A 56,908-nucleotide genomic window follows, 5' to 3' on the forward strand; every position below is an offset into this window, starting at 1 on the left:
AGCGCCCGGACGGCCTCCAGTTCGTCGTCCCGGCCCTCCCAGGCGGTGGTGCGGACGGTGCCGGGCACCACGGTGTTGACGCGGACCCCGCGCGCCGCCGCGTGCCCGGCGAGCGTCCGGGTCAGCGAGGCCAGGCCCGCCTTGGCGGCGCTGTAGGCGTGGTTGCCGAAGTCCTGTACGCCGTTGACGGACCCGACGCTGACGATCGCGCCGCGCCCGGACGCGGCGAGGTGGGGCAGCGCGGCGCGGCAGCAGCGGTAGGCGCCGGTGAGCGTGACGTCGAGGTCGCGGGCCCACACCTCGTCCGGCTCGTCCTCGAAGAGCGGGGCGTCGGGGTGGCAGGCGTAGGCGTTGTTGACCAGGACGTCCAGCCCGCCGAAGGTGTCGGCCGCGTACGCCACGGCCGCCTCCACCGAGGCGCGGTCCGCCACGTCGCAGGCGAACGCCTCGGCGGCCAGGCCCTCCTCGCGCAGAGCCTCGGCGGTCGCCCGGGCGGCCGGCGGATCGACGTCGGTCACCAGGACCCGCGCCCCCTCCTGGGCGAGCCGGCGGGCGGTGGCGGCGCCGATACCGCGGGCGGCGCCGGTGACGAGGGCGGCGTGGCCGGCGAAGCGCCGGGTGGGAAAGGTCATGGCTCCGACGGTAGTGCCGCGACGATCACCTGGGCAGATAGCGTGCGGTCATGTCGTCGTTCATACAGCAGCTCCCCGCGCTCCTCGGCGTCGTGATCGGCGCGCTCGGCTCGTACCTGGCGATCGTGCGCAGCGACCGGGCCCGCTTCCGGCGCGAGCGGGCGGCCCGGTGGGAGGAGCGGCGGCTCGCGGTGTACTCCGACTGGGCCCGGGCGCTGAAGGCGTCGGTGACGCTGGCCTATCGCGTCGCCTCCCACCTCGGCAACGACCCGCACCCGCACCCGTTGTCGCTCGCCGAGGCCGAACCCCTGCTGGCGGAGGCCACCGTGGCCCGGGACCCGTCTGGGGAGGCGCTGCTGATGCTGGGCAGCCGTGAGGTGGTGGAGAAGGCCCGGGCGTGGGTGGTCGTGGTGCTGGAGATGGAGCGGTTCCTGCGGGACGGCACCCGTGACCCCGCCGCCTGGCAGGCGCTGCTGGACCGGCAGCGCGCGGGCCGCGAGGCGTACTACGCGGCCGTACGCGAGGACTTGGCCCTGCCACCGGGGCACGGGGCGCGGTGGGCGCTGCCGGATGTGGTGGCGGGGCAGGCGGTGGGGTCGTCGTCCGGGGCCGCCGGGCCGTCGACCGGGCACGGGTAGGAGATCGGGCGCGGTCGCCGGGTACGGTCAGCGGTAGCCGGTGGTGTCGGCGGGCTTGCCCGCGTCCTGGACCTCGACGAGGTAGCGCCAGGCGTCCGGGCGGCTGCCGTCGACGTCGGTGAAGCCGTACTCCCGGGCGAGGCCTCCGCTGGAGAGCGACTGCCCGTTGAAGCGGGCCACGTCCGGATCGGCGGCGAGGGCGGCGACGGCACGTCCCACATAGCGCGGGGTCTCCGAGATGGCGAAGTGCGGGACCCGGTCCAGGGCGTCACGCCAGTTGTCCTCGCCGACCCCGAAGTGGTCGAGCATCAGCTCCGAGCGCATCCAGCCGGGCGTGAGGGCGACCGCGGTCGCGCCGCGCGGGCCGAGTTCATGGCCGAGGGCGAAGGCCATGCGCAGGACGGAGGTCTTGGCGAGGTCGTAGAAGAAGGAGTTGCGGTACCGGTCGCGGTTGTACTCCGCGGTGCCGTCGGTCATCTCCACCACCAGGCCGCCGGGGTGGCGCAGCAGCAGCGGCAGCGCGTGGTGGCTGGTGATCGCGTGGGTCTCGACGGCGAGCCGCAGCAGTCGCAGCCCGTTGTCGAGGTCGTGCTCCCAGAGCGGGGTGTCCCACTCGAAGAGGTGCTCGCCGCCCCAGATGTCGTTGACGAGGACGTCGAGGCGGCCCCGCTCGGCGGCGATACGCTCCACGACGGCCCGGACCTGCGCGGGGTCCAGATGGTCGGCCGGTACGGCGATGCCGTCGCCGCCGGCCTCGGTGACCAGGTCGGCGGTGTCCTCGATGGTCTCGGGCCGGTCGTACTCGGAGCGCCGGGCGCGGGTGGTGCGGCCGGTGACGTAGACGGTGGCGCCGGCCGCGCCCAGCTCCACGGCGATGCCCCGCCCCGCCCCGCGGGTCGCCCCGGCCACCAGTGCGACCTTGCCCTTGAGCGGATGTGTCATGTCCGGCCTCCCGTTGTCGTGCGTGGTGACGCGCGTCGGTGTCGCGCGTCGCTGTCGTGCGTCGGTGTCGTGTCCGAGGGTGCCGGGGAAGCCGGACATCTTCTGTCGCCTTTTACGGGCAGGTCATCCTGTCAGCCGTACTCCCAGTTCCTCTTCGTCTGCCACGAACCACAGCTGGTCGCCCTGGTTGGACTCGTGGACGAAATCGCGCAGGGCCGTGCTGTCGGCGACGTGTCCGGAGATGTCGCCGACGACGGCGAGGCGGAGCCGGTAGGTGGCGAACTTCTGCACGACCGCGCCCGCGACCCCCGACCGCAGCCGGAAGAACTCCGCGCCGACCCGCTCCACGGGCACCACGACCAGCTCCGCCTCCTGCCCGAAGGCGTCGCCGATCAGGTCGAGCGCGGCCTGCTCCCCGTCCAGGGGCGGGCCGTCGGGCGCGCAGCGCAGAACGCGGACGCCGTTGTGCGCGGCGCGGAAGGTGTGGAGGGTGTTGGGAGTGTCCGGGGTGTCAGGAGTGTCCGGGGTGTCGGTGGTCATGGCGGTGATCGTAAGGGCGGTGCGTGGGCGGCCGCGCGGGTTTTCCGGGCGGCCGCCCACGGCTCAGCGCCCGCGGGCGATCCACTCCTGAAGGTGCGGGGCCTCGGCCCCGACGGTGGTGGAGTCGCCGTGGCCGGTCAGCACCTTCGTCTCCGGCGGCAGGGTGAGCAGCCGGTCGCGGATCGAGTCAATGATCGTCGGGAAGTGCGAGTACGAGCGCCCGGTGGCGCCGGGGCCGCCCTGGAAGAGGGTGTCGCCGGTGAAGACGACGCCGAGGCCCGGGTCGTACAGGCAGACCGCGCCCGGGGCGTGCCCGGGGGTGTGCAGGACGGTGAGGTCGACGCCGGCGCCCTCGATGACCTGCCCGTCCAGGAGATGGGCGTCGGGGTCGCGGTCGGGGTGGGTCCGCTTCCACAGCGGCAGGTCGTCCGGGTGCAGCCAGATCACCGCGCCGGTCGCGTCGGCGAGGGCGGGCGCGGCGTCGATGTGGTCGTTGTGGGCGTGGGTGCACACGATCGCGGTCAGGCGCCGGTCGCCGACGGCCGCGGCGATGGCGTCGGCGTCGTGGGCGGCGTCGATGACGATGACCTCGTGGTCGTCGCCGACGATCCACACGTTGTTCTCCACGTCCCAGGTGCCGCCGTCGAGGGTGAACTGACCGGCGGTGACGAGGCGTTCGATGCGGGCGGTCATCAGAGCACCACCACCGAGCGCAGGACGTCGCCGTGGTGCATCCGCTCGAACGCCTTCTCCACCTCGTCCAGCCGGATCGTCTCCGTGACGAACTTGTCCAGGGCCAGGCGGCCCTGCAGATGCAGGTCGATCAGCATGGGGAAGTCCCGGGAGGGCAGGCAGTCGCCGTACCAGGAGGACTTCAGGGCGCCGCCGCGGCCGAACACGTCCAGGAGGGGAAGTTCCAGCTTCATCTCCGGGGTGGGCACGCCGACCAGGACGACGGTGCCGGCCAGGTCACGGGCGTAGAACGCCTGGGTGTACGTCTCCGGGCGGCCGACCGCCTCGATCACGACGTCGGCGCCGAAGCCGCCGGTCAGCTCACGGATCGCCTCGATCGGGTCGGTGGTGCGGGAGTTGACGGTGTGGGTGGCGCCCATGCCGCGGGCGGTCTCCAGTTTCCGGTCGTCGATGTCCACGGCGATGATCTTCGCCGCGCCGGCCAGGTGCGCCCCGGCGATCGCCGCGTCGCCGACGCCGCCGCAGCCGATGACGGCGACCGAGTCGCCGCGGGTGACGCCGCCGGTGTTGAGGGCGGCGCCGATGCCCGCCATCACCCCGCAGCCCAGCAGGCCGGCGACCTGTGGGGAGACCGCCGGGTCGACCTTCGTGCACTGGCCGGCCGCGACCAGGGTCTTCTCCGCGAACGCGCCGATGCCGAGGGCGGGGGCGAGTTCGGTGCCGTCGGTGAGGGTCATCTTCTGGCGCGCGTTGTGGGTGTCGAAGCAGTACCAGGGCCGGCCGCGCAGGCACGCCCGGCAACGGCCGCAGACGGCACGCCAGTTGAGGATGACGAAGTCGCCAGGCACGACGTCGGTGACGCCGGGGCCGACCTGCTCGACGACGCCTGCCGCCTCGTGGCCGAGGAGGAAGGGGAACTCGTCGGTGATGCCGCTCTGCTTGTAGTGCAGGTCGGTATGGCAGACCCCGCACGCCTGGATGCGCACCACGGCCTCACCGGGGCCCGGGTCGGGCACGACGATCGTCTCGATCCGCACCGGCTCGTCCTTGCCCGGTGCGATCACGCCGCGTACTTCCTGCGCCATGGGCTGGTCCTTCCTTCGCGGTGGCTTCCGTCCCGGGGTGACCTTATGCGACGCGGTGGTGGCGGGGGGTGTGCGGCGGGGGTCGCACACGAGAAGAGCCGCCCCCTGTGGGGCGGCTCCTCGGCAAGGGGGGCGCCGAGCGGCTAACGCAGCGAGGGGAGCAGTCCGCGGACCGGGGCCGCAAGGTCGGTGACCTGGTGCAGCTCGTTGAGGCGGTTCAGCTCGCGCACCTGGTTCAGTGCCCTGAGCTGCTGGGAGACCGTCGGGAGCTGCTCCCTCTGCTGCTCGGGGATGTCGCCGGCGGCGAGGGAGTCGAGCAGGTGGACGGGGTTCGGCAGGCCGGCGCCCTTGGCGCCCGCGTCGGCCGCGCTCGCCGCGGGGGCGGCGAGGCCGACGACTCCGGCGGCGAGGCAGGCGGCGGCGACGATGCGTCGAGTGGAGATCATGCTTTCAGCAACGGTGCGCGGGCGCAGGCGGACACGGGTACGCCGTCCGGGTCACTCGTGAGGCGCAGTGGAACGCCTTGCCGGCTGCGCTTGCCGAGCCCGGCGGGGCGGAGGACGCTCGAAGGATGAGGCCGGCGCCGTCCGTGCCCGGTACGGGCGGCGGCCTTCGAAGGAGGTCACCATGGGCACCACCGCATCCGCCGCCTTCGACACCGAGACCTTGCGCCGAGGCATCGAAGGACAGACCGCGGAGACACTCCTGTCGCTCTACGCGGACGACGCGACGCTGCGTGTCGTGAACCGCAACAGCCAGCCCAGCCACCCCCACGAGGTGCGGGGGCGGGACGGGATCGCCGCGATGCTCCAGGACGTGTACAGCCGCGACATGACGCACAAGCTGGAGGAGTGCGTGGTCCAGGGGGATCACGCGGCGTACTGCGAGTCCTGTGAGTATCCGGACGGGACGCGGGTCCTGTCCGAGTCGATGATCACGCTGCGGGACGGGAAGATTTCCGAGCAGATCATGATCGAGGCGTGGGACGAGTAGCGACGAACGGTTGTGAGCCGGGTGCGGGTGTGCGGGTGGTTGCTCGCGCAGTTCCCCGCGCCTCCCTGCGCGGGCGTCAGCCGACTTGGCTGCGCCACCCACCCCCGGCCCGAACCCACGCCGGGTGCCCCTCGGCCTGGCGCCCCCCTGCCAGGGCCCCGCGGGGACATACTGAACGACGTGCGTGTGGCGATCATGACGGCGGGGTCGAGGGGGGACGTGGCCCCCTACACGGGGCTGGGGCACGGGCTGGCGCGGGGCGGGCACGAGGTCACCCTGGTCACCCATGAATGTTTCGCGCCGCTGGCGGCGAGGGCCGGACTGGGCTTCCGGCCGCTGCCCGTCGATCCGCGCGCCGAGCTGGAGTCCGCGCGCGGACGCGGCCTGCACCGCAGTACGACGGGCGTGGGAAAGCTCGTGCGGGTGATCGCGCTGGCGCGGTCCCTCGCGGGGCGGATGACGGAAGGGCTGCTGGGAGCCGCCAAGGACAGCGACGTACTGCTGCTGGGCGGGGCCGTCGGGCCGTTGGGGCATGCCATCGCCGAGGGGCTGCGGCTGCCGAGCCTGGGGGTGTATCTGCAACCCCTCGCCCCGACCCGGGAGTTCGCGCCGCCTGTGCTGGCCACCGGGTCCTGGGGCGGGGCCGCCAACCGCATCGCCGGGTACGGCGTCAATCTCGCCGTCGAGCATGTCTTCGCCGCCACCGTGCCCGGCGTCCGCGAGCGGCTGGGGCTGCCGGCCCTGGGTTCCGCCGCCGCGCTGCGGGCCCGCGAGCGGCAGGGGTGGCCGGTGCTGCACGGGTTCAGCCCGCTGGTGGTGCCCCGGCCGCACGACTGGCGGCCGGGACTCGACGTCACCGGGTACTGGTGGCCTTATGAGGGAGAGGCGGAACTGCCCGGTCCTGTGCGGGAGTTCCTGGAGCGGGGGCCCGCGCCCGTTTTCGTCGGGCTCGGTAGTGCCACCGTGCCCGATCCTCGGCGGCTGAGTGCCGGGATCGTGCGGGCGTTGCGGCGGGCGGGGCTGCGTGGAGTCGTTCAGCGCGGGTGGGGTGGGCTGGAGGCCGACGGGGACGACATGCTGACCGTCGGGGAGGTGCCGCACTCGCTGCTCTTTCCGAGGATGGCCGCGGTCGTCCACCACTGTGGTGCCGGGACCACGGCGGCGGGGCTGCGGGCGGGGGTGCCCGCGGTGCCGGTCCCGGTGCAGTTCGACGAGGCTTTCTGGGCGGCCCGTCTCGTACGGCTGGGCGTCGCCCCGCAGGTGCTTCCGTTGCGCCGGCTCGGCGTCGATGCCCTCGCCGCCGCTCTCGCCCGCGTCACCGGCGACGCCGGATTCCGTGAGCGCGCCCGTGCTCTGGGCGCCCGTATTCGTGCGGAGGACGGTGTGTCCCCGGTAAGGGAAGCCCTTGGGCGGGTGGGGAGTTAGGCACCTGTAGCGTCTGGGGCGTGACACGCGATCAGGTGAACGGTTCCGATCCCGAGCTGCCCATGCTCAGCCCCGCGGAGGGGGATCTGCTGCGGCGGCTCGTGGCGCCCTACCTCCAGGACGGGCATCAGTACTCCCTGCACAATCTGGCGCACCTGTGCCGGCAGGTGCCGCAGGAGCGGTGGCCCGAAGTGGTCGGGGAGCACTTCGCTCGGCTGCGGGAGGCCAGTCAGGGCGGGGAGAGTGCCGAGGAGTTGCTGCGGGGGGTGCACGCCCGGCTGCTCGCCGAGGAGTCGGTATCGCCTCAGCTCGCGGGAGCGATGCGGTACGCGCGGCGGGTGGCCGACGGGCTCGTCCTCGCCTATGCCCTCGACGGGGACACCAGCGTGCGCATCCTCACCGACCAGGACGTCGAGCGGGTGGGCGCGGAGGAGCTGGACCAGGCCGCCCGGGCCAATCTGATGCGGGTGGCGGTGCGGCACGAGGAGATCCCCGTCGAGGGGGGTGCCGTCCTGCACTCGCTGTACGGCGACTCTCCGTTCGTCGCGAGTCAGGCGCTGTTCCTCGCGCAGGCGGCGCGGCAGGCCACCGGTGAGCCGCTGCCGGACGGCGGGGCCCTCGTGGTCGTGCCGACGCGGCACAACCTGGTGTTCCATCCGGTCGGCGACGGGTCCGTGGTCGATGCCGTCAACAGCCTTGCCGCTTATGCGCTGGGCGCCTACCAGGACGGGGCGGGCGCCTTGTCGCCGCGGCTCTACTGGTGGCATCACGGGCGGCTCACCTCGCTCACCGTCATCGACGACGCCACCCGGTCCTTCTCCGTGCAGCCGCCCCCCGAGCTGCTCCGGCGGATGAAGAGCCTGGTCCGGCTCGCCCCCGCCGGGCGCATCCTCACCCGGGACACCGCCGCCGCCCCGGACCTCGCCGCGCTCGGGCAGCGTCTGCGGGAGGGGCTGGCGCGGCTCGCCGGGGATCCCTCGGGGCTGGCCGACGTCTTCGCCGGTGCCGTCACGCTCGCCCACGCCCGCTGCGCCGACGACCCGCGCGCCGCGCACGTGGACACCTGGGACCCCTGGGCGCTCGCCGTGCAGCTGGGCACTCTGCTGTTCGCCGGCGGGCAGCCGCAGAAGTGCGTCATGGGGGAAGACCTGGCGGTGGAGGTGACCGGGGAGGGCGCCGTGCCGCCCGCGGACGTGCGGGGCTGGCTCGACGCCGTGTACGTGGCGATCGTGTGCCGGGAGTGGGAGCGGGTCGAGCGGCTGTGCGGGGTGCCGATGGAACGGCTGCGGGAGGACGACTCGGTCGACTCCTACCTGCTGCACTGGGCGGAGACCCTGCGGGCCTACTTCACCCGGCAGCCCATGGACGACATCGTGCAGAAGCTGCTCGCCACCATGGAGGCGTCCATGCCGGACGCCCTGACCCATGGGCCGGACGACTTCGTGAACCGGATCGAGTACCAGCCGGTCGCCCTCTTCCACCGCATTCTCGCCGGTGACCACGACGCCTTCGCCAAGGCGCTGTCCGGCACCCTGGACGAGCACCGCGTCTACTGGGGCGACGCGCCGGCGCCGCGCGCCCGGGTGGCGCTCGGCCCGCTGGCCATGGCGGTCCTCGCCCGGGGGTACGAGTTCCCGGTCGCGGACGAGCTGCCGTATCTGCCGAAGTACCTGCTGGACGGCGGGCGGATCGAGGTCATTCCACGGCCCTGACGCGGGCGGTCAGGGGCCGGCCCGGGGTGCGGAGGATGCCGAGGAGCTGGCGGACCAGTTCGTCGACGACCTCGTCGAGCGTCGCGTCGACCCAGCCGGCGCTCCAGTCGTGCAGCAGGCCGTTGACGCTGCCGATGAACGCCGTCGCCGCAAGGCGGTAGTCGCGGTCCGCGGCCTCCCCGCGGGCCGCGGCCGCCCGGGCCTCGGCACAGATGAGGTCGACCCAGCGGGCGCGGCGGGCCAGGCGCTGCTCCTCCAGGCGGGCGCTGACGCCGACGATCTCCACGAAGGTGATGCGGATGCGGCGCGGGTCGGCGGTGACGCTGTCGGCGTAGGCGCGGAAGAACGCCGTGACGCGCTCGGTGAGGGGCAGGTCGCGGGCGGCTTCGAACGCCGCGAGGACCGCCTGTTCGGAGCTGTCGTTGACCTGGAGGTGGAGGGCGGCGAGGACGTCCTCCAGGGTGCGGAACTCCTCGTAGAACTGGCGGGTCGACAGGCCCGCGGCCTCACTCAGCGCGGCGATCGTGGTCGCGCGGTAGCCGGGTGCGGCGCCGAACAGCTGCAGCGCGGCGGCGAGGAAGCGGTCGCGCCGTTCCGCCTTGCGTTCCTCGGCGGATCTGCCGCCGTAGCGGCCGGTCGGTGCCCTGAGCCTGCCCGTCATGTCCGTCTCACCCCCGCTCGCGGTCCGGGACGGCTTCGATTTTGTCGTGTACGCGGTCTTGTCGAGTAGGCCGCCCCCTCCTTACTTTTCAGTAAGTTCACTGTGAAAGCGCGCGTGTTCAGATTCCGCGCGTCCGCCCGCACGCACGCTCCCCTACCGCTGAGGAGAGAGCCGTCATGCCTGCATCCAGAACCAGGCACCTTTGCTCCGTGGCCGCCGCCCTCGTCCTGACCGTCACCACCCCGGCCGCCGCCGCGAGCGCGGCGCCCTCGACCGCCGGCCTGCGCGAGGTGCTGTTCGTCGGCAACAACTGGGACGGCACCGCCGACGTCATCAAGTCCTCCGGCGACTACGCGAGGATCGGCCGGATCGATGTCGTGCCGGACAAGGCCGAACGGATGGCGGAGATCAACGCCGATCCCATCAAGTGGATCTACTTCATGGCCATCCGCAACAGCGTCGGCGAGGGACACGACCAGTTCGTCGACGACATGTACTCCACCCCGGACGGCTCCTCGGTCGTCGTCTCCCGGCCGAGCTTCGCGGACGTCGTGTCCATCGATCTCGCCACCGGCCGGGTCAACTGGCGGTTCAAGGTGGCCGGTTACCGCGCCGACCACATGGCGGTCTCCCCCGACGGCACCCGGGTCGCGGTGTCCGCGTCGACCGCCGACACCGTGCACGTGCTGGACATCGTCAGCGGCAAGGAGGTGGGGCGGTTCGCCACCGGTGACAAGCCGCACGAGAACATCTTCACCAGGGACGGCAGGTACCTGTACAACATGTCGATCGGTGACGTGAACACCGCCACCGACGCCCCGTGGCTGGACTGGACGAAGGGCGACCGGCGCATCACCGTCGTCGACGCCACCACGTTCCAGCAGGTGAAGGTCATCGACATGCGGCAGCGGCTGGACGCGATCGGGCTGAAGGACTACTCGGACGCGGTGCGGCCCGCGGTGTTCTCACCGGACGAGTCGAAGCTGTACTTCCAGGTGTCGTTCTTCAACGGCTTCTTCGAGTACGACCTCGCCACCGACCGGATCACCCGGACCAAGACGCTGCCGAAGAACCCCGCGACCAGCGACGACCGCACCACGTTCGTCAACGACTCCCGCCACCACGGCCTGTCGATGCGGCCGGACGGCAGCAAGCTGTGCGTCGCGGGCACCATGGACGACTACGCCACGGTCGTCGACCGCGCCACCCTCCAGGAGGGACCGCTCGTCGGCGCGTCCAAGCCGTACTGGGCCACGGTGAGCGGCGACGGCAAGGACTGCGTGATCTCCGAGAGCGGCGCCGACCAGGTCACGGCGATCGACTTCGCCACCGGGCAGAAGCGGCTGTCGGTGCCTGTGGGCGACCATCCGCAGCGGGTCCGGCTGGGCCATGTGGCCGACGGCTGGACGGGTCCCGTGGCCTGACCCGGGGATTCCCACCCGCACCGGCGCGGGTACCCGGCGGGGTGACGAGAGGAGCGCGGTATGCGTGAGATTCTCCCGGTGCTCCGCGAGTGGTACGCCGCAGGGGTGCCGTTCGGGCTGGCCACGGTCGTCGCGCGCAGCCGCAGCGCCCCTCGGGACCCCGGCGCCGCGCTGGCCGTCGGGCCGGACGACGAGGTCGTGGGCAGCGTGTCCGGGGGCTGTGTGGAGGGCGCGGTGTTCGAGCTGGCCCGGGAGGTGATGGCGGGCGGCGAGGCCCGGCTGGCGACGTACGGCTACAGCGACGACGACGCGTTCGCGGTGGGCCTGACCTGCGGCGGCGAGATCACGGTGCTGGTGCGGCCGGTGACGCCCGGGACGGACGCGGCGTTCGGCGCGGTCGCGGAGTCGGTCGCCGCGGACGATCCGGTCACGGTGGCCACGGTGACCGACGGCCCGGCGCCGCGCGGGGCGACGCTCGCCGTCTGGCCCGACCGGGTGCGCGGCACGCTGGGCGCCGAGGGGCTGGACGCGGCCGTGACCGCCGACGCGCGCGGTGAGCTGGCCCTCGGTGTCACGGAGCTGCGGCACTACGGGCCGCACGGCCAGCGGCGCGAGGACGCGGTGTCGGTGTTCCTGCACTCCTTCGCGCCGCCGCCGCGGATGCTGGTGTTCGGCGCGATCGACTACGCGGCGGCCGTCGCGCGGATCGGTGACTTCCTCGGCTACCGGGTCACCGTGTGCGACGCCCGCCCGGTCTTCGCCACGCCGAAGCGGTTCCCGCCGGGGGTGGAGGTGGTCGTGGAGTGGCCGCACCGCTATCTGCGGGCCACGGGCACCGACGCGCGCACGGTGGTCTGCGTCCTCACCCATGATCCGAAGTTCGACGTGCCGCTGCTCGCGGAGGCGCTGCGCCGGCCGGCCGCGTACATCGGGGCGATGGGCAGCCGCCGTACGCACGAGGAGCGCACCAGGCGGCTGGTCGCGGACGGGCTGACGGCCGCGGAGCTGGGCCGGCTGCGCTCGCCGGTGGGGCTGGACCTGGGCGCCCGGACGCCCGAGGAGGTCGCGGTGTCGGTCGCCGCGGAGATCGTCGCCCTGCGCTGGGGCGGCTCGGGCGCCCCGCTGACGGCGACGGCCGGGGCGATCCATCCGGGGCCCGACGGGCGTGCGAAATCGGAGGTGTGAAGCGGGCGCGGTGGGGTAGTCGCCGCTCAACGGATGAGGCATGCATGCACTCAGCACCCCTTCGACCTGGGGAAGGAGGTCCGTGACAGCGCGCACTCGCAGCGCCCGGGCCGCTTCGCCGAGCGATGAAGCGGCCCGGCCTTTGCGCTGTCTCCCTCCTCTGGTTCAGCGCGGCGGCAGCCGGTGCAGTTCCACGTCGGTGAGCCGGCCGTCGGCGACCGTGGCCGTCATGTAGGTGCAGTACGGCTGGCGGCGCCGGTCCGTCGGAGAGCCGGGGTTCAGCAGCCGCAGGCCGCCGGGTGCGGTGGTGTCCCACGGGATGTGGCTGTGCCCGAAGACCAGCACGTCCAGGTCGGGGAAGCGGGCGGCGCAGCGGGCCTCGCGCCCCTGGGCGGGGCCGGTCTCGTGCACGGCGCCGAAGCGCAGGCCGCCCAGGTCGGCGTACGCCACCTCGGGGAGCCGGGCGCGCAGCTCCGGGCCGTCGTTGTTGCCGTACACCCCGATGAGCCGTCGGCTGTGCTCCTCGAACAGGTCGAGGGTGGCGGTGTCGACCCAGTCCCCCGCGTGGAAGACGACGTCGGCGCGCGGCAGTTCCGCCAGCAGCGGGGCGGGGAGTTGCCGGGCGCGCTTGGGGAGGTGGGTGTCGGTGGTCAGAAGCAGGCGCACAGGCCCAGCGTAGGTCGCGCGGTGGCGGGCTCAGCCGAGGCGTGCCTTCAGCGGCTCCCACCAGTCGCGGTGCTCCCGGTACCAGGCGACGGTCTCGGCGAGGCCGGAGGCGAGGTCCCGGCGCGGCCGGTAGCCCAGCTCGCGGCGGGCCTTGCTCCAGTCGACGGAGTACCGCAGGTCGTGGGCCTTGCGGTCGGTGACGTGCTCCACCATGTCCCAGCCGCAGCCGAGCGCGTCGAGCAGCAGCGAGGTCAGTTCCCGGTTGCTCAGCTCGGTGCCGCCGCCGAGGTTGTAGATCTCGCCGGGGCGGCCCTGGGTGCGGACCAGCTCGACGCCGTGGCAGTGGTCGTCGACGTGCAGCCAGTCGCGGACGTTGCGGCCGTCGCCGTAGAGCGGCACGGGGCGGCCCTCCAGGAGGTGGGTGACGAACAGCGGCACGACCTTCTCGGGGAACTGGCGCGGCCCGTAGTTGTTGGAGCAGCGGGTGACGCGCACGTCCAGGCCGTGGGTGCGGTGGCAGGCCAGCGCCAGCAGGTCGGAGGAGGCCTTGGAGGCGGCGTACGGAGAGGTGGGCCGCAGGGGCGCCTCCTCGGTGCACGAACCGGAGGGTACGGAGCCGTAGACCTCGTCGGTGGAGACGTGCACGAAGGGTCCCGTGCCGTGCCGCAGCGCCGCGTCCAGCAGGGTCTGGGTGCCCAGCACGTTGGTGCGGACGAAGTCGCCGGCGCCCTCGATGGAGCGGTCGACGTGGGACTCGGCGGCGAAGTGCACGACCTGGTCCGCCTCGGCCATCAGCCGGTCCACCAGGCCGGCGTCGCAGATGTCGCCCCGGACGAACCGCAGCCGCGGGTGGTCCTGCGGGAGGTTGTCCGGGGTGCCCGCGTAGGTGAGCTTGTCCAGCACCGTGATGTGCGGGGGCTCGGGGCGGGCGAGGAGGGTGCGGACGTAGGCCGAGCCGATGAATCCGGCGGCTCCGGTGACGAGCAGGTTCATGATGATCAGAGCCTACGTCGGCACCCCCGCCGGACGGCCGAGGCGGTGGGTCAGTCCTCGCCCCGCACGATGTGGGCGTCACCGCCGCTCTGGAGCGCGGGCGGCCCGCCGGGCTCCTCCACCGCGGGCATCCAGGTGCGCAGCGCGTGCTCGCGGCGCAGCCTGCGGGCCCTGGCCCAGCCTGTCTCGGGCCGGCGTATCGGGGACTTCTCCTTGGCCTGCGGGGTCACGGCGGATCATCTTCCTTCTTGCATCGTGCTTGTCCGCCGAGTCCCCGCGGCCTTCCGGCCCAAACCGGGCCCGGCGGGTCTCAGGCGCCCCCGGAGCCACCGCTGCCGAAGGAGCCGCTGGAGCCTTCGCTCCACCGGCCGCGCTCCTGGTCCCCGCTGGGTGCGCCGCCGGTGGGGCGCAGTTCGTGCGGGGTGAGCCGTTCGCCGTCGGTGCGGGGCATCTCGTGCGGGGCGCGCATCTCATGACTCTCGCGGACCGGGCCGGAGTCGGGCAGGCGCGGCTGCTCCTCGGGCCGGGGCGGGCGGTGTTCACGCCGCCGTACGCCGATGCCGAGCCGGACGGCCCAGATCAGACCGGCGGTGATGAGGACTCCGGCGACGAGGACGGCGACGACGCCGAACGCCGTGCCGGCGGAAGCGGCGAGGTACAGGGTGCTGTTCATGGAGTGCGAGTACCCGGGCGGCGGCCGCGGATACGCCGTGGGACGCACCCGGGCCGCGGCGCCCTGCGTGGCGCGGGCACCGGCCGGGCCCGCGGCGGTAGCGTCGCCGCGGTCCGGGGAGGAGGACGATGACACAACTCTCGGCACGCGGCACGGAAGAACCGGGGCACACCGGCGGCCGGCGCTCGGCGGCAGCGGCGCTGCTGGAATGGACGTCCACCACCGATCACAAGGTGATCGGCCGGCTGTACATGGTGACGTCCTTCTGCTTCTTCCTCCTGGCCGGTCTGCTGGCCCTCGCCATGCGGGCCGAACTCGCCCGGCCGGGGCTGCAGTTGCTGAACAGGGACGGCTACAACCAGTTCGTCACCGTGCACGGCACCATCATGATGCTGCTGTTCGCGACGCCGATGTTCGCCGGGTTCGCCAACGCCGTGATGCCGCTGCAGATCGGCGCTCCCGACGTGGCGTTCCCCCGGCTCAACGCCTTGTCGTACTGGATGTACCTGTTCGGCGGGCTGATCGTGGTGTCGGGTTTCCTGGTGCCGGGCGGGGCGGCGTCGTTCGGCTGGTTCGCCTACGCGCCGCTGAACAGCGCGTACCACACGCCGGGCGCGGGCGCCGACCTGTGGGCGATGGGGCTGGTGGTGAGCGGGGTGTCGACGACGCTGACCGCGGTCAACTTCATCGCGACCATCATGTGTCTGCGGGCCCCCGGCATGACCATGTTCCGGATGCCGCTGTTCACCTGGAACGTGCTGTTCACCTCGATCCTGGTGCTGCCCGCGTTCCCGGTGCTGACGGCGGCGCTGCTGGCGCTGGAGGCGGACCGGAAGTTCGGCGCGCACGTGTTCGACGCGGCGAACGGCGGGGCGCTGCTGTGGCAGCACCTGTTCTGGTTCTTCGGGCATCCGGAGGTGTACATCGTGGCGCTGCCGTTCTTCGGGATCGTCTCGGAGATCATCCCGGTGTTCTCCCGCAAGCCGCTGTGGGGGTATCTGCCGCTGATCGGCGCGACGATCACGATCACCATGCTGTCGGCGGTGGTGTGGGCGCACCACATGTTCGCCACGGGTGCGGTGCTGCTGCCGTTCTTCTCGCTGATGTCGTTCCTGATCGCCGTGCCGACGGGCATCAAGTTCTTCGCGTGGGTCGGCACGATGACCCGGGGGTCGCTGTCGTTCGAGACGCCGATGCTGTGGTCGCTGGGGTTCATGGTGTCGTTCCTGCTGGGCGGGTTGAGCGGGGTGCTGATCGCGTCGCCGCCGCTGGACTTCCACCTCACCGACTCGTACTTCATCGTCGCCCATCTGCACTACGTGCTGTTCGGGACGGTGGTGTTCGCGATGTTCGCCGGGTTCTACTTCTGGTGGCCGAAGTTCACCGGCAAGCACCTCGACGAATGGCTCGGCAAACTGCACTTCTGGCTGCTGTTCCCGGGGTTCCAGCTGACGTTCCTGGTGCAGCACTGGCTGGGCGAGGCGGGCATGCCGCGCCGGTACGCGGACTATCTGCCCGCCGACGGGTTCACGCTGCTCAACACCCTCTCGACGGCGGGCGCGTTTCTGCTGGGGGTGTCCACGCTGCCGTTCCTGTACAACGTGTGGCGAACGTCGCGGCGGCCGCGCACGGTGGACGTGGACGATCCGTGGGGGTGGGGCCGTTCGCTGGAGTGGGCGACGTCGTGCCCGCCGCCGCGGCACAACTTCCTGGCGCTGCCGCGGGTGCGCTCGGAGTCGCCGGCGTTCGATCTGCACCATCCGTGGCCGGCGCGCCGGGCGCGGGAGGCGGGGCAGCGGTGAAGGCGGAGTCGCTGCTGTTCGGGGGTGTGGCGCTGTTCTTCGCGGGGATCGCCGCGCTCTACGGCGGCTGGTCGGCCGAGCCCGCGGGGACGGCGGTGCTGGTGGTGGCGTTCCTGATGGCGGCGGTGGTGTCGTTCTTCAGCGCGGTGCAGTACCGGCGCCGGGGCGTGCGCCCGCAGGACCGGGGGGACGCCGAGGTCGCCGAGGCGGCGGGGCCGGTGGAGTTCTTCCCGCCGGAGAGCCGCTGGCCGGTGGTGACGGCGGCCGGGTTCGCGCTCGCCGCGACCGGCGTCGTCTTCGGGCTGTGGCTGTTCCTCATCGGTGCCGCGGTGCTGGCCCGGGGTGTTCTGGGGCTGGTGTTCCAGTACGCCGACCGGGACTCGGGCCGGCCGGAGTGAGCGGCGGGCGGGGCGCGCCGGGGCGGACGTCGGTGACCGGGCGCCGGCTCTCCTCGTAGCCGCCCTCGACGGTCTGGCGTACCTCGCCGGTCTCCACGCCGTCGCGCAGCCGCTCCTGCTCGGTGTCGAGAAGGGCGTGGCACAGTCCCCGGGTCAGCAGGAACGCCAGGACCGGCGCCACCACCAGGGCGATGCGCAGGGTCCAGGTCATGGCGTCGACGGAGATGCGGAAGGTGGCGGCGACGACGTCGTTGGCGCCGGCCAGCAGCAGGACGCCGTAGAAGGTGATCCCGGCGACGCCGAGGGCCGTGCGGACGGGTCGTTCGCGGGGCCGGTCGCACAGGTGGTGCTCGCGCCCGCCCTCGCCCGTCAGGCGCTGCTCGGCGAAGGGGTAGCCGTACAGGACGAGGAAGAGCAGGCCGGGCAGGACGACCGCGGGCAGCAGGACGTTCCACATGAGCGTGTGCCCGGCGAGGTTCGTCTCCCAGGGCGGTACGAGGCGCAGTGCGCCCTCCAGGAAGCCGACGTAGAAGTCGGGCTGGGAGCCGGTGGAGGCCTGGTCGGGGCGGTAGGGGCCGTACACCCAGACCGGGTTGACCTGGGCGAGGCCGCCGAGCGCGGCCAGCACGCCGAAGACGGTGCAGAAGAGGCCGGCCGAAGTGGCCGCGAACTGGGGGAACATGGGCTTGCCGACGGCGTTGCGGACGGTGCGGCCGGGGCCGCGCCACTGGGTGTGCTTGAGGTGGAAGACCAGGATCAGGTGCGCGGTCACCAGGGCGAGGATCGCGCCGGGCAGCAGCAGGATGTGCACGCCGTACAGGCGGGAGATGAAGTCCAGGCCGGGGAACTGGCCGCCGAAGACGAAGAAGGCGACGTAGGTGCCGACGACCGGCAGGGACAGCATGATGCCCTGGGCGATGCGCAGGCCGGTGCCGGAGAGCAGGTCGTCGGGGAGGGAGTAGCCGGCGAAGCCCTCGGCGAGGGCGAGCGCGAAGAGGGTCACGCCGATGACCCAGTTGAGTTCGCGGGGGCGGCGGAAGGCGCCGGTGAAGAAGACGCGCAGCAGGTGGGTGCCGATGGCGGCGGCGAAGACCAGCGCCGCCCAGTGGTGCGCCTGCCGCAGCAGCAGTCCGCCGCGCACGTCGAAGCTGAGGCGCAGGGTGGACTCGTAGGCCGCGGACATGCGGATGCCGCGCAGCGGGACGTAGCGGCCGGCGTAGACGACCTCGCGCATCTCCGGGTCGAAGAAGAACGTCAGCCACACCCCGGTGAGCAGCAGCACGACCAGGCTGTACAGGGCGATCTCGCCGAGCAGGAAGGACCAGTGGTCGGGGAACGCCTTGCGCAGCAGCGCGCCGCCCTCGGTGACCGGGAGCCGTGCGTCGGTGGCGTCGGCGAGCCGCTCGCCTCTCCGCGGCCGCGCCGCCGCGCCGGACGCCGCCTCCGGAGGTCGCTCTCGTGCCACGCCCGTCCACCTCCCTGTGCCGGCCCGCCGGTGCACCGCTGTGCAGTGCCCTTCCCCCGCGCGGGGCCCGGCGACCGGGCCGGCGCGGGGGAAACACCCGCGGGTGCCCGCACAGTGCACCCGTTCGGGTGCGGCGGGCGCTTCGTCAGGTGTTGGGCCGGGCGACGCTGATGTCGCCGAGGGCGGAGCCGGGGTCGCGTTCCATGGCGGCGTCGCCGAGGGAGACGATGCCGACGGGGTGGCCGTGGTCGACGACGGGGATACGGCGGACGGAGTGCTCGCGCATCAGCCGGATCGCCACGTCCAGCTCGTCGTCCGGGCCGACGGTGACCAGGTCGTCGCTGCACGCGCCGGCGACGGTGGTCTGCTCGGGGTCGCCTCCCTCGGCGAGCGCGCGCACCACCAGGTCACGGTCGGTGACCAGGCCGCGCAGGTCGTCGCCGTCGGTCACCAGGACCGCGCCGAGGTCCTCGTCGCGCATGATCCGCGCCACCTGGGTCACCGAGGCCTGCGGCTCCACGGTGACGGGGTCGGCGGTCATGATGTCGCGTACGTGCTGCGTCATGGCGCATCTCCTCTCGTCGGTCTGTGCGGACCCGGGTACCCGCCCCGCGGCGGACGGTCACCCCGGTCAGCGGCCGAGCGCGAGTTCGCTCCACACCTGCTTGCCGCCGCTGACGGGCACCGTGCCCCAGCTGTCCGACAGGGCCTCGACGAGGAGGATGCCGCGGCCCCCGGTGGCCTCCCAGCCGATGCTGGTGGGCTTGACGGGGCTGCGCGGGGAGGCGTCGGCGACCGCGACGCGCAGCCGGTGGTTGACGAGGGTGAGGTCGAGGCGGACGCGGCCGTCGGTGTGCACGAGCGCGTTGGTGACCAGCTCGGACACCACCAGCAGCACGGCGTCCCGGTCCCGCTCGGGCACGTTCCAGGAGCGCAGGGTGCGCCGGGTGAAGCGACGGGCCTGCCCGACCGCCTGCGGCACCCGCCACACCGTCCAGCTCTCGCGCAGCGGGCGCGAGGCCATGCCGTCGTAGCGCATCAGCAGCAGGGCGATGTCGTCGCTGCGGCGGGCGCCGCCGAGGAGGGCGTCGGCGACCGGCCCGAGGTCGGCGGGGTCGGCGGCGCCGAGTTCCCCGGCGAAGCGGGCGAGGCCCTGGTCGATGTCGGCGTCGGCGGACTCCACCAGCCCGTCGGTGGTGAGGGCGACCACGGTGCCGGGGCGCAGGGCGAGCGGGCCGAGCGGGAACTCGGCCTGCCGCAGCACGCCCAGCGGCGGCCCGCCGTCGGTCTCGACGATCTCCGTACGGCCGTCCGGGTGACGCAGCACCGGCGGCAGGTGGCCGGCGCGCACGGACCAGGCGGAGCCGGACTCCATGTCCACCTCGACGTAGCAGCAGGTGGCGAAGAGGTCGGTCTCCAGGTCGGCGAGGAGCCGGTTGGCGTGCGCGACGACCACGTCGGGCGGGTGGCCCTCGGCGGCGTAGGCGCGCAGCGCGGTGCGCATCTGGCCCATGAGGGTGGCGGCGGCGGTGCTGTGGCCCTGGACATCGCCGATGACGAGGGCGACGCGGTTGTCGGGCAGCGGGATCACGTCGTACCAGTCGCCGCCGACCTCCAGTCCGGCCGTGGCGGGCAGGTAGCGGGCGACGGCGACCGCGCCGGGCAGCTGCGGCAGGCGGCGCGGGAGGAGCTGGCGCTGGAGCATGCCGACCAGCTCGTGCTCGGCGTCGAAGGCGTGGGCGCGCATCAGGGCCTGTCCGGCGAGGCCGGCGGAGGCGGTGAGCAGGGCGCGCTCGTCGGGGCCGAAGTCGTGCGGGGTGTCCCAGCCGATCAGGCAGGCGCCCGCCATCCGGCCGGCCGCGGGCAGCGGCAGCACGGCGAGGCCGCCGGGGCCGACGTCGGCGAGGGCGGGCTCCAGGGCGGTCCCGGCGGGCCAGATGCGGGCGCGGCCCTCGCGCAGCGCCGCGGCGAGGGTGGGCATGGTGCGCACGGGCGCGTCGGGCCACTCGGTGCGCCACTCCCGCCGCCACAGCTCGGGCCAGGCCTCGGGGTCCGGCGGGTCCAGGACGGTGACGACGAGGCGGTCGCCCTCCAGCTCGGCGAGGGCGATGCGGTCGGCGCGCAGCGGGCGGCGCAGTGCGGAGACGACGGCCTGGCTGACGTCGCGGACGGTGCCGGCGGTGGACAGGGCGGCGGCCAGCCGCTGCACGCGGGCGACGTCGGTGACGTCGGAGCGCAGGGTGGAGGCGTCGGCGACGGTGCCGACGAGGCGGGCGGGGCGGCCCTCGCCGCCGGGCACCAGCCGGCCGTGCAGCCGCAGCCAGCGGGGCGGGCCGGCCGGCTGGAGCACCCGGAACTCCAGCTCGCGGTCGCCCAGGGACATGTGGTCGGCCTCGACGACCGACATCAGCGACGGCAGGTCCTCGGGGACGGTGAGGCCGAGCAGCGTCTCCACCTTGCCGTCGAACCGCTCCCGGCTCAGGCCGAACAGCTGGAGGATGTCGTCGCCGACCTCGATGCGTCCGCTGTCCATGGCGAGGCTGAAGGCGTTGGTGCGCAGCTCCCCGCGCGCGGCGGGCTCGTCGGGGGCCGGGGCGGCGACGGCGTCGGCGAGGCGTTCCAGACTGGCGCGCGCCTCCGCGTCGAAGCCGCCGGGGCGCTCGCTCACCGCGACCAGGCAGCCGCCCCGCACGGGCAGCGCGGCCAGCGAGAACTCCTTCGCCGGGGTCCGTCGGGAGGGGGCGCGGGCGGCCAGCTCGCGCGGGCCTAGCCACACCGCGCGGGCCTCGCGGTGGGCGCGGGCGGCCGGGGAGTCGCCGTTCAGCGCGTAGGTCCCGCGCAGGCCGTACAGGGTGCGGGGCAGTCCGGCCGCGTCGACCAGGCACAGCAGTTCGGCGTCGTCGCCGGGGGCGTACAGGGCGGCCACCCCGGCGCCGGCGAAGACGAGCGCGCACTCCAGGACACCATGCACCCGTTCGGGTGAGTCGGGATCGGCCATGAGCGTCTGGAGAGCGGCTTCGACGCGCGGCGTTCCGGTTCTGCGCCCCGCTGCTCCCTCACTGACCACCTCCGTATTACAGCGCTAATGGGACGCCCGCGCAGCCCCTGCGGCCGTTCGGCGCAGGTCCGGCGGGGTGGGTGATCGAAAGGAACCGAACAAGAGTTGACGCGTGCGTTCCGCACGGCGATGTGGTGACAGCCGTGACTGTCGGCGCCCCGCCCTCCGCTGGAAAGGTCGTGCCCGGACCACGGAGGGGAATCCATGGACAAGCGGTACGAGGTGTACGCGCTCGCCGACCGGCACTTCTACGACACGCCGGACCGCACGGCCGGGGCCGCCGAGGCGGCGGCGCCGCTGCTGGAGGCGGCGCGCCGGGCGGTGCCCGAGGGCTGGGAGGCGGCGCGCACCGGGGACTGGCTGACGCTGACCCCGCTCGGCGCGGACGGGCGCCCGCAGCCCGGCCCGGCGCAGGGCTGGAAGGTGCACTCCTCGGCCACCCCGGCGAACGCCGAGCGGATCGCGGCGATCGTGTGGGACTACTGCGTGCCGCGCCGCATCCCGTTCAAGTTCGTGCCGGCCGCGCACCTGGTGCACCTGCGCAACGCCAAGTACGCGACGCGGGACACCAGCGGCAAGTTCGTCACCCTCTACCCGGACGGCGAGGAGCAGCTGCACACCGTGCTGCGCGAGCTGGGCGAGCTGCTGGCGGGCTTCGAGGGGCCGTACATCCTCACCGACCTGCGCTGGGGCGACGGCCCGCTGCACGTGCGCTACGGGGCGTTCGCCCGCGCCTACGTCGTCGACGAGCGCGGCGCGCTGGTGCCGGCGGTCCGCGACGGCGAGGGCCGGCTGGTCCCGGACCGGCGGACGCCGTCCTTCCAGGTGCCGGAGTGGGTGACGCTGCCGGAGTTCCTCCAGCCGCATCTGGCGGCCCGCAACACCACGACCGTGGGCGAGCTGCCGTACCGCATCGACAAAGCGCTGCACTTCTCCAACGGCGGCGGGGTCTACGCGGGCACCGACACGCGCACCGGGCGGAAGGTGGTCCTCAAGGAGGGCCGCCCGCACGCCGGGCTCGCAGCGGACGGGGCCGACGCGGTGACCCGCCTGGAGCGCGAGCGGCAGGCGCTGGAGCGGCTGTCGGGCACGGGTGTGGTGCCGGAGGTGCGGGACTGGTTCACCCTCGGCGACCACCGCTTCCTGGTGACCGACTTCGTCGAGGGGAAGCCGCTGAACGCGTTCTTCGCCGAGCGGCACCCCCTGCTCACACCCGATCCGGACCCGGCCGAGGTCGCCGCGTACACGCGGTGGGCGGTGCGCATCCACCGGGCGGTCGAACAGGCCGTGGAGCAGGTGCACGCACGCGGCATCGTCTTCAACGACCTGCACGTGTTCAACATCATGGTCGCCCCCGACGAGGAGTCGGTGTTGCTGCTGGACTTCGAGGCCGCCGCGCCCGCCGAGGAGCGGGGCCGGCAGGTCGTCGCCCACCCCGGCTTCTTCGCGCCGCCGGACCGGCGGGGCACCGACGTGGACCGCTACGCGCTGGCCTGTCTGCGGCTCGCGCTGTTCCTGCCGGTGACCACGCTGTTCGTGGTGGACCGCGGGAAGGCGGCGCACCTCGCGGAGGTGATCGCCGGGCAGTTCCCGGACCTGCCGGAGGGCTTCCTCGCCGAGGCGGTCGCCGAGATCACCCGCTCGGCCGGGGACGAGCCGTCCGGCATACGGCCGGGGGCCGCGCCGCTCGTCGACCCCGCGGACTGGCCGTACAGCCGTGACTCGATGGTCAAGGCGATCCTCGCCTCGGCCACCCCGGAGCGCGACGACCGGCTCTTCCCCGGCGACATCGCCCAGTTCTCCGACGGCGGCGGCCTCGGGCTCGCGCACGGCGCGGCCGGGGTGCTGTACGCGCTCGCCGCGGCGGACGGCATCCGCTACGAGGAGGGCGAGCGCTGGCTGCTGGCGCACACCGACCCGGCCCCGCCGGGCACCCCGCTCGGCCTGTACGACGGTCTCGCGGGCGTCGCCCACGTCCTGGACCTGCTCGGCCACCGGCAGCGGGCCCTCGACCTGGTCGAGGGCATCCTGACGGAGCGGTGGCAGAACCTGCCCTCGGACCTGCACGGCGGGCTCGCCGGGCTCGGCCTCGTCCTCGCCCACCTCGCGGACACGACCGGCGAGAGCGCGCTCGGGCGGCGGGCCGACGAGGCCGCGCGGATCCTGCTGGGGCGCCTCGCGGAGCCGGCCGCGCCCAAGCGCCGGGCCGGGCTGCTGCGCGGCGCGAGCGGGCCGGCGCTGTTCCTGCTGCGGCAGTACGAACGCAACGGCGACCGGACGCTGCTGGACGGCGCGGCCGTCGCCCTGCGCCGGGACCTGGAGCGCTGCGTGGTCCGGCCGGGCGGCTCGCTGGAGGTCGACGAGGGCTGGCGGACCCTGCCGTACCTGGGCGACGGCAGCGCCGGCGTCGGAATGGTGCTGGACGACTTCCTCGCCCTGTCCGGCGACCGGGACGGAGGCTGGGCCGAGGCCCGCGCCGGCATCCTGACCGCCGCCTCCGCCCGCTTCTACGCGCAGCCCGGGCTCTTCCAGGGCCGCGCCGGGCTGATCCTGCACCTGCACCGCACCGGGGACCCGGACGGCCGGCTGTCCGGGCAGATCGCCGGTCTCGGCTGGTACGCCATGGCCTACCAGGGCCAACTCGCCTTCCCCGGGCACCAGATGATGCGTCTTTCCATGGACCTCGCCACCGGAACGGCCGGCTGCCTGCTGGCGCTCACCGCGGCCCTCGACGGCCCGGACGCCGCGCACCTGCCGTTCCTGCCGCCCCCGAGGCGGCCCTCATGACGCGGCACCGCGGATCCGCGGCGTCGTGACACAACCCGTCCCCACGGGGACACCCCGTCCCCACCAGAGGAAGGAACACGAAATGGCACTGCTCGACCTGCAGACCATGGAGTCCGACGAGCACACCGGCGGCGGCGGCGCCAGCACGGTCAGCCTGCTGTCGTGCATCAGCGCGGCCAGCGTTCTGCTCTGTCTCTGACGGACACCGCGCGAACGAGGCCCCGGACGGCCGCCTCCCCTCACGGGGCGGGGCCGTCCGGGGCCCTCACCCTTTCTCCGCACCCTCCGGGAGTCCACGGCATGCGACCACGGTGGCAGGACGATCCGCTCACCCGTGAGAGCCGGGCGCTGCTGCGCTCGGCGGGACGGCACAGCGCCGCCCGGTGCGCCGCGCTGTGTCTGGTGACGGCCACCGCGACCGGCGCCGAGCTGCTGCTGCCCGCGGCGCTGGGCCGGGCCCTGGACCTGCTGCTCGCGCAGGCGCCGGCGACCCGCTGGGTGCTGTGCTGCGCGGCGCTCGTCCTGCTCGTCGCCGCGCTCGGTACGGCCGAGACCGTGCTGCACGGCACCGTCGACGCCCGCGCCACCGCATGGCTGCGCCGCCGCACGCTCGCCCAGGTGCTGGCAGCGGGACCCCGCACCGGGGACCGCTTCGGCTCCGGCGACCTGGTCGCGCGGCTCGTCGGCAACGCCGCCCAGGCCGGCGCGGCACCGGCCGCCCGGGCCGCGCTGCTGGCCGCGCTCGCGGGCCCGGTCGGGGGCGTCGTGGCGCTGGCGCTGATCGATCCCTGGCTGGCGGTGGTGTTCCTGGCCGGGGCGCCGCTGCTGGCCCTGCTGCTGCGGGCCCTGGCCCGGGACGTCTCCGCCTGCGTGGCCGACTACCAGCGGGTGCAGGGCCGGATCGCCGGGGCGCTCGCGGAGGCGGTCGCGGGCCGGCGCACCCTGCGCGCGGCGGGCCTTGAGGCGAAGGAGACCGCCCGGATTCTGCGTCCGCTGCCCGAACTGTCCAGGGCCGGGCGGGAGATGTGGCGGGTGCAGGGGCGGGCGGCCGCGCAGGCGGTCGCCGTGGCGCCCCTGCTCCAGCTCGGCGTGATCGCCGTGGCGGGGCTGCTGCTGGCCCGGCACCGGCTGTCCGCCGGAGACGTCCTCGCCGCCTCCCGGTACGCCGTCCTCGCCACCGGCGTGGGCGTGCTCGTCGGACAGCTCTCCGGCCTGGCCCGCTCCCGGACGGCGGCCCAGCGGCTCGGCGAGCTGCACACCGTGCCGGCCCCGGACCACGGCGAGCGGCGGCTGCCGGCCGGCGGGCCGGGGCGGCTGGAGTTCCGCCGGGTGACGGCACTGCGCGGCGACCGTACCGTCCTCACCGGCGTCGACCTCGTCGTGCCGGGCGGCACCACCCTCGCCGTCGTCGGCCGCTCGGGCACCGGCAAGTCGCTGCTGGCGGCGCTCGCCGCGCGGCTCGCCGACCCGGACGACGGGGAGATCCTGCTGGACGGCGTGCCGCTGCCCGAGCTGAGCCGGCGGGAGCTGCGCGCCGCCGTCGCCTGCGCCTTCGACCGGCCGGTGCTGCTGGGGGACACCGTCGGGGACGCGATCGGGCTCGGCCTGCCCGGCCCCTCCCCCGCCCTGGTCCGGGAGGCGGCCCGCACGGCCCACGCCGACGACTTCGTCCGCCGCCTGCCGGACGGCTACGCCACCGTCTGCGCCGACGCCCCGCGCTCCGGCGGCGAGTCGCAACGCCTGGGACTGGCGCGGGCCTTCGCCCGGCGGGCGCGGCTGCTCGTGCTGGACGACGCCCTCTCCAGCCTCGACACCGTCACCGAACACCGCATCACCCAGGCGCTGCTGGCCCCCGGCGCGCGCGGCACCCGTCTCGTCGTCGCCCACCGCGCCGCCACGGCCGCCCGCGCCGACGCGGTGGTCTGGCTGGACGACGGCCGGGTGCGTGCGGTGGGCCGGCACGCCGCGCTGTGGCGGGAGGCCGGGTACCGGGCGGTGTTCGGCGTGCCGACGGGAGAGGAGAGCGACACGTGAAGCGGGACCGCGCGAGGTCCGGACCCTACCGGCGCGGCCTGACCTTCCTGCGCCGGCGGTGGCGGGTGCTGCTGCGGCTGGGCGGCTGGTCGGTGCTGGAGATGGGCCAGACCTTCCTGCTCGGGTACGCCCTCGCGCGCGCCCTCGACGAGGGCTTCCTCGCCGGGCGGCCCGGCACGGGCCTGGGCTGGCTGGCCGTCGCGGGCGCGGGCGTCGTCGTCGGCGCGTACGGCACCGGACGGGTGTACGGCGCCGTGGCCGCGCTGGTCGAGCCGCTGCGGGACCGGCTGGTGGAGCGGGTCGTGGCGCGCGGGGTGCGGGAGGCCGACGACGGCGCGCTGTCGGGGCTGACCCAGCAGGTGGAGATCGCCCGGGACACCTTCGCCGGGCTGGTCATGGTGTCCCGCTCGTTCGTGTTCACCGCCGCGGGCGCGCTCGTCGGCCTGTTCTCGCTCGCCCCGCCCCTGCTGCTGGTCGTCCTACCGCCGCTGGCGGTCGGCGTGGCCCTGTTCGCGGTGACGCTGCGCCCGCTGGCGCGGCGTCAGGAGGCGTACCTCGTCGCCGACGAGGCGCTGGCCGCACGGCTGGGCGCGGTCTGCCCCGGGCTGCGGGACATCACGGCGACCGGGGCGGAGGACGTGATCGGGGCGGACCTCGCGGTGTACGTCGAGGCGGAGGAGCGAGCGGCGCGCGCGCTGGCCCGCTGGTCGGTGGTCCGGGTGGCGAGCCTCGCCGTCGGCGGCCAGTTCCCGGCGGTGCTGCTGCTGGCCACCGCGCCCTGGCTGCTCGCCCACGGCGTCACCGCCGGCGCGCTGGTCGGCGCGCTCGCCTACGTCACCCAGTCGCTGCTCCCCGCCCTGCGCAACCTCGTCCACGGGCTCGGCACGGGGGGTTCCCGGCTGGCGGTGGTGCTGCGGAGGCTGACGGGGGCGGAGGGACAGCCGGGCGAGGCGGAAGAGGCGGACGGGCAGGCCGGTAAGGGAACGCCCGCACCGGACCGGCCGGCCTCGCGGACGGTCACCTCACCGGGCCGGCCGGCCTCGCGGACGGTCCCCGCGCCCCCCTCCCCTCCCCCGCCCGCCCTCCGCCTCTCGGGCGTCACCTTCGCCCACGGCCCCCACGCCGAGCCGGTCCTCCAGGGACTCGACCTCGACCTGCCGGACGGCGGGCACCTCGCCGTCGTCGGGCCCAGCGGGACCGGCAAGTCGACGCTCACCCTGCTCGCCGCCGGTCTGCTGCGGCCCGGGAGCGGCACGGTCACGGTGTACGGCGACCCGGCCGGCGCGCGGGCCGCGGCGGCGCGCCGGGTGCTCATCCCGCAGGAGGCGTACGTGCACACCGGCACCCTCGCCGAGAACCTCTCCCTGCTGCGGCCCGGCCCGGTGCCCCGGCGCGAACTGCTCGCCGCGGCCGAGGCGGTGGGACTCACCCCGCTGCTGGAGCGGCTGGGCGGACCGGAGGCGGTCGTGGACCCGGCGGCGCTGTCGGCCGGTGAGCGGCAGCTGATCGCGCTCACCCGGGCCTATCTGTCGTACGCGCCGCTCGCCCTGCTGGACGAGGCGACCTGCCACCTCGACCCGGAGGCGGAGGAGCGCGCCGAGCGGGCGTTCGCGGCGCGGCCGGGCGGCACGCTGCTCGTCGTCGCCCACCGGATCACCTCGGCCCGCAGGGCACAGCGGGTGCTGGTCATGGACGGGCCGCGTACCGCGTACGGCGGCCACGAGGAGCTGCTGGACCGCTCGCCGGGCTACCGCGAGCTGGTCGGCCACTGGGACCCGGCGTCACAGCCAGCCCTGGCCCTGGGAGATGCGGATGGCGTCGATGCGGTTGCGGGCGCCGGTCTTGCGGGTGATGGCCGCCATGTAGTTGCGCACGGTCCCGTGGGACAGGTGCAGCGACCCCGCGATCTCGGCGACGGAGGCGCCCTCGGCGGCGAGTGAGAGCACGCTCAGCTCCCGCCGGGTCAGCGGCATCTCGGCGGCCTTGAGAAAGCCGAAGCCGAGGGAGTCGTCGACGAAACGTTCCCCCTCGGCCAGGCGGCGGATGCCGCGTAATAAACGGTCCGGCGAGCCCTCCTTGTCGACGAAGCCGACCGCGCCCGCCTCCATGGCGTGTCTGAGCAGCCCCGGCCGGTTCGCGGTGGCCAGCACCAGCAGCCGCGCCCGGTCCCGGCCGCGGGCGCGCAGATCACCGAGCGGCGGCAGCCCGTGGGCGCCGGACCACTCCAGGTCGGCGGCGCACACATCGGGCCGCACGGCGGCGACACGGGCCGCCGCCTCGTCCCAGCAACTGCCCTCCACCCGCAGATCTGGCGCTCTGTGCAGCCAGTCGGTCAGAACGGATCGCACCAACGACGCGTCGTGCACCAGAAGTACCCGGATCACTGCCGCCCCTTCAGCTCGCTTCGCCGGTGTTCGTGGTGCCCGGCATGCATGGTGTTCAGCGCCTGCCCCATTGTTGACGCGTGTGACCGTCCGGGGGCGCGAAGATCCGGCCATCAGGGTGCGCGGGGGCGCACACGCGGCGCTTGTGCACCGCGCCGCGCTTCGACTGCGGGGGCATGGTCCGGGAGCCTCGGGGTACAGGGCGGCGTTCCGGGCGGACACGCCGGTGGCCCGGTCCGCCCCCGGGGAGTGTGGGGGCGGGCCGGGCCACGTCTGCGGGTGCGTCAGTGCGTCTCGGTCAGTCCGGAGTTGCCCTCCTCCGCGCCGCCGGCACCCGCGTGCCCGCCGGCGCCCATGCCGTCGCCCGTGTCGTCGCCCGTGTCGGAGCCGTCACCCGCACCGGCCTGGTCACCGGCACCAGCGCCGGCGTCTCCTCCGCCGGCCTGCTCACCGCCGGGCTCCTGGCCGGCACCTTGGTCCTGGCCGGCCCCTTGCTCCTGGCCGGCACCCTGCTCCTGACCGGCGCCTTGCTCCTGACCGCCCCCGGCCTGGCCGCCGCCCGCGCCGAGCGTCGCGCCCGTCGCCTGGAGGGCCGTGGTCACCGGCTGGAAGAAGGTCTCGCCGCCGGAGGTGCAGTCACCGCTACCGCCTGAGGTCAGGCCGACGGCGAGGCCGTCCTGGGTGAAGAGGGACCCGCCGCTGTCGCCGGGCTCGGCGCACACGTCGGTCTGGATGAGGCCGGTGACGGTTCCTTCGGGGTAGTTGACGGTGGCGTCGAGACCGAGGACCTGGCCGTCGTGCAGGCCGGTGGTGCTGCCCATCCGGAAGACCTGCTGGCCGACCGTCGCGTCGGCGGCCTGGGCGATCTGCACGGTCTGCCCGCCGCCGACGTTGACCTCGCTCGGCGCCTGGGTGTTCGGGTCGTCGTACTTGACGAGCGCGAAGTCGCCGTTGCCGGGGAAGACGGCCTGGTCGACGGTGGCGATGGGCTGTCCGTTCTGGGAGTCGGACCACTGCTGGGCCGCGACGCCGCAGTGACCTGCCGTCAGGAAGGCGGGCGAGCCGTCGGAGGCGGTGACGTTGAAGCCGAGGGAGCAGCGCGCGCCGCCGCCGAAGATGGCGTCGCCGCCGGAGACGAAGGTCTTGAAGGTGCCCGCGGACTTCTTGAGGGTGGCCATGCCGGAGCCGAGACCGCGTACCGCCGACTCCAGTCTGTTCCACTTCGCGCCGGTGACGGTGGAGTCGGCGGTGACGAGGATCTTGTCGGTGCGCGGGTCGACGGCCCAGGCGGTGCCGGGAATGGTGGCCTTGCGCTTCAGGGTCTGCGCGCCCGCCTTCAGTTCGGCGAGGCTGTTGTCGACCTCGCGGACGGCCGCGCCCGCCTTCTTGGCCTGGATGATGACGTTGTTGTCGTCGCCCGGCACCACGTTGACCACGAGCTGCTGCTTGCCGGCGTCGTAGTAGGAGCCGGCGAAGGCGTCGCCGAGCAGGTTCGACAGCTGGGCGGCGAGGTCCGAGGCGTCCGTGGACTTCAGCGTCCTCGGGGCGGCGGAGGCGTCGGAAGCGCCGTCCTGGGAGGCGTTGGCGTTCGGCAGCAGGATCGCCGCCGCGCCGAGCGCCGCCACACCGCCCGCCGCTATCGCGGCCTTGCGCTTCGGGATTCGCTTGTGACTCAACCTTCTCGACCTCCTGGGGGGACGGGGTCTGCGCTGCCGGTCGGCAGCCTTGTTCAGCGGCGCCTGGATGGCTGGAGGTACGCACCGGCCGGGCGGGGCGTTCAATTCCGTTTCCCGGCGGGTGGCTTGGGGCGCCCGATCCGGCCAGGACGCGGGCAGGGCGGGCGCGGGCCGGGAACAATCCCTCACATGACGATGACCACGGCGGAAGCCGACAAGATCCTCGCCGACAACTTCGCCCCCTGGGTGCTGGACCTCGGCCTGTCGGTCCAGGCGGTCGGCGACGACCGGGCGCTGCTGCGGCTGCCCTGGTCGGACCGGCTGGCCCGGGAGGGCGGGGCGCTGTCCGGGCAGGCGCTGATGGCGGCGGCCGACACGGCGACGGTGATCGCGGTGTCGGCGGCGCGCGGCGCCTACGGCCCGATGACGACCGTTCAGCAGTCCACCACCTTCCAGCGGGCGGTGACCGGCTCGGACGTGCTGGTGCAGGCGGTGGTGACGAAGCTGGGCCGGCGGACGGCCTTCGCCGACATCACGCTCGTCGACGAGGCGTCGGGTGAGCTGGCGGCCCACGCGAGCACCGTCTACGCGCTGCTGGGCTGACACGCTGCGCAACCGGCCGGGAACGGTCGGTTGCGCACACGGAGCGGAATCCTGGCTTCAGGGAATCTGCACATCGCTCGCCCAACGGGGTCACCGGCGGTAACAGATCTGCACAACTCACGGGGGCACATCACGCCTTGTGTGCGGAGTGTCCGTTTCTCCGTGCCCCGGGCGACGGGCGGGCCTGTGCCGAAGGCGCGCGGCATGTGAAGAAGCCGCCGACACCGCGTGCGCACGCCTGCACGGATGGCCGGTCCGGGACATCAAGTTCCCTGGTGAGAGCCATGGTTGATTGGAAGCGCGCGGCGGCGGCGTGCTTTGATCCATCGCACCGCGGGGCCCCGTTCGCGGTTCCCCGCGTCCCCCTTGTGAAGTTTCCATAGGAAGGGAAGTTCCATCATGAACTCCACCCCCCAGGTCCAGACCGCCGAGATCTCCGACGCCGAGCTCGACAACGTCTCGGGTGGCCTGTCCATCAACGCCGTGAACACGGTCACCGGTGCCGTGAACGGCGTCGCCCCGGTCGGCGGCCTGCTGGACACCGTCGTCGGCACCGTCGAGGGTGTCACCGGCCTGAACACGGCCCCCGTCACCAACCTGGTCGCCGGTCTCTGACCGCACCTTTTCGTGACGCCCGGAGTCCCGGGGCCGGCGCATGGCCCCGGGACTCCGGTATGCCCTACAACTCCCCTAGGCTGAGGGAAGTTCCTTGCAGTTCCGCCAACAGGCCCTCGCCAAGCTCCAGTCGCCGGAGGAGCTGGACCTCCCGGTGCGTCTGGCCCGTCCTCAGGGCTGGCTCGTGCTGGCCGTGACCGGGGCCGCGATGGCCGCCGCCTCGGTGTGGGCGGTGACCGGTTCGGTGACCTCGACGGTCAGCGCGCCCGCGATCCTCACGCACGGAGAGGGCAGCTACATCCTGCAGAGCCCCGCCGCCGGCCAGGTGACGGCCGTCCTGGCGAAGGAGGGCGAGCGGCTGCCCGCCGGCGCCCCCGTGCTGAAGGTCCGTACCGCCGAGGGCGAGACCGTGGTGCGCACGGTCGCCGCGGGCCGGATCACCGCGCTCGCCGCCACCATCGGGCAGATCATCGCCACCGGCGCCAACGTCGCGGCCGTCGAGAAGGTCGCCCACCCGGGCGACCCGCTGTACGCGACGGTGTACGTCCCGGCCGAGACCGCCGCCTCGATCCCCGCGCACGCCACCGTCGACCTGACCGTGCAGACGGTGCCGGCCGAGCGGTACGGCGTGCTGCGCGGCCATGTGCAGTCGGTGGACCGCACCGCGCAGTCGGCGCGGCAGATCGCCGCGTTCCTCGGCGACAGCCAGCTGGGCGAGCAGTTCACCGAGCAGGGCCGCCCGGTCGCCGTGACGGTGCGCCTGGACACCTCCGCGGCGACGAGGAGCGGCTACCGCTGGTCGTCCGCGGGCGGCCCGCCGTACGCCCTGACCTCCATGACCCTGGCCACGGGTGCGATCCGGCTGGCCGACCAGCGTCCCGTCGATTGGCTGCTGCCGTGACCACCGCCGCTCCCGAGACCCGGGGCCGCCGCCGCGCGGCCCCGCCGAAGCGTTCCGTGCCGAAGGCGCGCGGGAAGGCCGTGCGCACGCAGAGCGTGCTGCAGATGGAGGCCGTCGAGTGCGGCGCCGCCTCGCTGGCCATGGTGCTCGGCCACTACGGCCGCCATGTCCCGCTGGAGGAGCTGCGCATCGCCTGCGGTGTCTCCCGCGACGGCTCACGTGCCTCCAATCTGCTGAAGGCGGCGCGGAGTTACGGCCTCACGGCCAAGGGCATGCAGATGGACCTGGCCGCGCTCGCCGAGGTCGCGGCGCCGGCGATCCTGTTCTGGGAGTTCAACCACTACGTCGTCTACGACGGCATGGGCCGCCGGTTCGGCCGCCGCGGCGTGTTCGTCAACGACCCCGCCAAGGGCCGCAGGTTCGTGCCGCTGGAGGACTTCGACGGCAGCTTCACCGGTGTCGTGCTGGTGATGGAGCCGGGCGAGGACTTCGTCAGGGGCGGGCGGAAGCCCGGCGTGTGGGGGGCGATGCCGGCCCGGCTGCGCGGCACCGCGGGGACGCTGCCGGCGGCGGTGCTGGCGAGTCTGCTGCTGGTGCTGGTCGGGGCGGCCGTGCCCGCGCTGAGCCGCACCTACATCGACATGTTCCTGATCGGCGGTCAGACCTCGCTGCTCGGGGTGCTGTTCGCGGCGATGGCGGCGTGCGTGGCGCTCACGGTCGCGCTGACCTGGCTGCAGCAGGCCAATCTGCACCACGGCCGCATCGTCTCCTCCACCCTGTCCAGCGCCCGTTTCCTGCGGCATCTGCTGCGGCTGCCGGTGACGTTCTTCGCCCAGCGCAGCCCGGCCGACCTGGTGCAGCGGCTGCAGTCCAACGACCAGGTCGCCGAGACCCTGGCCCGGGACCTGGCGGCGGCGGGCGTGGACGCGGTGGTCGTCGTGCTGTACGCGCTCCTGCTGTACACCTACGACCCGCAGCTGACGTTCGTCGGGATCGGGGTGGCGCTGCTGAACATCGTCGCCATGCGGGTCGTCGTACGGCTGCGGGCGACGCGGACGGCGAAGCTGCGCGCGGACACCGCCCGGCTCACCAACACCGCGTACACGGGTCTGCAGCTGATCGAGACGATGAAGGCGACCGGCGGTGAGGACGGCTACTTCCGCAAGTGGGCCGGGCAGCACGCCACCACGCTGGAGGAGCAGCAGCGGCTCGGGGTGCCGAGTGCCTGGCTCGGGGTGGTCGCGCCGACCCTGGCCACGCTGAACAGCGCGCTGATCCTGTGGATCGGCGGCATGCGGGCGATCGAGGGGCACATCTCGGTCGGCCTGCTGGTGGCCTTCCAGGCGCTGGTGACCCGGTTCACCGCGCCGCTGACCCGGCTCAACGGCGTCGCGGGCCGGATCCAGGACTTCGCGGCGGACGTGGCCCGGCTGAAGGACGTGGAGAACTTCCGCACCGACCCGCTCTACGGCCGTCGCGGCGGCGCCGACTCCACGCGGAGGCTGAGCGGCCACGTCGAGCTGGAGAACATCGGCTTCGGCTACAGCCCGCTGGACAAGCCGCTGCTGTCCGGCTTCGACCTGACCGTCGGGCCGGGTCAGCAGGTGGCGCTGGTCGGCGGTTCGGGCAGCGGCAAGTCGACGGTGTCCCGGCTGATCGCGGGCCTGTACACGCCGTGGGAGGGCGTGATCCGCATCGACGGGCAGCGTCTGGAGGACATCCCGCGCGGCGCGCTGGCCGCCTCGGTGTCCTTCGTCGACCAGGACGTGTTCCTGTTCGAGGGCAGTGTGCGCGACAACGTGGCGCTGTGGGACCCGTCGGTGCCGGACGACGCGGTGGTGGAGGCGCTGCGGGACGCGGCGCTGTACGACGTGGTGATGCGTCGGCCGGGCGGCATCCACAGCCGGGTGGAGCAGGACGGCCGCAACTTCTCCGGCGGGCAGCGGCAGCGGCTGGAGATCGCGCGGGCGCTGGTGCGCCGGCCGAGCATCCTCGTGCTGGACGAGGTGACGAGCGCGCTGGACGCGGAGACCGAGCAGATCGTGATGGACAACCTGCGGCGGCGCGGCTGTGCCTGTGTGGTGATCGCGCACCGGCTGAGCACGGTCCGCGACAGCGACGAGATCGTGGTGCTCCAGCACGGGCAGGTCGTCGAGCGCGGCCGGCACGAGGAGCTGGTGGCGCGCGGCGGGGCGTACGCGGCGCTGGTCAGGGAGCGGTGAGATGACGGTCGTGGACGAAGGCGACCTGGTCCTCGGGGCGCTCGGGCAGTCGGGCACGCCGTTCGACTGCGCGGGCCTGACCCGGCTCGACCTGGAGGGGCCGCAGGTGCTGTGGCTGGTGGTGCGCGGGGCGCTGGACCTGTTCGCGGTGGACGCCGCCGCGCAGGGCCACTGGCACCACCTGGGCCGGCTGGAGGCGGGCTCGCTGCTGCTGGGGCCGGTCGCGGGCGCGCAGCACACGCTGGTCGCGCGGCCGGTGCGGGACTGCGTGGTGCACCGCATCGGGCTGCGTGAGCTGTACCAGCCGGCGCAGACCCAGACCTGGGCGTACGACGAGTACGGCAACCCGCAGTACGTGCCGCCGGTGACGAGCCCGCTGGAACACGCCCTCGCGCTCGGCGTCGGCCGGAGCCTGTCGGTGCTGTTCCAGGCGCCGATGGCGAGCGAGGGCGCCGCCGAGCTGAGCGACGACGACGTGTTCTGGATGCAGGTGCCGCCGGGCAGCGTCCAGTACGGCTCGCTGTACGGCGCGGAGGCGGCGGCCGATCTGCTGATGGACCCGGCGGTGTGGCAGGGCCTGGTCGACCAGCAGTACCGGCTGCTGGCGACGCTGGACCGGTGGATCGAGCAGCTGGAGCGCACCCACGAGACCCGCACGGCCGAGGGCATCCGGGCCGGTGAGGCGGTGCGCGCGCAGGCCGACCGGACGCTGCTGGCCTCGATCGGCCGCTCGTCGGCCAAGCGCGCGACGGCCGCCGACACGGACGCCACGTACGCGGCGTGCCGGCTCGTCGCGCGGGCCGCGGGCATCACGCTCGCGGAGCCCGCGCAGGCGGGGGCGGACAGCGACCGGCTCGACCCGGTGGAGCGCATCGCGCTGGCCTCGCGGGTGCGGACCCGGGCGGTACGGCTGACCGGCCGCTGGTGGCGGGAGAACGCGGGGCCGCTGGTGGGCCGGCGGGCGCTGTCCGGAGCGCCGGTCGCGCTGCTGTGGCGGCGCGGCGGATACGTCGCCGTGCATCCGTCGACCGGCCGGGAGACGCCGGTCGAACAGGCCAACGCGGAGGAGTTCGAGCCGCGGGCGGTGATGTTCTACCGTCCGCTGCCCGACCGCCGGCTCGGTCCGCTGGGCCTGCTGCGGTTCACCCTGCGGGGCACCGGCCCGGACCTGGCGTGGCTGCTGGTGGCCGGGCTGGTGACGGTGGCGATCGGGGCGCTGGTGCCGATCGCGACGGGCAAGGTGCTCGGCGAGTACGTGCCGGCCGCGCGGTCCGGGCCGATCGTGCAGGTGTGCCTGGCGGTGATGGTCGGCAGTGTCGTGGCGGCGGCGTTCATGCTGCTGCAGAACCTGACCATCCTGCGCCTGGAGGGCCGTATCGAGGCGACGCTCCAGCCCGCCGTGTGGGACCGGCTGCTGCGGCTGCCGACGACGTTCTTCACGCGGCGTTCCACGGGCGAGCTGGCCAGCGCGGCGATGGGCGTCAGCGCGATGCGCCGGCTGCTCGCGGGCGTGGGACCGACGGTGGCGCAGGCGGTGACCGTCGGCGCGATGAACCTGGCATTGCTGCTGTGGTACAGCGTGCCGCTGGCGATGGCCGCGCTGGGGATGCTCGTAGTGATCGCGGGGGTGTTCCTGGGGCTCGGGCTGTGGCAGGTGCGCTGGCAGCGCCGCCTGGTGGTGCTCGGCAACAAGCTGAACAACCAGGCCTTCCAGACGCTGCGGGGCCTGCCGAAGCTGCGGGTGGCGGCGGCCGAGAACTACGCCTACGCGGCGTGGGCGGCGCAGTTCGCGCGCAGCCGGGAGCTGCAGCAGCGGCTGGGCCGGATCAAGAACCTGAACACCGTGCTGGGCGCGGTGTACCTGCCGGTGTGCACGCTGGTGATGTTCATGCTGCTGGCCGGCCCGGCGCGCGGCGCGCTGTCGGCGGCGGACTTCCTCACCTTCAACACGTCGGTGACCATGCTGCTCACCTCGGTCACCCAGCTGACCGGCGCGTTCGTCTCCGCGGTGGCCGCCCTGCCGCTGTTCGAGGAGATCAAGCCGGTGCTGGAGGCGGCGCCGGAGGTGCGCGCGGCGAGCACCCGGCCGGGCCCGCTGTCGGGGGCGATCGAGGCGCGCCGGCTGTCCTTCCGGTACTCCGACGACGGGCCGCTCGTCCTGGACGACGTCTCCTTCGAGGTGCGGCCCGGGGAGTTCGTGGCGATCGTCGGGCCGAGCGGCTGCGGCAAGTCGACGCTGCTCAGGCTGCTGATCGGCTTCGACCGTCCGGTCTCGGGGAGCGTGCTGTACGACGGGCAGGACCTGGCGGCCCTCGATCCGTCCGCGGTGCGCCGGCAGTGCGGGGTGGTGCTCCAGCACGCGCAGCCGTTCAGCGGCTCGATCCTGGACGTCATCTGCGGCACCGAGCCGTACACCCCCGAGGAGGCGATGGCGGCGGCCGAGCTGGCGGGACTCGGGGAGGACATCCGGCGGATGCCGATGGGGCTGCACACCATCGTCGGCGGCAACGGGGCGATCTCCGGCGGGCAGCGGCAGCGGCTGATGATCGCGCAGGCACTGATCCGGCGCCCGCGGATCCTCTTCTTCGACGAGGCGACCAGCGCCCTCGACAACGAGACGCAGCGCACGGTCATCGAGTCCACCAAGGCGCTGCGCGCCACCCGCGTCGTCATCGCCCACCGGCTGTCCACCGTGCTGGACGCCGACCGCGTGATCGTGATGGAGAACGGCCGCATCGCCCAGCAGGGGCCGCCCGCGCAGCTCCTCGCCGACACCACGGGCCGGCTGCACGAACTGGTGCGCCGGCAGCTGGCCTGATCGCGCCGGCTCCGGCGCCCACGGGTTCCCGGGGCGCCTTCGCTGGGTACCCGCCCTGCCATGCGGATCAGCGTGGTGGACGTGGGCTCGAACACGGTGCGGCTGGTGGTGGCGGACGCCGACGGCGGGGTACCGCTGCCGGTGCACACCGCCAAATGGCGGCTGCGCCTGAACGAGCGGGTCAGACCGGGGGCCGAGATCCCGGAGGAGTCCGTGGACCGGCTGGCCGACGCGGTCGCCGCGGCGGGCCGTACGGCGGCCCGGTGGGGTGCCGTGGGGCCGCTGGCGTTCGCGACGGCCGTGGTGCGGGCCGCCCCCAACCGCCTCGACGTGCTGCGGACGGTGCGGCAGCGCACCGGCATCGACCTGTGCACCCTGCCCGGCGAGGTCGAGGCGGAGCTGACGTTCCTCGGGGCACGGCGCTGGATGGGCTGGCGCTCCGGGCCACTGGCGCTGCTGGACATCGGCGGCGGCTCCCTGGAGGTGGCGTTCGGGCGCGGCCGGCTGCCGGACTTCGTCGCCTCGCTGCCGCTGGGCGCGGCCCGGCTGACCCACGAGTTCTTCGACGGCTTTCCCGACCCGCCGCCCGCGGAGCGGGTGAAGGCCCTGCGCCGCCGCGTCCGCCACGAGCTGCGGGACGTGGCGGCGCGCATCCGCTGGGAGGGCCCGCGCACCGCGGTCGCGACCTCGCGCACTTTCCAGCAGCTGGGCCGGCTGTGCGGGGCGGCTCCCGGCCGTCACGGGCCGTTCGTGGAGCGGCAGCTGCGCCGCGTCGACCTGCGCACGGCGGTGGACCGGCTGGCAGCGCTGCCCGCCGCCGAGCGGTCCGCGCTGCCGGGCATCTCCGCACCGCGCGCGACCCAGAGCCTCGCGGGTGCGGTGGTGGCCCACACGGCGATGAAGCTGTGCGGCCTGAAGACCGTCGAGGTCTGCCCCTGGGCGATCCGCGAGGGCGTGCTGCTGCGGCACATAGAGGAGGGCCCCGCCTGGTGGGCGGAGGTCTCCCGGCTCGCCGAGGCAGCGGCGCCGGTCGCGGAGGCGGTGCCGCTGCGCATCGCCACGGCGAAGACCTGACCGCGCACCGGTCCGGGGCGATCTGCTGATCCGCCGCCCTCCCCCGCCCGGCCCTCGTCGGCCCCGGCTGGGCCGGCCCCAGGCCCGTCAGGCGGGGTCCCACCGCCACGGCAGCACGCCGACCGCCCACCGGACCGTACGACAGACAGACCACATCCCGACCCGGAGACGTGGCCGTACCCCCACCCGGGGTTCGGCAGCCGACCCGGCCGTTCCACTCTCCGGACCACGCGGCAGGCCCGCACCGGTCCGGAGCCGACCGAAGGAGTGACCATGTCCGACGACCGCAAGCCCCCCGCCACCGCCCTCGAAGAGGTCCTGCGCGAGATCCGCGACGCGGAGCGGCGCACCCACGACGACGACAAGAACCGCCACGACGGCGAGGCCGCCGACACGATCACCCCCAGCGTGACCGCCCAGGAAGAGGCGCAGGGCGACTGACCCGCCCCCGGGCGGCACCGGGGCACGCCGCACGCGTGCCCCGGTGCCGCCCGGGTACCCGCACCCCATGTACCACGACCGCACGGGACCCCGGCTGCCGCAGGCCCGGGGCCCTCTCTCCGCCGCCGTCCGCGCCTGCCTGCGCGGCACGGCGGCCCCGCCGCGCCCGGAGGAGGCCGCCGACGCCGACCCGTACGGCGACGACCTCCAGCTGGCCCTCTACCTCTGCTACGAGCTGCACTACCGCGGCTTCGCCGGGGTCTCCCCCGCCCTGGAGTGGGACCCGGACCTGCTGCGCGCACGCGCCGCGCTGGAGCAGCGCTACCTGTCCGCGCTGCGCGCCGACACGGCCGTCCACGACAGCGTGGAAGAAGCGGTGGAGGACCTGCTCGTCGAGCCCGCCGACGCCACCGGCGTCAGCCACTTCCTGTGCGAGCGCGGCGAGTTGTGGCAGCTGCGCGAGTACGCGGCACAGCGTTCCCTGTACCACCTCAAGGAGGCCGACCCGCACGCCTGGGTGCTGCCGCGGCTCGCGGGCCGCGCCAAGTCGGCGATGGCGGCGGTGGAGTTCGACGAGTACGGCGGCGGACGCCCCGAGCGCCTCCACGCACAGCTCTTCGCCGACCTGATGGCGGACCTGGACCTCGACACGACGTACGGCCGCTACCTGGACGCGGCGTGCGCCCCGGCCCTCGCCACCGTGAACATGATGTCCCTGTTCGGGCTGCACCGGGCGCTGCGGGGCGCCCTGGTGGGGCACTTCGCCGCGGTGGAGATCACCTCCTCGCCGGGTTCGCGGCGGCTGGCCGAGGCGATGCGCCGCACGGGCGCGGGCCCGGCCGCCGAGTTCTTCTACGACGAGCACGTCGAGGCCGACGCGGTACACGAACAGGTCGTACGGCAGGACGTCATCGGCGGACTCCTGGAGGACGAGCCCGGGCTCGCCCCCGACGTGGTGTTCGGCATCGACGCCACCGGCCATGTCGAGGACCGCCTGGGCACGCATCTGCTGAACGCCTGGCAGGCGGGCGTGTCCTCGCTGCGCGAGCCGCTCGACCCCGCGCCGGACGCCCGTGAGCCCCTTGATAAGGAAATCTCCCATATTTCCTGATTGCCGGGGAACTCGTCCCCCGTGACTTCCTTGGTCCTTCCCGGCGTCTACGCCCCTCAGGACGACACCGACCTGCTGGCCGGCGCACTGCGCGACGAGCCGCTCCAGCCGGGTGCCAGCGTGCTCGATCTCGGCACCGGCACCGGCGAACTGGCCGTGCTGGCCGCCGAACGCGGGGCACGCGTCACCGCGGTCGACGTGTCCTGGCGTGCGGTGTGCACCACCCGTCTGAACGCGCTGCGCGCCCGGGTCCCGCTGCGGGTCCGGCGCGGCGACCTGTTCGGCCCGGTGCGCGGACAGCAGTTCGATCTGATCGTGAGCAATCCGCCGTACGTACCCGCCCCGGCCGCGGGCACCGCGCCCTCCGGCGCGGCCCGGGCGTGGGACGCGGGCCGTGACGGGCGGCTGCTGCTGGACCGCATATGCCACGAGGGCCCGGAGCGGCTGCGTCCGGGAGGCGTCCTGCTGCTCGTGCAGTCGGCGGTCAGCGGCGTGGACCACACGCTGGACCGGCTGCGCGGTGCGGATATGAAGGCGTCCGTGGTCCGGCGCCGGCGGATCGGCTTCGGCCCGGTCCTGCGGGAACGGGCGGCCTGGCTACGCGAGCGGGGGCTGCTGCCGGACGGGGAAGAGAGCGAGGAACTGGTGGTCGTCCGTGCCGAACGTCCCTGCTGAAGCGAACTCCGCCGGCGAGCGCCCGCCGCGCCGGATCCGGCTGCAACGCCCCGGCCCGATGCTGGTCGAGGGACCGGTCGAGGTGGAGCTGGAGGACGGCACCACGGTGTCCTCCGACCGGTTCCGGGTGGCCCTGTGCACCTGCCGGCGCAGCCGCCGCTACCCGTGGTGCGACACCAGTCACCGCCGCGGCGCGAGGAAGGCGACCGGCCGCACGGGAGCCTCGGAGACCGGTACGGGGTCGCGCTCCGAGGCCGACGCGAGCCCGAAGCCCCGGGCCGGCACGAGTACGAAGCCGCAAGCCGACGCGAGTACGAAGCCGCAAGCCGACGCGAGCCCGAAGTCCGGAGCCGGTACGAGTGCGAAGCCGCGAGCCGGCAGGAGCCCGAAGTCCGGAGCCGGTACGGGGTCGGGGCCCGAGGGCGGTTCGGAGCCGCGGCCGGAGGCCGGTTCGGGGTCGCATACCGACGCCCGTACGGGGTCGCAGTCCGGCGGCGACTCGGCGGACCGGCCCCACGACGCGTCTGCCGCGGCCGGGCCCCCCGAGCCCAACTCCTGTGCCCGCACCCGGATCGAGGGCGGTCGCACGGTGGTGGAGGTGAGCGGCGAGGTGGACATCGCCACGGCCGGTCTGCTCGCCGTCCACCTGGACGCCGCGACCGCGGCGCAGGGCGCCGACGTGCTGGTCGACCTGGTTTCCGTGGAGTTCTTCGACTGCTCGGGACTGCGTGTGCTGTGCCGGGCCGAGGCACGGGCGCGGGAAGGCGGCGGCCGGCTGCGCGTGGTGTGCCACGCGCCGCTGGTCCGCCGCCTGTTCGCCGCCACGGGCCTCGGCGAACGGCTCCTGCCGCGCCCCGCGCTGACAGGCGGGGACGCATGATGACGGGGGTCGGACGGGCGGCCCCACTCCGCCCGGCCGACCCCCGGTTCGGGATCGCACAGTGCCCGCTCAGGGGGCTCGCACTCCCCATCTGCGAGCCTCACGCGGCGGTCACGGGAACCGCGCGATCCCGGTCCTAGAACGCGAAGAGGCTGTTCCCGTAGGTGCTCTTCACGCATTCGTTGGCGAAGGTGCGCTCATAGGAGACGCGCTGCCCCTGCCAGACACCGTCGACGGTGACGACGACCGGGTCGTACTGCTTGGTGCACATCACGTCGCTCCTGGCCTGCAGGGCCCCGAGGTCGCCCTGGGCGCCGCGCAGTTCGGCGCAGGCCCCCACCGTGTCCGGGTGCGTGCCCGACGGCGTCGGCGCGCAGGACAGGGTCACCGCCCGGGCCGGGGTGGCCGCCGCGGCGCTCTGGCCGTGACCGACGGTCAGCACCAGGGCCGAGGGGGCGTAGAGGGAGGCGGGCGCCGCCTGGGCGGTCTGGGCGACGGGCCAGCTGACGGCGGTGGCCGCCAGGCCGAGAGTCGCTGCCCAGCGCGCGGTGTAACGCATTGTGTGCATCCTTCCGCTCGATGTCGGGGGTGTGCCGGCCGCGGCTCCGGTGGGTGCCCCGGCGGCGAGCGCCACTCTGCCGAGTCCGCCGCCGAAACTCACATCGACCCCATGGGTTTCAGTAACCTTGCGTATTGAATCAGTGGCGTGAAGTCACGGAATTCGAACGTTCCAACGCCGGAACGAGGCCTCGGCAGGGGTACGGGACCGGCCGTATGGCCGGAATACATGTGTTCGTTAATAGTCCGGAAACATTCCGCTTCCGCTCTCGGCGGACTGCTGCGCAGCCCCTTGTGTTCATGTCCGTGGCGAGTAATCGTCATTACATGATTACGGCAGAGCAACGAGAGAAGCTGCGCGGCTGGTTCGCGGGCCGGCTGCCGGAGGACCTGTTCGAGGAGCTGACCGAGGTCACGGTCGATCGGGAGGAGATCACCGTGATCGGGCGGATCGCTCCCCCACGGCTGTCCGAGGACGCCACGGCGGCGGAGCGGGCGGCGGCGGTGGAGGGGCGGGTGCAGGAGTTCCGGGAGCGCACCCGGCAGACGCGGATGGCGGTGGCCCGGGAGGCCGAGCACCGGTTCGACCGCAAGGTCTCCTGGGGCGTGGAGTGCGACGGTGAGCGGGCGCTGTTCACGCATGTCGCGGCGCCCGTGATGACCCGGCTGCGGCAGCCCGAGCGGCAGGTCCTGGACACCCTCATCGCCGGTGGTGTGGCGCGCAGCCGCAGCGACGCCCTCGCCTGGTGCGTGCGCCTGGTCCAGCGGCACACCGACGACTGGCTGACCGAGCTGCGCGAGTCCCTGGAACACGTACAGCGGGTCCGCGCCCAGGGCCCGGACACTCAGGGGCCGGACGCCGAACCGGAGGACGGCAGCTGACCCGCCCGTCGGCGGCCGGGGCGGCCGCACGGCCCTGACGGGCCGTACCTACTCGTCGGTATGGTGCGGGTGCAGCGCGGACTCGACGAGGAGAGGCGGGACGGACGCATGGCCGGACACTGGGCGGACTTCCAGTACGAGATCTACCTGAACGGGATGAACGGCACCGTGCCCCGGCTGCCCACCGACCTGACCCGGCTGGAGGAGCTGACCGAGCAGCGGCTCGGCCCGGGCCCGGTCGGCTATGTGGCGGGCAGCGCGGGCGACGGGAGCACGGCACGCGCCAACCGGGCCGCCCTGGACCGCCGCCGGATCGTGCCGCGCATGCTGCGGGACGTGCGCGAGCGGGACCTGTCGGTGGAGGTGCTGGGCCGCACCCTGCCCGCGCCGCTGGCCCTGGCGCCGGTCGGCGTGCTGTCGATCATGCACCCGGAGGCGGAACCGGCCGCCGCCCGGGCCGCCGCCGCGCGCGGGGTGCCGTACATCCTCTCCTCCGCCTCCAGCACGCCCCTGGAGCAGGTGGCCGAGGCCATGGGGGACGCCGAGCGCTGGTTCCAGCTGTACTGGCCCAAGGACCCGGAGGTGGCGCGCAGTTTCCTCGCCCGGGCGAAGGCGAGCGGCTACTCGGTGCTCGTCGTCACCCTCGACACCCCGCTGCTGTCCTGGCGCCCGCGCGATCTCGACCAGGCCTATCTGCCGTTCCTGCGCGGCGTCGGCACGGCGAACTACTTCACCGACCCGGCGTTCCGGGCGGCCCTGGCCAAGCCGGTGGAGGAGGACCCGAACGCCGCGGTGCTGCACTTCGTGGGCATGTTCGCCGACCCCGGCAAGACCTGGCCGGATCTGGCGCTGCTGCGGGAGCACTGGGACGGGCCGATCGTGCTGAAGGGAATCCTGCACCCGGACGACGCGCGCCTCGCCGCCGACGCGGGCATGGACGGCGTGGTGGTGTCCAACCACGGCGGCCGCCAGGTGGCGGGTGCCCTCGCCGCGGCCGACGCGCTGCCGCGGGTGGCGGAGGCGGTCGGCGACCGGCTCACGGTGCTGTTCGACAGCGGGGTCCGCACCGGCGCCGACGTCTTCAAGGCGCTCGCGCTCGGCGCCCGGGCGGTGCTGCTGGGCCGGCCGTACGTCTACGGGCTGGGCCTGGACGGCCAGGCCGGGGTCGACCACGTCATCCGCTGCCTGCTGGCCGAGTTCGACCTCACCCTGGCCCTGTCCGGCCACGCCGGCCCCGCCACGGTCGGCAAGTCCGACCTGGTGGAGGGGCCGGCCTGACGGCCCGGAACGCTACCCGGGCGCCTCGATGAGCCAGCGCTGCGCCGGGGTGCCGTCGCGGACCTTGACGACGATGTCGGCGCCCGCGTCGGCGGTGGTGGCCGCGAGGGCGAGCGTCCCGTCCCAGCGGGGCAGCAGCTCGCCGCGCGCGGTCAGGTCGTAGCGGACATCGGCGGCGCGCGGGTCGGCCCGGTCCGCGCAGCCGCCGAGGATGACGACCCCGGCGTCGGCGTGCGAGTCGAGGCAGAGCCGCGGGTCGGCCGCGCTGCGCAGCAGCCCGTCGTTCTCGTACGACCACCGCTGCGCCTTGGACGCCGAGCACACCGCCGACCGGAGGGCCGCGCCCGCCACCGCCCGGCCCCGGCTCTCCAGGCACAGCCCGGTGGCGGCGTTGCGCAGCCGGGTCGGCCCGTCCGCCGCGGGCGGGCTCTGCGCGCCGGCGCCGCCGGTGACGGTGGTGGAGGCCGCGGGGTCGGCGCCCGTGCCGTCACTCGTCCACAGCCCGGCGAGGAGGAGGACGGTGAGCACCCCGGCGGAGGCGAGGGCGACGCCGGTGAGCAGGGTGCGCGGCGGGGCGGCGGCGCCGGGGGCGCGCCGGCCGGGCGCGGGAAGGCGCGACAGGCGTCGGCGTCCCGTCCCGCCCGCTCCGCCCGGCACGCCGTCGCCCCCGCCCGTCCCGCCTCGGTGCCGGGCGGCACGGCGGCTCGGGCGGGCCTGCGTCCCCGTACGGCCGGGCCGGGAGTCGAGATAGCGGCGGGCGCCCCAGCCGAGCACCGCCTCGGCGAGCAGCTCCCCCAAGGGGCCGTCGAACCGGCCGAGTTGCTCGGCGGCGTCCCGGCAGTAGCGGCACTGTCCGAGGTGCCGGCGGACGTCCGGCAGCAGGGCGCCGCCCCGGCGGATGGGGACGTCGAGGAGCCGGTTGTAGAAACGGCACTCGTCATTCGGGGCGCGTTCCCGGTGGGCGCGGACACAGCCCTCGCGGAGTTTTTCCCGGGCCTGTTCCAAAGCGGCCGTGGCGGTGCCGGGATCAAGGCCGAGAAGGAGAGCCGGGACCGTTATCGGTTCGGCTTCGACCTCGGTGTGCCACAACAGGCACTGGAACCGATCGGGAAGCGTCGAGAATGCCTCTTCGGTGAGGCGCCGGTTTTCGGGAGTGAGATGTACGGCGGCCCGCATACCGCGGCCGCCGGCGGGTTTGCGCAACTCCGGCAGGACGTCGGCTATTCGGTCGGCGGCGGCCCATCGGCGCACGGTGTCGCGCACGGTCACGAGCAGCCGGGGGCGCAGCGCGGCGGCGGACTCGCCGAGGGTGAGGCGGTCGAAGACCTGGTGGAAGGCGGCGGCGGTGGCCATGGCGGCGACCTCCGCGGTGGAGGCGAGGCAGATGGCCGCGTAGCTGTGCGCGGGCTGCCAGTGGCGTGCGATGAGCAGGGCGGTGGGCCGGGCGACCTCGTCGTCCGTCCCGCCTCTCATCCGCACGGCGAGCGACTCGTCGGATTCCTGCACGGCGCCGCCGGGCGGCGGCCGGTGAGGAGAGGGCAAGTGGGGGGTTGGCACGAGCGGATTCCTTTTGGTGCGTACCTTTTGGCGCGTACGAACACCGGGCGATGCGCGTCCGCAGCGAATGCGCAGCCTCGCACACCCCACTCGTGCGCAACAAGGCGCTCAGGCCACTTCCGCGCCACTTCCACACCATTGAAAGAAAGTCAGAAAAAGACGGTCAGTGCCGCCTTGTGCGGGCTGCAATTCGCACGGGCATTCGCTTTTCATGCGCCCCGTGTGAATGCCGCGCACGCGCCGGGGAGGCACGCACGCTCCCGGCGCGCGGCGGCCCGTAGTGGACTGGGCAGCGGCCCTTCCTCGGAGGCCCCGCGCAGGACGGCGGCTCTCCTGCGCGAGACGGCCGCCGGCCTTGTTCCTCCCGCCCTCGGCCGGCGGCCCGGAGGGGTCCCCCGGGCGTCAGATCTGCCAGGAGCGCAGCCGGTCGGCGGCGCCGTAGACGTCGGTCTTGCCGGACATCAGGTCCCGGGCGAGGTCGACGAGCGCGCCGTAGGGCGGGTCGATGCCGGCCCCGCTGACGTACATGTACGCGACGGCCGTGGCGCAGGCGAAGCGGGCGTTGGCCGAGGGCAGCGGCTTGAGCACGGCGAGGGTGTGCAGCAGGGCGGCGGCACGCCAGGCCGGGTCGGAGTCCACGCCGAGGCGCGGCGGGTCGACGCGGTGCCGGGCGACGGCGGCGACCAGCGCGGAGAAGTCGTTGATGGTGGGCTGCTCGGGCAGGACGTCCTCATGGCGCTGGAGCAGCCAGGGCACGTCGATGTGGACGACGGGCGCCATCGGTCAGCCGACCCGCCCCGCGTGCCGGGCGGACGGCTCGTCGTCGGGGAACGCGGCCGCGAACTCCTCGGCGTGGGCGGCGAAGAACCGCCGGAAGGCCTCGGCGCCCTCCTGGAGCGCCCGGTGCCGGGCGATGTCCGCGGCGGCGGCCTCGCGCACCAGCGCCTTCATCGACGTACCGCGCTCCTTGGCGATGGCCCGCAGGTCCTCCAGTTCGCGCTCACTGAACTCCACATTCAGAGCTGGCATGCCTCCACGGTACCGCCGGGGTACTCCCGCGTAAATACGCCCTGCTCAGCACGCCTGTGCGAGGGTACCGGGCACCGGACCCCACGGCGCCGCGATGAGACGTGCGTCACACCGCACGGGCGGTATGTCACAGGCGGCGGCCCTGTCCTGTCACAGGAGTGAACGCACTCCTGGGAGGCCCGCCCATGTCCGACACCCGTGTCCCGCCCACGCGAGGCGAGCGCGTCGCCGACTGGTTCGACGGCCGGCTCGGCATCCACACCTTCGGCCGGAAATACCTGCGGAAGGTCTTCCCCGACCACTGGTCCTTCCTGCTCGGCGAGATATGCCTGTACAGCTTCGCCGTGCTGGTCCTGACCGGTGTGTACCTGACCTTCTTCTTCCACCCGTCGATGAACGAGGTGACGTACCACGGCAGTTACGTCCCCCTCAACGGCGTCCGGATGTCCGAGGCCTACGCCTCCACCCTCGACATCAGCTTCGACGTGCGCGGCGGGCTGCTGATCCGGCAGCTGCACCACTGGGCGGCGCTGGTGTTCGTCGCGGGGATGCTGACGCACATGATGCGGCACTTCTTCACCGGGTCGTTCCGCAAGCCGCGCGAGGTGAACTGGCTGTTCGGCTGGCTGCTGCTGTTCCTCGGCCTGTTCGAGGGGCTGTTCGGCTACTCGCTGCCGGACGACCTGCTGTCGGGCACGGGCCTCAGGTTCGTCGACGGGGCGCTGCTGTCGGTGCCGATCGTGGGCACGTATCTGTCGATGTTCCTGTTCGGCGGCGAGTTCCCCGGGCACGACATCGTCGCCCGCTTCTACTCGCTGCACGTGCTGGTGATCCCCGGGATCATGGCGGCGCTGGTCCTCGCCCACCTGGTGCTGGTCGTGTACCACAAGCACACCCAGTTCGCGGGGCCGGGCCGCACCGAGCGCAATGTGATCGGCGCCCCGTTCTTCCCGGTGTACCTGGCGAAGGCGGGCGGGTTCTTCTTCCTGGTGTTCGGCGTGCTGAGCGTGATGGCGGCCGTGGCAACGATCAACCCGGTCTGGTCGTACGGCCCCTACCGCGCCGACCAGGTCTCCACGGGCGCCCAGCCCGACTGGTACCTGGGCTTCGCCGAGGGCCTGGTGCGGATCATGCCGGGGTGGGAGGTCACGCTGTGGGGACACACCCTGGTCCTCGGGGTGCTGATCCCGGTCGTGGTGTTCCCGCTGCTGCTGGTGTTCATCGGCGCGTACCCGTTCCTGGAGGCGAGGGCCGGCGGTGACCGGCGCGAGCACCATCTGCTGGACCGGCCGCGCAACCGGCCGGTGCGCACGGCGATCGGCGCGGCCTGGATCAGCGTCTATCTGATCCTGCTGGCGGGCGGTGGCAACGACATCGTGGCGACCCGGCTGCACCTGTCCATCAACACGGTCACCTGGGCGGTCCGGATCGGCCTGTTCGCCGTCCCGGCGGTCGTGTTCGTCGTCACCCGCCGGATCTGCCTCGGCCTGCAGCTGAAGGACCGGGAGCTGGTCGAGCACGGCCGGCCGACCGGGGTGATCAAGCGGCTGCCGCACGGCGAGTACGTCGAACTGCACGAACCCCTGGACCAGGCCGCCCTGCACACCCTGACCGCGCACCGGCGGCCCGCCGAACTCGTGGAGCGCGAGCCGTGACGGGCCCGCGCTCCACTCGGCGTACGTCGGGTGAGCGCTACCCCTGGTCCGCCACGAAGGACGCCATCCGGGCCAGGGCCGCGTTCCAGTTGATCGCGGTCTCGTTGGTCGACCAGGACTGGATGTCGTCGATGTAGCAGAACTGACCGGTGCAGCCGGTCAGCTTGGACTGCGCGTAGGGGTCCTGGATGCTGGAGTTGGGGCCGCCCGCGAGCGTGCCGGCCGGCGGGTTCGGCAGGGCCGGGTCCAGCTCGTGGGCGTACCAGCGGCTGTGCTGGTTGTGCGAGCTGACCTCGCCGTAGCCGGTGACGTAGGACATGTTCAGGGCGTTGCGGCCGAGGACGTAGTCCATGCTCTGCACGGCGCCGTCACGGTACTTGGCGCCGCCGGTGATGTCGTAGGCGGTGGCGAGGACGACGGCGTTGTTCAGGACCTGGTGGTTGGAGCCCCAGTCGTACAGGTTGTTGTCCGGCGCGTAGGGCATGCCGTACGGCTGGGCCTTCAGCGTGGCCAGGTAGCGGTCGGCGCCCCGGACGACGGACTGGCGCACCTTGTCACGGCCGGGCAGCCGGCTCGGCACGGTGGCGAGGTCGAGGCGGGCCGGGGCGGCCGTGCGGGCCCAGTCGAAGCCGGTCGGGCCGAAGATGTCGGCGGTGTGCACCGGGGAGGTCAGGACGTACGTCTCGTACTGCTTCTCCCCCGTGCTGAGGTACAGCTCAGCCGCGGCCCAGTAGAACTCGTCCCGCACGTCGTTGTCGTTGTAGGCGCCGCCGCCGGTGGCGTCGTTCGGGTCGGCGTAGACGTCCGGGTGGGCGAGGGCCGCGGTGAAGGCCGTGCGGGCGGCGGACAGCGCCCTGGCGGCGAAGGCGGGGTCGTAGGGGCGGTACAGGCGGGCCGCCTGGGCGGCGGTCGCGGCCAGGTTCAGGGTGGCGGCGGTGGTCGGCGGGTGCAGTTCGCGCTTCTGCGGGTCGGCGCTGGGCAGCAGCGGCAGTCCGGTCCACTGCTCGTCGTGCACCTTGTGGTGGGCCATGCCGGCCAGCGGCTGCCCGGCGGGCACCTGCATCTTCAGCAGGAACTCCAGCTCCCAGCGGGCCTCGTCGAGGATGTCGGGGACCTTGTTGCCGCTCTCTGGCAGGGCCAGGGTGCCGTCGCGGAGCTTGTCCGCCTGCCCGGTGCGGGCCAGCTTCTCGCGCTCGTAGGTGCTGAGCAGCTCCCAGGTGGTGATGCCGCCGTTGACGACGTACTTGCCGTGGTCGCCGGCGTCGTACCAGCCGCCCGTGACGTCGAGGCGGTAGTCGCACACGCCCGGCTGGCAGGGCACGTTCCCGTCGCCCTGGTTCGGGGCCACGTCGACGTGCCCGGCGGCGCGGCCGTAGCCGGGGCGCAGGTCGTCGCGGATCGGGGTGCCGCTGCGCTGGGTGTAGTAGTACTTCACCGCGTCCAGCCGCAGCTTCTCGTAGGCGGCCGTGCCGATGTCGAAGGGGCGGCTGGTCTCGCCGTCCGCGACCAGGGTGAAGCCCTGCCCGCTCCCCCGGTAGGCGCCGAAGTCGACGGAGTGGACGTTCTGCCCGGAGGAGACGTCGGTGCCGCGGGGCACGGTCCAGCCGCGGGCGACGGTGGTGCCGCGGGCGTTCTTCAGCTGCCAGGGCAGCCGGGTGCCGGCGTCGGTGACGAGGGTGGCGTTCTTCGGCCCGGCGGGCAGATAGGCGACCTGGTTGACGCGGACCCGCGGCCCGGTGTCGGGCTCGTACGGCGCGGGGGCCACCCCGCCGAGCAGGGACACGTCGTCCACGCAGAACCGCCAGGGGTCCGCCGACCCGCCGACCTGGAAGGAGACCTGGGCCTGGGCGCTGTCGACCGGGGAGGTGAAGGTGTAGCTGTAGGTGCTGCCGTCCGCGCTGAGCTGGGGGCTCTCCTCGTACCAGGTGTCGTACGGCGCCGTCTGCAGCCCCACCAGCGCCCGGACGACGTGTCCCGCGGGGACGCCGGAGGCGGCGAAGGAGAAGCGGTACGTCTCGCCCTTGGTGAGCGTGATGTCGTTCTGGCCGACGGAGGCGTCCCAGCGGTTGGTGGTGCCGCCGGGCACGTCGGCGCACAGCCGTCCGCCGTCGACGGCGGCGTTGACGTTGCCGCTGGCCCACCAGTCCTGCGTGCCGGCGTCGAAGGTGCCGTTCCTGACCTGCTCGACCTCGTCGGCGCCGGCCTGCTGGGCGGGCAGGGCGGTGGCCGCCGCCGCCAGCAGCGCGGCGAGGGGCAGCAGGGCGGTACTGCGTCGTTTCACGTCTGGGCTCCTCGGGGAGTGCGGGTGACGCTCGGGTTGGAAGCGCTCCCAATCCAGAAGTGGGAGCGCTCCCAAACGCGACGCAGGACATGGTTGTTGCAGGCATGACATCCGTCAACGGTCCGGACGGGACTGGACCGAACCGGGTCCCCGCCCGGACCGTCCCGGACCCGGTCCGGCGCGCCGGACCGGGCAGGTGAGACCGGCCGGACGGGCTATGCGCCCGGGACCTCCAGCCGGCTGATGCGGACCGCGCCCCGGACCTCGCCCGGGTGGGCGCTGGTCAGGGTCAGCCGCACCCGGGAGCCGCGCACCGCGTCGAAGGTGACGACCGTCGGCGCGTCCGAGGCCGAGGCCCAGGCGACGGACGCCCCGGTGACCGGCGCCCAGCGCTCGCCGTCCCAGACGGCGGCCTCGACGGCGGCGGGCAGGCTGTGGCCGGCGTCGGTGGTGAAGGACGCCTCCACGCGGTCGATCGTGCGGGTCCTGCCGAAGTCCAGCGACACCCAGTCCTTCGGGCGGGCCCCGCGGAAGGCGGGCAGCAGCGCGGTGGCCGCCTTGTCGAAGGCGTTGGACCAGCCGGTGGCCGGGTCGCCGTCGAGCATCGCGGCGGGCAGGGTGTCGGGGCGGCCGGAGTAACCGGCGTCGGCGTGCGGGTAGGCGGGCGGGGCCGGGAAGTCGGGCGCGAACCGGGCGGGCGGGGTGGTGGCCGCCGAGCGGGCCGCGGTGGTGCGCGCGGTCGCCGTACCGGCGCGCAGGCCGTCGGCGCGGGCCGTCACCTTCAGCGCGCCCGGGTTCGTGCCGGCGCGGACGATGGCCAGGGCCTTGCCGTGGAAGGCGGTGCGGGTGGTGGCCTGGTAGCGCTCGGCGCTCTCCTGCCGGCCGTTGTCCAGCCCGGCCGGCGAGCCGCCGCGCACGTCGGAGGTGATCAGGTCCTCGGCGTCGGGGACGACCGTGCCGCGGGCGTCGACGATCTCGGCGGTGACGAAGAGGAGGGAGCGGCCGTCGGCGGGCAGCGCGTCGCGGTCCGGGGTGAGCCGGACGGCGTGCGGGCGGCCCGCGGTGCGCAGCACGTCGGTGGCGACGACCTTGCCGCCGCGCCGGGCGACCGCCTTCAGCTCGCCCGGCTCGAAGGGCACCTTCCACGTCAGGTGGAGCTTGCCGGCGCTGCCGTTGGGGCTGGTGTAGCTGCCCGGCCAGGGGCCGTCGGTGAAGGTCTTGTCGTCGCCGGTGGCCTCGGTGGTCTCCAGGTACTCCCTGCCGTCCGCCGTCTTCTTGCGGTCGAACCTCCGCACGCCGAGCGACTCGCCGTTCAGGTACAGCTCGACGGTGTCGGCGTTGGCGTACGCCCACACCTCGACGGTCTCCCCCGGCTCGTGGTTCCAGCTCATGGGGAGCAGGTGGACCATCGGCTCGTCGGTCCACTGGCTGCGGAACAGCCAGTACATGTCCTTGGGGAAGCCGGCGGTGTCGACCGCGCCGAAGAAGGAGGCCTTCACGGGGAAGACGTCGTACGGCGTCGGCTCGCCGATGTAGTCGATGCCGGACCACAGGAACTGCCCGGCGAACCACTTGCGGTCCCGGTCCTTCTTGAGGCCGTACTCGCCGCTCATGGTCCAGGAGGCGAGGTTGTTGTCGTAGGAGGAGGTGGCCCGTCTGCCGGGGGTGTGGTTCTCGCCGGTGTTGAGGTGCTCCGGCTCCTGGTACGTGCCGCGGGTGGAGGTCTCCGAGGAGGACTCCGACTCGAAGAGGAACAGGTGCGGGTAGGCCGCGTGCAGGGCGTCCACCGACTTGGCGGTGTTGTAGTTCAGGCCGAGGCCGTCGAGCTTGGCGAGCATCAGGTCGGCGGCGGAGCCCTTGGCGGGCAGGCGGCGGTACTTGTCGGAGCCGATGACGAGCGGGCGGGTGGCGTCGGCGGCGCGGATCGCGGCGATGATGCGGTCGGCCATGGCCAGGCCCGCGGTGGAGGTGGAGTCGGGGATCTCGTTGCCGATGGACCACATCACCACGGCCGGTGAGTTGCGGGCGGCGAGGACCATCTCGGTGGCGTCCTTCTCGCACCACTCGTCGAAGAACCGTCCGTAGTCGTGGCGGGTCTTGCCGGTCCGCCAGCAGTCGAAGGCCTCCACCAGCATCACGATGCCCAGCTCCTCGCAGATCCGGATCATCTCGGGCGAGGGCGGGTTGTGCGAGGTGCGGAAGGCGTTCACGCCCATCGACTTCATGATCGTCATCTGGCGGCGGATCGCGTCGGTGTGCACGGCGGCGCCGAGCGCGCCGAGGTCGTGGTGGAGGTCGACGCCCTTGATCTTGGTGTGGACGCCGTTGAGGTGGAAGCCCTCGTCCGGGTCGAAGCGGAAGGTGCGGATCCCGAAGGGGGTGCGATGGCTGTCGGTGCGGCGGCCGCCGACGCGCAGCTCGGTGTGGAGGGTGTAGCGGTGCCCGGGGGTGGCGATGTCCCACAGCAGGGGGTCCGGGACGGTCAGCTCGTGGGTCTCGGTGCGGGTGTCCGCGACCGGCACGGTGGTGGCGGTGCGGGCCACGGTGCGGCCGTCGGGGCCGGTGATCCGGGAGCGGATCTCGACGTCGGCGCCGGCGCCGGAGGCGTTCACCACGGTGGTCGCCACCCGTACCAGCGCGCGGTCCCCGGTGACCTGCGGTGTGGTGACGTACGTGCCCCAGCGGCCGACGTGCACCGGCTCGGTGACGACGAGGCGGGCCTCGCGGTAGATGCCGCTGCCGGAGTACCAGCGGCTGCTGGGCAGCTGGTTGCGCACCTTCACCGCGAGGACGTTCTCGGTGGTGCCGTCGGTGTGCAGCAGGCCGGTGAGGTCGAGGGCGAAACCGGTGTAGCCGTAGGGGTGGCGGCCGGCCTCGGTGCCGTTGCAGTAGACGTACGCGTCCATGTAGACGCCGTCGAACTCGACCGAGATCCGCTTCCCGGCGAGGGCGGGCGGCAGGGTGAAGGCGAGCCGGTACCAGCCGAGGCCGCCGGGGAAGAAGCCGGTGCCGCTGGTGGTGCCGTGCTCGGTGGTCGGGGCCTGCTCGATGCTCCAGTCGTGCGGCACGGCCACCGTGCGCCAGGCGGAGTCGTCGTACGCCGGGTCGGCGGCCCCCGCGTAGGCGCCCGTGGGGTCGTCGGCACCGTCGGGGTCGGCCAGGGCGAACCGCCAGCCGTCGCGCAGGGCGAGGGTGCGGCGGCCGGCGGCCCGGCCGGCGGGGTCGGCGTCGTCGGCGGCCCAGGCCGCCGGGGTGGTCGCGAGTGCTCCGGCCGCGGGCGCGGCGGCGGAGGCGATCAGGACCGATCTGCGTGTGACCGTCATTGGCGGCTCCCCCTCATCAGGGCCCAGAATTAATCACAACTGATCGCGAACAAACAGAATCTGACGACATCGCACATGGGCCCGTCAAGGGCCGGTGACCTTCTTCCGCTGTCCTCCGCCGGACCGCTCCCCGGTCCCCCGAGGCGGGGCGGGAGCGCGGCGTCCGTTCCCGTCCGCGCGGCCCGGCGACGCACTAGGCTGGGACGCACGTGCAACATCTGTTCACTGTGAGTGCGCGCGATGGAGTGGCGAGGATGAGCCCGGACGACCCGTTCGACGACGCCGCGACGGCACGGGCTGTCATCGCCGAGAACGGCACCCTGACCGGGTGGAACCACGGCGCTCAGCGCCTGCTCGGCTGGACCCCCGACGAGGTCGTCGGCCGTCCCGCCGTCCGCCTGCTGGCCGGCGCCGACGCGGGCCCGGCCCCCGCCGGACCGCGCTGGGACGGCACTCTCACCCTGCGCCACCGCGACGGGCACGCCCTGCCGGTGTGGCTGCTCGCCCACCGCCTCTCCGGGGACGGCGACCGCCCGGCCCGCTGGCTGGTGGTCACCCCGGTGGCCGGCGACGCCGCCCCCGCCCCGCAGGACCTGCCGGGCGTGGACGGGCTGATGCAGTCGCCGTGCGCGGTCGCCGTCTACGACGGGCGGCTGCGGCTGCGCCGCATGAACGACGCGATGGCCGAGGTCGTCGGGCTGCCCCCGGAGCGGCTGCGGGGCCTCACCCTGGCGGAGATCGGCGGCAAGCCGCAGAGCGAGGAGCTGGAGCGGCGGCTGCGCGAGGTGCTCGCGACCGGCCGGCCGCAGGACGTGCACACCTCCATGCGCACCGGCGCCGGGGAGCGGGAGCACGCCTGGCTGGCCCGGATGGCTCCGCTGACCGACGGCGCGGGCCGGGTGCACGGGGTGTGCCTGGCCGCGCACGACATCACCGAGATGCACCGGGCCCGCGAGCGGCTCCAGCTGGTCAACGAGGCCAGCGTGCGCATCGGCAGCACCCTCGACGTCACCCGTACGGCGCAGGAGCTGGCGGACGTGTGCGTGCCCGCGCTCGCCGACCTCGTCAGCGTCGACCTGCTCGACGTGGCCGACCAGCCCGGCGAGCCCCCGGTGCGGCTGACCGCGCCCGTCAGTCTGCGCCGTATCGCCCACCGGTCGGTCAGCGCCGGCACGCCCGAGGCCGCGGCCAAGCCCGGCGAGGTGCAGTCCTACCCGGCGGCCTCGCCGCAGGCCGACTCGCTCGTCCAGGGCCGCACCATCATCGCCTCGTCCGGCACGGGCAGCCTGCAGCGGTGGCTCGCCTGGGACCCGGTGCGCCACGCCCGCGCCCAGGAGTTCGGCGTGCACACCACGATGTCCGTGCCGATCCGGGCCCGCGGCACGACGCTCGGCGTGGCGGTCCTCACCCGCTTCCGCCGGCCGGAGCCGTTCACCCCGGACGACGTGCTGCTCGCGGAGGAGGTCACCGCGCGGGCCGCCGTGTGCATCGACAACGCCCGCCGCTACTCCCGCGAGCGCGAGACCGCCCTGGCCCTGCAGCGCAGCCTGCTGCCGCGCAACCTGCCGCGCACGGCGGCCGTGCGGGCGGCGTCCCGCTATCTGCCGGCGGCGCGCTCGGGGGTGGGCGGCGACTGGTTCGACGTGATCCCGCTGTCCGGGATGCGGGTCGCGATGGTCGTCGGCGACGTCGTGGGGCAGGGCATCCAGGCATCGGCCACGATGGGCCGGCTGCGCACCGCCGTGCGCACGCTCGCCGACATCGACCTCACCCCCGACGAGCTGCTCACCCACCTCGACGACCTGGTGGTACGGCTCTCGGAGGAGGCCGGCGACCAGGGCAGCCCCGGCGAGGTCGGCGCCACCTGCCTGTACGCCGTGTACGACCCGGTGTCGCGGCGCTGCACCATCGCCCGCGCCGGGCACGCCCCGCCGGTGCTGCTCCCCCCGGACGGACCGCCGCGCCGGGTGCCGGTGCCCGCCGGTCCCCCGCTGGGCGTGGGCGGGCTGCCGTTCGAGTGCACGGAGGTGGAGCTGCGCGAGGGCAGCGTGCTCGCCTTCTACACGGACGGTCTGATCGAGGCGCGCGGCGGGGACGCCGACGCCGGGTTCCGCGCGCTGTGCGAGGCGCTCGCCGCCGGCGCGGGCTCCCTGGAGGAGAGCTGCGACCGGATCCTGCGCGCCCTGCTGCCGCCCGGCGGCACCGCCGACGACGTGGCCCTGCTGCTGGCCCGTACCCAGGGGCTGCCCGCCTCCCGGGTGGCGACCTGGGACATCCCGGCCGACCCCGCGCTGGTCGGGCCCATCCGCAAGCAGGTGGTGGACCAGCTTGAGGCCTGGGCGCTTCTGGAGGCGTCCTTCACCGCCGAGCTGGTCGTCAGCGAGCTGGTCACCAACGCCATCCGGTACGGCACACCGCCCATCCGGCTGCGGCTGATCCACGACGCGGCCACGCTGATCTGCGAGGTGTCCGACACCAGCCACACCGCGCCGCACCTGCGCCGGGCGAAGACCTGGGACGAGGGCGGCCGGGGCCTGCTGCTGGTCGCCCAGCTGACCCAGCGCTGGGGCAGCCGGCACACCACGGACGGCAAGACCATCTGGGCCGAACTCGTTCTGCTGGAGCAGGAGTAGCGCGCCGGCACGCTTCGGCGCCACGGCACGGGGCAGACGTCCGGTATGCCTCACACGAAGCGTGCGACGACCGCGATCGTGAGCGTCTGCGCCGTGTCCGCCCTGCTGGCCGGGTGCGGCGGCGGTGACGGCACCTCCGGCACGACGGGCAGCGCCCCGCGGCCGACGCGTACGGCGGACCCGGCGGGCCCCTCGCACGCCGCGGACACGGCAGGCGCCGCGGGCACCCCGGGTACGACGCCGTCGGCGAGCCTGCCCGGGGCCTCCACGGGCGGCCCGCGTGAGCCGGCCGGCTCCGCGGGGACGGGGCGCGGCGGCGCGACGACGCGCTGCCACACCTCCGAGCTGAGCGCGTCCGTCGGCCGCAACGACCCGGGCGCCGGTCAGGAGAACTTCCCCGTCGTCCTCACCAACACCTCCTCCCGCACGTGCACGGTCCACGGCTTCCCGGGCGCCGCGTTCGTCGGCGCGGACGGGCGGCAGCTGGGCCCGGACCCGCGGCGGGA

General features: G+C 73.9%; 47 protein-coding genes and 3 pseudogenes (2 of these 50 only partly in view). 28 read left to right on the top strand and 22 right to left on the bottom strand.

Annotated elements, in window-relative coordinates:
* Positions 1-632: the 5' portion of an SDR family NAD(P)-dependent oxidoreductase gene (locus tag IE308_RS02780; protein WP_110634674.1), read on the bottom strand. 163 nt of this gene lie to the left of the window's left edge; 632 of the gene's 795 nt are visible here — the first part of the coding sequence; its start codon is at positions 630-632; its stop codon lies beyond the left edge, outside the window.
* 50 nt (positions 633-682) lie between these two features.
* On the opposite strand from IE308_RS02780, the gene IE308_RS02785 reads away from it, so the two are divergent.
* Positions 683-1,270, top strand: coding sequence for a hypothetical protein (locus tag IE308_RS02785; protein ID WP_229908676.1), 588 nt, complete (start codon positions 683-685; stop codon positions 1,268-1,270).
* Between the two features lie 27 nt (positions 1,271-1,297).
* Here the strand turns inward: IE308_RS02785 and IE308_RS02790 are convergent, their stop codons facing one another.
* The 5 genes from IE308_RS02790 to IE308_RS02810 form a co-directional block, all read right to left on the bottom strand.
* Positions 1,298-2,212, bottom strand: coding sequence for an SDR family oxidoreductase (locus IE308_RS02790; protein ID WP_190216429.1), 915 nt, complete (start codon positions 2,210-2,212; stop codon positions 1,298-1,300).
* Positions 2,213-2,335: 123 nt separating this feature from the next.
* A complete protein-coding gene (locus IE308_RS02795) occupies positions 2,336-2,752 on the bottom strand; it encodes a DUF4180 domain-containing protein (protein ID WP_190216430.1) in 417 nt (138 codons plus the stop codon).
* A gap of 63 nt (positions 2,753-2,815) precedes the next feature.
* Positions 2,816-3,445: an MBL fold metallo-hydrolase gene (locus IE308_RS02800; protein ID WP_190216431.1), complete on the bottom strand. Its 630-nt coding sequence runs from the start codon at positions 3,443-3,445 to the stop codon at positions 2,816-2,818.
* Positions 3,445-4,530 (bottom strand): S-(hydroxymethyl)mycothiol dehydrogenase, encoded by a 1,086-nt coding sequence (locus IE308_RS02805; RefSeq protein ID WP_190216432.1) that lies wholly within the window; start codon positions 4,528-4,530, stop codon positions 3,445-3,447. Before IE308_RS02805 ends, IE308_RS02800 begins: the two co-directional genes overlap by 1 nt.
* Before the next feature lie 143 nt (positions 4,531-4,673).
* Positions 4,674-4,976, bottom strand: a complete 303-nt coding sequence (locus IE308_RS02810) for a hypothetical protein (RefSeq protein WP_190216433.1) — start codon at positions 4,974-4,976, stop codon at positions 4,674-4,676.
* Between the two features lie 181 nt (positions 4,977-5,157).
* Here IE308_RS02810 and IE308_RS02815 point away from each other — a divergent pair, with 181 nt between their 5' ends.
* The 3 genes from IE308_RS02815 to IE308_RS02825 all read left to right on the top strand — a co-directional run bounded on the left by IE308_RS02815 (position 5,158) and on the right by IE308_RS02825 (position 8,660).
* Positions 5,158-5,523 carry a nuclear transport factor 2 family protein gene (locus tag IE308_RS02815; RefSeq protein WP_110634661.1) on the top strand — a complete coding sequence of 122 codons (366 nt, stop codon included), beginning with the start codon at positions 5,158-5,160 and terminating at the stop codon, positions 5,521-5,523.
* A 195-nt stretch (positions 5,524-5,718) separates the two neighbouring features.
* Positions 5,719-6,948 (top strand): glycosyltransferase, encoded by a 1,230-nt coding sequence (locus IE308_RS02820; RefSeq protein ID WP_190217339.1) that lies wholly within the window; start codon positions 5,719-5,721, stop codon positions 6,946-6,948.
* A gap of 20 nt (positions 6,949-6,968) precedes the next feature.
* On the top strand, positions 6,969-8,660 hold the full coding sequence (locus IE308_RS02825; RefSeq protein WP_229908677.1) for an immunity 49 family protein: 1,692 nt from the start codon (positions 6,969-6,971) through the stop codon (positions 8,658-8,660).
* Here the strand turns inward: IE308_RS02825 and IE308_RS02830 are convergent.
* The gene (locus tag IE308_RS02830; RefSeq protein ID WP_190216434.1) at positions 8,644-9,321 is read right to left on the bottom strand and encodes a TetR/AcrR family transcriptional regulator; all 678 of its coding nucleotides are present in this window, start codon (positions 9,319-9,321) and stop codon (positions 8,644-8,646) included. The genes IE308_RS02825 and IE308_RS02830 overlap by 17 nt on opposite strands.
* Positions 9,322-9,497: 176 nt before the next feature.
* Here IE308_RS02830 and IE308_RS02835 point away from each other — a divergent pair, with 176 nt between their 5' ends.
* Together IE308_RS02835 and IE308_RS02840 are read left to right on the top strand one after the other, a co-directional pair.
* The gene (locus IE308_RS02835) at positions 9,498-10,745 is read left to right on the top strand and encodes a YncE family protein (RefSeq protein ID WP_190216435.1); all 1,248 of its coding nucleotides are present in this window, start codon (positions 9,498-9,500) and stop codon (positions 10,743-10,745) included.
* A gap of 60 nt (positions 10,746-10,805) precedes the next feature.
* On the top strand, positions 10,806-11,930 hold the full coding sequence (locus IE308_RS02840; protein ID WP_190216436.1) for an XdhC family protein: 1,125 nt from the start codon (positions 10,806-10,808) through the stop codon (positions 11,928-11,930).
* Between the two features lie 165 nt (positions 11,931-12,095).
* Here the strand turns inward: IE308_RS02840 and IE308_RS02845 are convergent, their stop codons facing one another.
* From IE308_RS02845 to IE308_RS02860, 4 genes are all read right to left on the bottom strand, one after another.
* On the bottom strand, positions 12,096-12,596 hold the full coding sequence (locus tag IE308_RS02845) for a metallophosphoesterase family protein (protein ID WP_110634650.1): 501 nt from the start codon (positions 12,594-12,596) through the stop codon (positions 12,096-12,098).
* 30 nt (positions 12,597-12,626) lie between these two features.
* Positions 12,627-13,589, bottom strand: coding sequence for a dTDP-glucose 4,6-dehydratase (rfbB, locus tag IE308_RS02850; protein ID WP_190216437.1), 963 nt, complete (start codon positions 13,587-13,589; stop codon positions 12,627-12,629).
* Positions 13,590-13,639: 50 nt separating this feature from the next.
* Entirely contained in the window at positions 13,640-13,819 is a 180-nt protein-coding gene (locus IE308_RS02855) for a hypothetical protein (protein ID WP_110634644.1), read from the bottom strand.
* Between the two features lie 80 nt (positions 13,820-13,899).
* Positions 13,900-14,262 (bottom strand): DUF6479 family protein, encoded by a 363-nt coding sequence (locus IE308_RS02860; protein ID WP_190216438.1) that lies wholly within the window; start codon positions 14,260-14,262, stop codon positions 13,900-13,902.
* Between the two features lie 128 nt (positions 14,263-14,390).
* Here IE308_RS02860 and ctaD point away from each other — a divergent pair, with 128 nt between their 5' ends.
* Complete coding sequence (ctaD, locus tag IE308_RS02865; RefSeq protein ID WP_190216439.1) at positions 14,391-16,064, top strand: aa3-type cytochrome oxidase subunit I; 1,674 nt, start codon at positions 14,391-14,393, stop codon at positions 16,062-16,064.
* Positions 16,061-16,462: an aa3-type cytochrome oxidase subunit IV gene (gene ctaF, locus IE308_RS02870; protein ID WP_190216440.1), complete on the top strand. Its 402-nt coding sequence runs from the start codon at positions 16,061-16,063 to the stop codon at positions 16,460-16,462. Before ctaD ends, ctaF begins: the two co-directional genes overlap by 4 nt.
* Here the strand turns inward: ctaF and qcrB (IE308_RS02875) are convergent.
* The 3 genes from qcrB (IE308_RS02875) to IE308_RS02885 form a co-directional block, all read right to left on the bottom strand.
* Positions 16,380-17,927, bottom strand: a complete 1,548-nt coding sequence (gene qcrB, locus IE308_RS02875) for a cytochrome bc1 complex cytochrome b subunit (RefSeq protein WP_190216441.1) — start codon at positions 17,925-17,927, stop codon at positions 16,380-16,382. The two genes, ctaF and qcrB (IE308_RS02875), sit on opposite strands and share 83 nt — an antisense overlap.
* Before the next feature lie 145 nt (positions 17,928-18,072).
* Entirely contained in the window at positions 18,073-18,492 is a 420-nt protein-coding gene (locus tag IE308_RS02880; RefSeq protein ID WP_190216442.1) for a CBS domain-containing protein, read from the bottom strand.
* A 66-nt stretch (positions 18,493-18,558) separates the two neighbouring features.
* Positions 18,559-20,994, bottom strand: coding sequence for a SpoIIE family protein phosphatase (locus tag IE308_RS02885; RefSeq protein ID WP_190216443.1), 2,436 nt, complete (start codon positions 20,992-20,994; stop codon positions 18,559-18,561).
* 195 nt (positions 20,995-21,189) lie between these two features.
* Between IE308_RS02885 and lanKC the strand changes: the two genes are divergently transcribed.
* The 4 genes from lanKC to IE308_RS37300 all read left to right on the top strand — a co-directional run bounded on the left by lanKC (position 21,190) and on the right by IE308_RS37300 (position 27,746).
* A complete protein-coding gene (lanKC, locus tag IE308_RS02890) occupies positions 21,190-23,772 on the top strand; it encodes a class III lanthionine synthetase LanKC (RefSeq protein WP_190216444.1) in 2,583 nt (860 codons plus the stop codon).
* An 82-nt stretch (positions 23,773-23,854) separates the two neighbouring features.
* On the top strand, positions 23,855-23,971 hold the full coding sequence (locus tag IE308_RS02895) for a SapB/AmfS family lanthipeptide (RefSeq protein ID WP_028798592.1): 117 nt from the start codon (positions 23,855-23,857) through the stop codon (positions 23,969-23,971).
* Between the two features lie 101 nt (positions 23,972-24,072).
* Positions 24,073-25,806 carry an ABC transporter transmembrane domain-containing protein gene (locus IE308_RS02900; protein WP_190216445.1) on the top strand — a complete coding sequence of 578 codons (1,734 nt, stop codon included), beginning with the start codon at positions 24,073-24,075 and terminating at the stop codon, positions 25,804-25,806.
* Positions 25,807-25,907: 101 nt separating this feature from the next.
* Positions 25,908-27,746, top strand: coding sequence for an ATP-binding cassette domain-containing protein (locus IE308_RS37300; protein ID WP_308440088.1), 1,839 nt, complete (start codon positions 25,908-25,910; stop codon positions 27,744-27,746).
* Here the strand turns inward: IE308_RS37300 and IE308_RS02910 are convergent.
* Both IE308_RS02910 and IE308_RS02915 read right to left on the bottom strand, forming a co-directional pair.
* Positions 27,672-28,304: pseudogene (locus tag IE308_RS02910) on the bottom strand (response regulator); the annotation flags it as partial. The gene IE308_RS37300 and the pseudogene IE308_RS02910 overlap by 75 nt on opposite strands.
* A 170-nt stretch (positions 28,305-28,474) precedes the next feature.
* Positions 28,475-29,866 (bottom strand): S1 family peptidase, encoded by a 1,392-nt coding sequence (locus IE308_RS02915; RefSeq protein ID WP_190216446.1) that lies wholly within the window; start codon positions 29,864-29,866, stop codon positions 28,475-28,477.
* A 189-nt stretch (positions 29,867-30,055) separates the two neighbouring features.
* On the opposite strand from IE308_RS02915, the gene IE308_RS02920 reads away from it, so the two are divergent.
* The 11 genes and pseudogenes from IE308_RS02920 to IE308_RS02975 all read left to right on the top strand — a co-directional run.
* Positions 30,056-30,469 carry a PaaI family thioesterase gene (locus IE308_RS02920; RefSeq protein WP_110634613.1) on the top strand — a complete coding sequence of 138 codons (414 nt, stop codon included), beginning with the start codon at positions 30,056-30,058 and terminating at the stop codon, positions 30,467-30,469.
* A 399-nt stretch (positions 30,470-30,868) separates the two neighbouring features.
* Positions 30,869-31,084 carry a type A2 lantipeptide gene (locus tag IE308_RS02925; protein WP_110634610.1) on the top strand — a complete coding sequence of 72 codons (216 nt, stop codon included), beginning with the start codon at positions 30,869-30,871 and terminating at the stop codon, positions 31,082-31,084.
* Positions 31,085-31,178: 94 nt separating this feature from the next.
* Positions 31,179-31,985: an HlyD family efflux transporter periplasmic adaptor subunit gene (locus IE308_RS02930; protein ID WP_190216447.1), complete on the top strand. Its 807-nt coding sequence runs from the start codon at positions 31,179-31,181 to the stop codon at positions 31,983-31,985.
* A complete protein-coding gene (locus IE308_RS02935; RefSeq protein ID WP_190216448.1) occupies positions 31,982-34,207 on the top strand; it encodes an NHLP family bacteriocin export ABC transporter peptidase/permease/ATPase subunit in 2,226 nt (741 codons plus the stop codon). Before IE308_RS02930 ends, IE308_RS02935 begins: the two co-directional genes overlap by 4 nt.
* Before the next feature lies 1 nt (position 34,208).
* On the top strand, positions 34,209-37,025 hold the full coding sequence (locus tag IE308_RS02940) for an NHLP bacteriocin export ABC transporter permease/ATPase subunit (protein ID WP_190216449.1): 2,817 nt from the start codon (positions 34,209-34,211) through the stop codon (positions 37,023-37,025).
* A gap of 60 nt (positions 37,026-37,085) precedes the next feature.
* Positions 37,086-38,099 (top strand): Ppx/GppA family phosphatase, encoded by a 1,014-nt coding sequence (locus IE308_RS02945; RefSeq protein ID WP_190216450.1) that lies wholly within the window; start codon positions 37,086-37,088, stop codon positions 38,097-38,099.
* 273 nt (positions 38,100-38,372) lie between these two features.
* Entirely contained in the window at positions 38,373-38,540 is a 168-nt protein-coding gene (locus IE308_RS02950; RefSeq protein ID WP_190216451.1) for a hypothetical protein, read from the top strand.
* A 67-nt stretch (positions 38,541-38,607) separates the two neighbouring features.
* Positions 38,608-39,651 (top strand): iron-containing redox enzyme family protein, encoded by a 1,044-nt coding sequence (locus IE308_RS02955; protein ID WP_190216452.1) that lies wholly within the window; start codon positions 38,608-38,610, stop codon positions 39,649-39,651.
* Between the two features lie 21 nt (positions 39,652-39,672).
* Positions 39,673-40,326 (top strand): HemK2/MTQ2 family protein methyltransferase, encoded by a 654-nt coding sequence (locus IE308_RS02960; protein WP_190216453.1) that lies wholly within the window; start codon positions 39,673-39,675, stop codon positions 40,324-40,326.
* A pseudogene (locus tag IE308_RS37305) lies at positions 40,307-40,522 on the top strand (CDGSH iron-sulfur domain-containing protein); the annotation flags it as partial. The gene IE308_RS02960 and the pseudogene IE308_RS37305, both read left to right, overlap by 20 nt.
* A gap of 378 nt (positions 40,523-40,900) precedes the next feature.
* Positions 40,901-41,206 (top strand): annotated as a pseudogene (locus IE308_RS02975) (STAS domain-containing protein); the annotation flags it as partial.
* A gap of 136 nt (positions 41,207-41,342) precedes the next feature.
* On the opposite strand, the gene IE308_RS02980 reads toward IE308_RS02975, so the two are convergent.
* On the bottom strand, positions 41,343-41,765 hold the full coding sequence (locus IE308_RS02980; RefSeq protein ID WP_190216454.1) for a subtilase-type protease inhibitor: 423 nt from the start codon (positions 41,763-41,765) through the stop codon (positions 41,343-41,345).
* A gap of 326 nt (positions 41,766-42,091) precedes the next feature.
* On the opposite strand from IE308_RS02980, the gene abmR reads away from it, so the two are divergent.
* On the top strand, positions 42,092-42,646 hold the full coding sequence (gene abmR / locus IE308_RS02985; RefSeq protein ID WP_190216455.1) for an ATP-binding transcription factor AbmR: 555 nt from the start codon (positions 42,092-42,094) through the stop codon (positions 42,644-42,646).
* Between the two features lie 108 nt (positions 42,647-42,754).
* Complete coding sequence (locus IE308_RS02990; protein WP_190217342.1) at positions 42,755-43,924, top strand: lactate 2-monooxygenase; 1,170 nt, start codon at positions 42,755-42,757, stop codon at positions 43,922-43,924.
* Positions 43,925-43,936: 12 nt separating this feature from the next.
* Here the strand turns inward: IE308_RS02990 and IE308_RS02995 are convergent, their stop codons facing one another.
* From IE308_RS02995 to IE308_RS03005, 3 genes are all read right to left on the bottom strand, one after another.
* Complete coding sequence (locus IE308_RS02995; RefSeq protein ID WP_190216456.1) at positions 43,937-45,481, bottom strand: RICIN domain-containing protein; 1,545 nt, start codon at positions 45,479-45,481, stop codon at positions 43,937-43,939.
* Positions 45,482-45,883: 402 nt separating this feature from the next.
* Positions 45,884-46,261 carry a toxin Doc gene (locus tag IE308_RS03000; protein WP_110634582.1) on the bottom strand — a complete coding sequence of 126 codons (378 nt, stop codon included), beginning with the start codon at positions 46,259-46,261 and terminating at the stop codon, positions 45,884-45,886.
* A 3-nt stretch (positions 46,262-46,264) separates the two neighbouring features.
* Positions 46,265-46,510: a hypothetical protein gene (locus IE308_RS03005; protein ID WP_110634580.1), complete on the bottom strand. Its 246-nt coding sequence runs from the start codon at positions 46,508-46,510 to the stop codon at positions 46,265-46,267.
* Between the two features lie 185 nt (positions 46,511-46,695).
* Between IE308_RS03005 and qcrB (IE308_RS03010) the strand changes: the two genes are divergently transcribed.
* Positions 46,696-48,165 carry a cytochrome bc1 complex cytochrome b subunit gene (gene qcrB / locus IE308_RS03010; RefSeq protein ID WP_190216457.1) on the top strand — a complete coding sequence of 490 codons (1,470 nt, stop codon included), beginning with the start codon at positions 46,696-46,698 and terminating at the stop codon, positions 48,163-48,165.
* A 37-nt stretch (positions 48,166-48,202) separates the two neighbouring features.
* On the opposite strand, the gene IE308_RS03015 is transcribed toward qcrB (IE308_RS03010), so the two are convergent.
* Together IE308_RS03015 and IE308_RS03020 are read right to left on the bottom strand one after the other, a co-directional pair.
* Positions 48,203-50,446, bottom strand: coding sequence for a glycoside hydrolase family 9 protein (locus IE308_RS03015; protein ID WP_190216458.1), 2,244 nt, complete (start codon positions 50,444-50,446; stop codon positions 48,203-48,205).
* A gap of 215 nt (positions 50,447-50,661) precedes the next feature.
* The gene (locus IE308_RS03020; protein WP_190216459.1) at positions 50,662-53,769 is read right to left on the bottom strand and encodes a glycoside hydrolase family 2 TIM barrel-domain containing protein; all 3,108 of its coding nucleotides are present in this window, start codon (positions 53,767-53,769) and stop codon (positions 50,662-50,664) included.
* Positions 53,770-54,023: 254 nt separating this feature from the next.
* Here IE308_RS03020 and IE308_RS03025 point away from each other — a divergent pair, with 254 nt between their 5' ends.
* Together IE308_RS03025 and IE308_RS03030 are read left to right on the top strand one after the other, a co-directional pair.
* Positions 54,024-56,402: a SpoIIE family protein phosphatase gene (locus tag IE308_RS03025; RefSeq protein WP_190216460.1), complete on the top strand. Its 2,379-nt coding sequence runs from the start codon at positions 54,024-54,026 to the stop codon at positions 56,400-56,402.
* Between the two features lie 45 nt (positions 56,403-56,447).
* Positions 56,448-56,908: the 5' portion of a DUF4232 domain-containing protein gene (locus IE308_RS03030; RefSeq protein WP_110634564.1), read on the top strand. Its footprint extends 238 nt past the window's final position; the window shows 461 of its 699 coding nt (coding positions 1-461); the start codon lies at positions 56,448-56,450; its stop codon lies off the right edge, out of view.

This window comes from Streptomyces griseosporeus (assembly GCF_014656055.1).
Taxonomy (GTDB): Bacteria; Actinomycetota; Actinomycetes; order Streptomycetales; family Streptomycetaceae; genus Streptomyces; species Streptomyces griseosporeus.

Coding starts and splice junctions, on each gene's coding strand:
- IE308_RS02785 (WP_229908676.1), top strand. CDS start 683: ATGTCGTCGTTCATACAGCAGCTCCCCGCGCTCCTCGGCGTCGTGATC.
- IE308_RS02790 (WP_190216429.1), bottom strand. CDS start 2,212: ATGACACATCCGCTCAAGGGCAAGGTCGCACTGGTGGCCGGGGCGACC.
- IE308_RS02795 (WP_190216430.1), bottom strand. CDS start 2,752: ATGACCACCGACACCCCGGACACTCCTGACACCCCGGACACTCCCAAC.
- IE308_RS02800 (WP_190216431.1), bottom strand. CDS start 3,445: ATGACCGCCCGCATCGAACGCCTCGTCACCGCCGGTCAGTTCACCCTC.
- IE308_RS02805 (WP_190216432.1), bottom strand. CDS start 4,530: ATGGCGCAGGAAGTACGCGGCGTGATCGCACCGGGCAAGGACGAGCCG.
- IE308_RS02810 (WP_190216433.1), bottom strand. CDS start 4,976: ATGATCTCCACTCGACGCATCGTCGCCGCCGCCTGCCTCGCCGCCGGA.
- IE308_RS02815 (WP_110634661.1), top strand. CDS start 5,158: ATGGGCACCACCGCATCCGCCGCCTTCGACACCGAGACCTTGCGCCGA.
- IE308_RS02820 (WP_190217339.1), top strand. CDS start 5,719: ATGACGGCGGGGTCGAGGGGGGACGTGGCCCCCTACACGGGGCTGGGG.
- IE308_RS02830 (WP_190216434.1), bottom strand. CDS start 9,321: ATGACGGGCAGGCTCAGGGCACCGACCGGCCGCTACGGCGGCAGATCC.
- IE308_RS02835 (WP_190216435.1), top strand. CDS start 9,498: ATGCCTGCATCCAGAACCAGGCACCTTTGCTCCGTGGCCGCCGCCCTC.
- IE308_RS02840 (WP_190216436.1), top strand. CDS start 10,806: ATGCGTGAGATTCTCCCGGTGCTCCGCGAGTGGTACGCCGCAGGGGTG.
- rfbB (WP_190216437.1), bottom strand. CDS start 13,589: ATGAACCTGCTCGTCACCGGAGCCGCCGGATTCATCGGCTCGGCCTAC.
- IE308_RS02860 (WP_190216438.1), bottom strand. CDS start 14,262: ATGAACAGCACCCTGTACCTCGCCGCTTCCGCCGGCACGGCGTTCGGC.
- ctaD (WP_190216439.1), top strand. CDS start 14,391: ATGACACAACTCTCGGCACGCGGCACGGAAGAACCGGGGCACACCGGC.
- IE308_RS02880 (WP_190216442.1), bottom strand. CDS start 18,492: ATGACGCAGCACGTACGCGACATCATGACCGCCGACCCCGTCACCGTG.
- lanKC (WP_190216444.1), top strand. CDS start 21,190: ATGGACAAGCGGTACGAGGTGTACGCGCTCGCCGACCGGCACTTCTAC.
- IE308_RS02895 (WP_028798592.1), top strand. CDS start 23,855: ATGGCACTGCTCGACCTGCAGACCATGGAGTCCGACGAGCACACCGGC.
- IE308_RS02900 (WP_190216445.1), top strand. CDS start 24,073: ATGCGACCACGGTGGCAGGACGATCCGCTCACCCGTGAGAGCCGGGCG.
- IE308_RS37300 (WP_308440088.1), top strand. CDS start 25,908: ATGGGCCAGACCTTCCTGCTCGGGTACGCCCTCGCGCGCGCCCTCGAC.
- IE308_RS02920 (WP_110634613.1), top strand. CDS start 30,056: ATGACGATGACCACGGCGGAAGCCGACAAGATCCTCGCCGACAACTTC.
- IE308_RS02925 (WP_110634610.1), top strand. CDS start 30,869: ATGAACTCCACCCCCCAGGTCCAGACCGCCGAGATCTCCGACGCCGAG.
- IE308_RS02940 (WP_190216449.1), top strand. CDS start 34,209: ATGACGGTCGTGGACGAAGGCGACCTGGTCCTCGGGGCGCTCGGGCAG.
- IE308_RS02945 (WP_190216450.1), top strand. CDS start 37,086: ATGCGGATCAGCGTGGTGGACGTGGGCTCGAACACGGTGCGGCTGGTG.
- IE308_RS02950 (WP_190216451.1), top strand. CDS start 38,373: ATGTCCGACGACCGCAAGCCCCCCGCCACCGCCCTCGAAGAGGTCCTG.
- IE308_RS02955 (WP_190216452.1), top strand. CDS start 38,608: ATGTACCACGACCGCACGGGACCCCGGCTGCCGCAGGCCCGGGGCCCT.
- IE308_RS02980 (WP_190216454.1), bottom strand. CDS start 41,765: ATGCGTTACACCGCGCGCTGGGCAGCGACTCTCGGCCTGGCGGCCACC.
- abmR (WP_190216455.1), top strand. CDS start 42,092: ATGATTACGGCAGAGCAACGAGAGAAGCTGCGCGGCTGGTTCGCGGGC.
- IE308_RS02990 (WP_190217342.1), top strand. CDS start 42,755: ATGGCCGGACACTGGGCGGACTTCCAGTACGAGATCTACCTGAACGGG.
- IE308_RS03000 (WP_110634582.1), bottom strand. CDS start 46,261: ATGGCGCCCGTCGTCCACATCGACGTGCCCTGGCTGCTCCAGCGCCAT.
- IE308_RS03005 (WP_110634580.1), bottom strand. CDS start 46,510: ATGCCAGCTCTGAATGTGGAGTTCAGTGAGCGCGAACTGGAGGACCTG.
- qcrB (WP_190216457.1), top strand. CDS start 46,696: ATGTCCGACACCCGTGTCCCGCCCACGCGAGGCGAGCGCGTCGCCGAC.
- IE308_RS03020 (WP_190216459.1), bottom strand. CDS start 53,769: ATGACGGTCACACGCAGATCGGTCCTGATCGCCTCCGCCGCCGCGCCC.
- IE308_RS03025 (WP_190216460.1), top strand. CDS start 54,024: ATGAGCCCGGACGACCCGTTCGACGACGCCGCGACGGCACGGGCTGTC.